Source organism: Streptomyces sp. NPDC044704, from assembly GCF_056433525.1.
Genome location: NZ_JBWKGY010000004.1, coordinates 617919 through 666740, shown reverse-complemented (window position 1 = coordinate 666740; position 48822 = coordinate 617919). Strand labels below are relative to the sequence as shown.

35 protein-coding genes (1 of these 35 cut by a window edge) are annotated in these 48822 nt (G+C 72.7%); 21 read left to right on the top strand and 14 right to left on the bottom strand.

Annotated features, from left to right (window positions below; genetic code table 11):
* Window positions 1-7694, top strand: a 7694-nt coding sequence (locus tag AC07B0_RS13840) for an SDR family NAD(P)-dependent oxidoreductase (RefSeq protein ID WP_478898166.1), incomplete at its 5' end; no start/stop codon positions are given.
* A 109-nt stretch (window positions 7695-7803) separates the two neighbouring features.
* Here the strand turns inward: AC07B0_RS13840 and AC07B0_RS13835 are convergent.
* From AC07B0_RS13835 to AC07B0_RS13825, 3 genes are all read right to left on the bottom strand, one after another.
* On the bottom strand, window positions 7804-8847 hold the full coding sequence (locus AC07B0_RS13835; RefSeq protein WP_356875488.1) for an ACP S-malonyltransferase: 1044 nt from the start codon (window positions 8845-8847) through the stop codon (window positions 7804-7806).
* A gap of 177 nt (window positions 8848-9024) precedes the next feature.
* Window positions 9025-9885 carry an ABC transporter permease gene (locus AC07B0_RS13830; protein ID WP_356875486.1) on the bottom strand — a complete coding sequence of 287 codons (861 nt, stop codon included), beginning with the start codon at window positions 9883-9885 and terminating at the stop codon, window positions 9025-9027.
* Entirely contained in the window at window positions 9882-10940 is a 1059-nt protein-coding gene (locus tag AC07B0_RS13825) for an ABC transporter ATP-binding protein (protein ID WP_478898163.1), read from the bottom strand. The genes AC07B0_RS13830 and AC07B0_RS13825 overlap by 4 nt, the downstream gene beginning before the upstream one ends.
* A gap of 320 nt (window positions 10941-11260) precedes the next feature.
* Between AC07B0_RS13825 and AC07B0_RS13820 the strand changes: the two genes are divergently transcribed.
* From AC07B0_RS13820 to AC07B0_RS13810, 3 genes are all read left to right on the top strand, one after another.
* Window positions 11261-11833 carry a sugar phosphate nucleotidyltransferase gene (locus AC07B0_RS13820; protein WP_467292911.1) on the top strand — a complete coding sequence of 191 codons (573 nt, stop codon included), beginning with the start codon at window positions 11261-11263 and terminating at the stop codon, window positions 11831-11833.
* Between the two features lie 80 nt (window positions 11834-11913).
* The gene (locus AC07B0_RS13815) at window positions 11914-12558 is read left to right on the top strand and encodes a thioesterase II family protein (protein WP_469379451.1); all 645 of its coding nucleotides are present in this window, start codon (window positions 11914-11916) and stop codon (window positions 12556-12558) included.
* 314 nt (window positions 12559-12872) lie between these two features.
* The gene (locus tag AC07B0_RS13810; RefSeq protein WP_469379453.1) at window positions 12873-14285 is read left to right on the top strand and encodes a class I adenylate-forming enzyme family protein; all 1413 of its coding nucleotides are present in this window, start codon (window positions 12873-12875) and stop codon (window positions 14283-14285) included.
* Between the two features lie 85 nt (window positions 14286-14370).
* Here AC07B0_RS13810 and AC07B0_RS13805 read toward each other — a convergent pair whose 3' ends face one another.
* The 4 genes from AC07B0_RS13805 to AC07B0_RS13790 form a co-directional block, all read right to left on the bottom strand.
* Window positions 14371-16032 carry a flavin monoamine oxidase family protein gene (locus AC07B0_RS13805; protein WP_478898161.1) on the bottom strand — a complete coding sequence of 554 codons (1662 nt, stop codon included), beginning with the start codon at window positions 16030-16032 and terminating at the stop codon, window positions 14371-14373.
* Window positions 16033-16207: 175 nt separating this feature from the next.
* On the bottom strand, window positions 16208-16948 hold the full coding sequence (locus AC07B0_RS13800) for a 4'-phosphopantetheinyl transferase family protein (protein ID WP_478864176.1): 741 nt from the start codon (window positions 16946-16948) through the stop codon (window positions 16208-16210).
* Entirely contained in the window at window positions 16945-17922 is a 978-nt protein-coding gene (locus AC07B0_RS13795) for a metallophosphoesterase family protein (protein ID WP_469379459.1), read from the bottom strand. Before AC07B0_RS13795 ends, AC07B0_RS13800 begins: the two co-directional genes overlap by 4 nt.
* The gene (locus AC07B0_RS13790; RefSeq protein WP_469379461.1) at window positions 17903-20833 is read right to left on the bottom strand and encodes a helix-turn-helix transcriptional regulator; all 2931 of its coding nucleotides are present in this window, start codon (window positions 20831-20833) and stop codon (window positions 17903-17905) included. The genes AC07B0_RS13795 and AC07B0_RS13790 overlap by 20 nt, the downstream gene beginning before the upstream one ends.
* 487 nt (window positions 20834-21320) lie before the next feature.
* Here AC07B0_RS13790 and AC07B0_RS13785 point away from each other — a divergent pair, with 487 nt between their 5' ends.
* Window positions 21321-22877, top strand: coding sequence for an acyl-CoA carboxylase subunit beta (locus AC07B0_RS13785; protein ID WP_469379463.1), 1557 nt, complete (start codon window positions 21321-21323; stop codon window positions 22875-22877).
* A gap of 95 nt (window positions 22878-22972) precedes the next feature.
* Window positions 22973-23965, top strand: coding sequence for an agmatinase (gene speB / locus AC07B0_RS13780; protein ID WP_356881107.1), 993 nt, complete (start codon window positions 22973-22975; stop codon window positions 23963-23965).
* A 299-nt stretch (window positions 23966-24264) separates the two neighbouring features.
* Here the strand turns inward: speB and AC07B0_RS13775 are convergent, their stop codons facing one another.
* The 3 genes from AC07B0_RS13775 to AC07B0_RS13765 all read right to left on the bottom strand — a co-directional run bounded on the left by AC07B0_RS13775 (window position 24265) and on the right by AC07B0_RS13765 (window position 28438).
* A complete protein-coding gene (locus AC07B0_RS13775; protein WP_478898158.1) occupies window positions 24265-26589 on the bottom strand; it encodes an arylsulfatase in 2325 nt (774 codons plus the stop codon).
* Window positions 26586-27194 (bottom strand): rhodanese-like domain-containing protein, encoded by a 609-nt coding sequence (locus tag AC07B0_RS13770; protein ID WP_469379467.1) that lies wholly within the window; start codon window positions 27192-27194, stop codon window positions 26586-26588. Before AC07B0_RS13770 ends, AC07B0_RS13775 begins: the two co-directional genes overlap by 4 nt.
* 209 nt (window positions 27195-27403) lie before the next feature.
* On the bottom strand, window positions 27404-28438 hold the full coding sequence (locus AC07B0_RS13765) for an amino acid ABC transporter permease (protein WP_478898156.1): 1035 nt from the start codon (window positions 28436-28438) through the stop codon (window positions 27404-27406).
* Window positions 28439-29085: 647 nt separating this feature from the next.
* On the opposite strand from AC07B0_RS13765, the gene AC07B0_RS13760 reads away from it, so the two are divergent.
* From AC07B0_RS13760 to AC07B0_RS13750, 3 genes are read left to right on the top strand one after another with little or no spacing between them, the layout of a single operon-like run.
* Complete coding sequence (locus tag AC07B0_RS13760) at window positions 29086-30255, top strand: LLM class flavin-dependent oxidoreductase (protein WP_478898154.1); 1170 nt, start codon at window positions 29086-29088, stop codon at window positions 30253-30255.
* A gap of 56 nt (window positions 30256-30311) precedes the next feature.
* Window positions 30312-31271, top strand: coding sequence for an ABC transporter substrate-binding protein (locus AC07B0_RS13755; RefSeq protein ID WP_467297434.1), 960 nt, complete (start codon window positions 30312-30314; stop codon window positions 31269-31271).
* A complete protein-coding gene (locus AC07B0_RS13750) occupies window positions 31268-32032 on the top strand; it encodes an amino acid ABC transporter ATP-binding protein (protein WP_478898152.1) in 765 nt (254 codons plus the stop codon). Before AC07B0_RS13755 ends, AC07B0_RS13750 begins: the two co-directional genes overlap by 4 nt.
* Before the next feature lie 18 nt (window positions 32033-32050).
* On the opposite strand, the gene AC07B0_RS13745 is transcribed toward AC07B0_RS13750, so the two are convergent.
* Together AC07B0_RS13745 and AC07B0_RS13740 are read right to left on the bottom strand one after the other, a co-directional pair.
* Window positions 32051-33949, bottom strand: a complete 1899-nt coding sequence (locus AC07B0_RS13745; protein ID WP_478864182.1) for a M6 family metalloprotease domain-containing protein — start codon at window positions 33947-33949, stop codon at window positions 32051-32053.
* 125 nt (window positions 33950-34074) lie between these two features.
* Entirely contained in the window at window positions 34075-34701 is a 627-nt protein-coding gene (locus tag AC07B0_RS13740) for a response regulator transcription factor (RefSeq protein WP_356881121.1), read from the bottom strand.
* A 424-nt stretch (window positions 34702-35125) separates the two neighbouring features.
* Here AC07B0_RS13740 and AC07B0_RS13735 point away from each other — a divergent pair, with 424 nt between their 5' ends.
* Window positions 35126-35545 carry a subtilase-type protease inhibitor gene (locus AC07B0_RS13735; protein WP_356881123.1) on the top strand — a complete coding sequence of 140 codons (420 nt, stop codon included), beginning with the start codon at window positions 35126-35128 and terminating at the stop codon, window positions 35543-35545.
* Window positions 35546-35982: 437 nt separating this feature from the next.
* Window positions 35983-36774, top strand: coding sequence for a CAP domain-containing protein (locus AC07B0_RS13730; RefSeq protein WP_478898150.1), 792 nt, complete (start codon window positions 35983-35985; stop codon window positions 36772-36774).
* Between the two features lie 79 nt (window positions 36775-36853).
* Here the strand turns inward: AC07B0_RS13730 and AC07B0_RS13725 are convergent, their stop codons facing one another.
* Window positions 36854-38071, bottom strand: a complete 1218-nt coding sequence (locus tag AC07B0_RS13725) for an FUSC family protein (RefSeq protein WP_356881127.1) — start codon at window positions 38069-38071, stop codon at window positions 36854-36856.
* A gap of 117 nt (window positions 38072-38188) precedes the next feature.
* Between AC07B0_RS13725 and AC07B0_RS13720 the strand changes: the two genes are divergently transcribed.
* Window positions 38189-38701 (top strand): hemerythrin domain-containing protein, encoded by a 513-nt coding sequence (locus AC07B0_RS13720; RefSeq protein WP_356881129.1) that lies wholly within the window; start codon window positions 38189-38191, stop codon window positions 38699-38701.
* Window positions 38702-38765: 64 nt separating this feature from the next.
* Here AC07B0_RS13720 and AC07B0_RS13715 read toward each other — a convergent pair whose 3' ends face one another.
* Window positions 38766-38909 carry a hypothetical protein gene (locus AC07B0_RS13715; RefSeq protein WP_469379478.1) on the bottom strand — a complete coding sequence of 48 codons (144 nt, stop codon included), beginning with the start codon at window positions 38907-38909 and terminating at the stop codon, window positions 38766-38768.
* 757 nt (window positions 38910-39666) lie between these two features.
* Here AC07B0_RS13715 and AC07B0_RS13710 point away from each other — a divergent pair.
* The 9 genes in view from AC07B0_RS13710 to allB are tightly spaced (at most 42 nt apart) and all read left to right on the top strand, a layout consistent with a single transcriptional unit that may run on beyond the window.
* Complete coding sequence (locus AC07B0_RS13710) at window positions 39667-40818, top strand: FAD-dependent oxidoreductase (RefSeq protein ID WP_469379479.1); 1152 nt, start codon at window positions 39667-39669, stop codon at window positions 40816-40818.
* A gap of 16 nt (window positions 40819-40834) precedes the next feature.
* Complete coding sequence (locus AC07B0_RS13705) at window positions 40835-41878, top strand: lactate/malate family dehydrogenase (protein WP_469379481.1); 1044 nt, start codon at window positions 40835-40837, stop codon at window positions 41876-41878.
* On the top strand, window positions 41875-42915 hold the full coding sequence (locus AC07B0_RS13700; protein WP_469379483.1) for a D-alanine--D-alanine ligase family protein: 1041 nt from the start codon (window positions 41875-41877) through the stop codon (window positions 42913-42915). Before AC07B0_RS13705 ends, AC07B0_RS13700 begins: the two co-directional genes overlap by 4 nt.
* Window positions 42916-42957: 42 nt before the next feature.
* Window positions 42958-44199, top strand: coding sequence for a M20/M25/M40 family metallo-hydrolase (locus AC07B0_RS13695; protein WP_469379485.1), 1242 nt, complete (start codon window positions 42958-42960; stop codon window positions 44197-44199).
* An 18-nt stretch (window positions 44200-44217) separates the two neighbouring features.
* Window positions 44218-44736, top strand: a complete 519-nt coding sequence (locus AC07B0_RS13690; RefSeq protein ID WP_469379487.1) for a GNAT family N-acetyltransferase — start codon at window positions 44218-44220, stop codon at window positions 44734-44736.
* Window positions 44733-45803: a threonine ammonia-lyase gene (locus AC07B0_RS13685; RefSeq protein ID WP_469379489.1), complete on the top strand. Its 1071-nt coding sequence runs from the start codon at window positions 44733-44735 to the stop codon at window positions 45801-45803. The genes AC07B0_RS13690 and AC07B0_RS13685 overlap by 4 nt, the downstream gene beginning before the upstream one ends.
* A 13-nt stretch (window positions 45804-45816) precedes the next feature.
* A complete protein-coding gene (locus AC07B0_RS13680) occupies window positions 45817-46419 on the top strand; it encodes an LOG family protein (RefSeq protein ID WP_356881146.1) in 603 nt (200 codons plus the stop codon).
* A 36-nt stretch (window positions 46420-46455) separates the two neighbouring features.
* Complete coding sequence (locus AC07B0_RS13675; protein ID WP_478898147.1) at window positions 46456-47820, top strand: MFS transporter; 1365 nt, start codon at window positions 46456-46458, stop codon at window positions 47818-47820.
* Between the two features lie 23 nt (window positions 47821-47843).
* Window positions 47844-48822 carry the 5' portion of an allantoinase AllB gene (gene allB, locus AC07B0_RS13670; protein ID WP_469379493.1) on the top strand. The gene runs 359 nt beyond the window's last position, so the window shows 979 of its 1338 coding nt (coding positions 1-979); it begins with the start codon at window positions 47844-47846; its stop codon lies off the right edge, out of view.

Sequence of the window (48822 nt, the reverse complement as noted above, 5' to 3'; positions counted from 1 at the left end):
CGGGCGAGGGCGTCTCGGATCTGGTGCATGCTGCGGTGTGGGGCCTGGTGCGGTCGGCGCAGTCGGAGAATCCGGGCCGGTTCGTCCTGGTCGACCTCGACGCGGACGGTGAGCTGGAGTCGGGTCTGTCGGTTGCGCTGGCTTCGGGTGAGTCCGAGGTGGCGGTCCGGGGCGGTTCGGCTCTGGTGCCGAGGCTGGCGCGTGCCGTGCTCTCGGCCGATGAGCCGTCTGCCGCCTGGGATGCCGACGGCACGGTGTTGGTGACGGGTGCGAGTGGTTCGCTGGGCGGGCTGTTCGCGCGTCATCTGGTCGCTGAGCACGGTGTGCGGCGTCTGCTGCTGGTGAGCCGTCGTGGCTCCGGCGCGGAGGGCGCGTCGGATGTGACGGCTGAGCTTTCGGCTCTGGGTGCCGAGGTGTCGTGGGCGGCGTGTGATGTGGCCGACCGTGAGGCTCTCGCGGCCGTACTGGCCGGTGTTCCGGTGGAGCACCCGCTGTCGGCTGTGGTGCACACGGCCGGTGTGCTGGATGACGGCGTGGTCGGTTCGCTCACCGCCGAGCGGCTGTCGGCAGTCCTGCGTCCGAAGGTGGACGCGGCCTGGAACCTCCACGAACTGACCCGGGATCTCGATCTGTCGGCGTTCGTGCTGTTCTCCTCTGCTGCTGGTGTGTTCGGTGGCGCCGGTCAGGCCAACTATGCGGCGGCGAACACCTTCCTGGACGCCCTGGCTGCCCACCGCAGGGCTGAGGGCCTGTCGGGTACGTCTCTCGCCTGGGGTCTGTGGGCCGAAGTCGGCGGTATGGGGAGTGCCCTGGATGCCGAGGACGCGTCGCGTCTGGGCCGTGGCGGCGTGAACGCCCTGTCCGCAGGCGAGGGGGTGGCGTTGTTCGATGCCGCCTCGGTCTCCGGGCAGTCACTCCTCGTACCGGTGAAGCTGGACCTCGCGGCACTGCGGGCCCAGGCGGGGAGCGGGATGCTTCCGCCGCTGCTGTCCGGGCTGGTGCGGATGCCGGCACGTCGTGCGGCCCGGGGTGGTGCCGCCGGTGGTGCCTTTGCCCGGCAGGTTGCCGCGCTGGCTCGGGACGAACAGCCGGGTGCAGTACTGGCGTTGGTGTGCGGTCAGGTGGCTGCGGTCCTCGGTTTCGCCGGGCCCGAAGCGGTGGATCCGGCGCGCTCGTTCAGCGAGGTCGGCTTTGACTCCCTGACCGCCGTCGAACTCCGCAACCGCCTCGGCGGCGTGACCGGCGTACGCTTGCCCGCCACCCTCGTCTTCGACTACCCGACCCCCACCGCCCTGTCGGAGTTCCTGCTCGCAGAGCTCCTCGGCAGCCAAGAAGCGTCCGCAGCCGCGGCTCCGGTTGCCGCCGGGGCACGCGATGACGAGCCGATCGCGATCGTCGCGATGGCCTGTCGGTTCCCCGGCGGTGTCCGCTCTCCCGAGGACCTGTGGAGTCTCGTACTGGAGGGCAGGGACGCGATCGCCGGCATGCCGGAGGACCGCGGCTGGGACCTCGACGGCCTCATGCCCGGTTCGGATGGTCAGGGGACCGGATGCAGCCCCACGGGCGGATTCCTGTACGACGCGCACCACTTCGATCCGACGTTCTTCGGGATCTCCCCGCGCGAGGCCCTCGCGACCGACCCGCAGCAGCGGCTGTTGCTGGAGACCTCGTGGGAGGCGTTCGAGCGGGCCGGGATCGACCCGGCGACCGTGCGGGGCAGCCGGACGGGTGTGTTCGCCGGTGTCATGTACAACGACTACGGCACTCTTCTCCACCGGGCACCCGAGGGCCTCGAAGGCTACATGGGCACCTCCAGCTCGGGCAGTGTCGCCTCGGGACGCGTCTCCTACACCTTCGGTCTCGAAGGCCCGGCCGTCACCGTCGACACCGCCTGCTCGTCTTCTCTCGTCACACTGCACTTGGCCGCCCAGGCACTCCGCAGCGGCGAATGCGATCTCGCACTCGCCGGCGGCGTCACCGTGATGGCAACCCCCGGTACCTTCGTCGCCTTCAGCATCCAGCGCGGGCTGGCGAGTGACGGCCGTTGCAAGCCGTTCGCCGCCGCGGCCGATGGGACGGCATGGGGTGAGGGTGTCGGCATGCTCCTCGTGGAGCGGCTGTCGGACGCCCGCGCCAAGGGCCACCCGGTCCTGGCCGTCCTGCGGGGCTCGGCGATCAACCAGGACGGCGCGAGCAACGGCCTGACGGCCCCCAACGGCCCGTCCCAGCAGCGCGTGATCCGCCAGGCCCTGGCCAATGCCCGCCTCACCGCCGCTGAAGTGGACGTGGTCGAGGCGCACGGCACCGGCACGACCCTCGGCGACCCGATCGAAGCCCAGGCGCTGCTGGCCACGTACGGGCAGGAACATCCCGCCGAGCAGCCGCTCCTGCTCGGCTCCATCAAGTCGAACATGGGCCACACCCAGGCCGCGGCCGGTGTCGCGGGTGTCATCAAGATGGTCCAGGCGATACGGCACGGGGTCCTTCCGAAGACCCTGCACGTGGACGAGCCGACCCCGCACGTCGACTGGTCGGCGGGAGCCGTCTCCCTGCTCGAAGCCGCCACTCCCTGGCCGGAGACCGGCCGCCCGCGCCGCGCCGCCGTCTCCTCCTTCGGAATCAGCGGCACCAACGCTCACACGATCATCGAACAAGCCCCGGAAGAGCCGGAGTTCGCGCCCGCACGGAACACCGGGCCGGTTCCGTCGTCCGTACTGCCGTACGTGCTTTCGGCGAAGTCAGCGGACGCACTGCGCGGCCAGGCGGCCCGGCTGCGGGCCCACCTGGCGGACGCGGCCGAGCTCGCGACGGGCGACGTCGCGTATTCGCTGGCCACGACCCGTGCCGCGTTCGACCACCGTGCCGTGATCGTGGCGGCGGACCACGAGGAACTCCTGCGGGGCTTGACCGCACTCGAGGACGAGGCTGCGGCCGCTGGACTGGTACGCGGCACCACGGGCGGCGGAAAGACCGCGTTCGTGTTCCCGGGCCAGGGTTCGCAGTGGGTGGGTATGGCTGCCGCGTTGCTGGACACCTCACCCGTGTTCGCGTCGCGGATCGACGAGTGTGCGAAGGCCCTGGAACCCTTCACCGACTGGTCGTTGGTGGAGGTACTGCGTGGCGCCGAGGGCGCGCCGTCGCTGGACCGGGTGGATGTGGTGCAGCCTGCGCTGTTCGCGGTGATGGTGTCCCTGGCCGAGGTGTGGCGTGCGGCGGGTGTGCGTCCGGGTGCGGTGATCGGGCATTCGCAGGGCGAGATCGCTGCCGCCTGCGTCGCGGGCATCCTTTCCCTTGAAGACGCGGCCCGAGTGGTGGCCCTGCGCAGTCAGGCGATCGGCAGGGTCCTGGCCGGTCTCGGCGGCATGGTCTCCGTGCCCCTGCCGGCCACCGAAGTCCGCTCGCGCATTGCCCCCTGGGGTGAGGAGCGGATCTCCGTCGCCGCCGTCAACGGCCCATCCTCCGTGGTGATCTCGGGCGAGGTGGAGGCCCTGGAGGAGTTCCTGGCCGCCTGCGAGGCGGACGGGATACGTGCCAAGCGGATCGCGGTGGACTACGCCTCGCACTCCGCGCAGGTCGAACTGCTCCGCGAGGAACTCGACGAACTGCTCGCACCCATCACCCCCCGGGCGGCCGAGGTGCCGTTCCTCTCGACCGTCACGGGCGAGTGGGTCAAGGGACCGGAGCTGGACGGCGCCTACTGGTTCCGGAACCTTCGCCGGACGGTGGAGCTGGAGGACGCCACTCGCACCCTCCTCGACCAGGGCTTCGGCGTGTTCATCGAGTCCAGCCCCCACCCCGTCCTCACCGTCGGGATGCAGGAGACGGTGGAGGACGCGGGCCGTGAGGCGGCGGTACTCGGTTCGCTGCGCCGTAACGAGGGGGGCCTGGAGCGGTTCTGGCTGTCCCTGGGCGAGGCATACGTCCGTGGTGTCACCGTGGACTGGGACGCCGTCTTCGCCGCCACGGGCGCCCGGCGCGTCGACCTGCCCACGTACGCCTTCCAGCACGACCGGTACTGGATCGAGGTACCGGTGTCCCCGGTCGGGGACGTGGCGTCCGCCGGGCTGGGTCCGGCCGGGCACCCGCTGCTGGGGGCGGCCGTCGAACTGCCCGACTCGGACGGGTTCCTGTTCACGGGACGCCTGTCGCTCCAGACCCACCCCTGGCTGGCCGACCACCGGGCCGCGGACGCCGTACTGCTGCCCGGCACTGCCTTCGTGGAGCTCGCGCTGCACGCCGGTCAGCGGGCCGGCACCGCCTTCCTGGAGGAACTCACCCTGGAGGCACCGCTGGTGCTGCCCGAACATGGTGCGCTCCAGCTACGCCTGTCGGTGGCCGCCCGCGACGAAGCGGGACGGCGCCTGCTGCACGTGCACTCGCGTGCGGAGTCCGGCGGCGAGGCCGATCCGAACCGGGACGAGTCCTGGACCCGGCACGCCAGCGGGGTGCTCGGCGCCGTCGACGCGGTGACCCCGCCGCCGGCGACCGGCTCGGAGGTCTGGCCTCCCACGGGGGCCGAACAGCTCGACGTGGCCGACCTGTACGACGGGTTCGCCGCCCTCGGGTACGCGTACGGTCCGGCCTTCCGGAACCTGCGGGGCGCATGGCGGCTCGGCGACGAACTGTTCGCCGAACTCGCCCTGTCCGACGGCCCCCAGGCCGACGCGGCGCACTTCGGCGTGCACCCGGCGCTGCTCGACGCGGGCCTGCACGGCCTCGCCCTGGGCTCCTTCCTCACGACCGGCGGCGACGAGGCGAGCGAGGACGGCGGGATCCGGCTGCCGTTCTCCTTCACCGGCGTCGGCCTGCACGCCGTCGGTGCGGGCGCGCTGCGGGTGCGGCTGGCTCCGGCGGGATCCGGCGCCGTGTCCCTCGCGGCGTTCGACGAGCGCGGCGAACCGGTCCTCTCGGTGGAGTCGCTGCTGCTGAGGGCGATCGACCCGGCCCGCCTCCGGACGGCCGGGCCCGCGTTCCACGAGTCGCTGTTCCGACTGGAGTGGCCCGCGCTCACCGGTAACTTCCCCGCACCGAGCGGGCGTTGGTCCGTGATCGGGTCCGACCCCCTCGGTCTCGAAGCCACGCTGCGCGCGGCGGGCATCCCGGCCGACGCCTACGAGGACGTGGACGCGCTCGCGGACACGGTGCTCGCCGGGAAGCCGGTGCCCGACACCGTCCTGGTCTCCTGCTCCGCCCTCGGCGGGCAGCACGCCGCGGACACCGCGCAGGCCGCCCGGCGGGCGGCCCGCGACGCCCTGGAGCTCGTACAGACCTGGCTGGCCGAGGAGTCCCTCGCCGGAGCACGCCTGGCGGTGGTCACCCGCGGGGCGGTCGAGGTACGGCCGGGTGACGGCGTACCGGACCTGGCGCACGCGGCCGTCTGGGGGCTGCTGCGCTCCGCGCAGTCGGAGAACCCCGGACGGATCCTGCTCCTCGACCTCGCCCCCGACACCGACCTCGCCCCCGACCTCGACCCCGAACACGGCACCGGCGCGCCCGAGGACGCTCCGGTGGACCTCGGCGCGCTGCTCGCCGCGGCGGTGGCGAGCGGGGAACCCCAGCTCGCCGTCCGCGGCGGAGCCCTGCACGCCGCCCGGCTGGCAAGGGTCCCCGCAGCTCGCCCCGCGGCGGACGGCCTCGCCCACGAAGCGGCGGACCGGCCCGCGGCGGCCCCCGCGCTGGACCCGGACGGCACCGTCCTCATCACCGGCGGCACCGGAGTCCTCGGCAGCCTGCTGGCCCGGCACCTGGTGACCGAGCGGGGAGTGCGGCACCTGCTGCTGACCAGCAGGCGCGGACCGCGCGCCGAAGGCGCCGCGGAACTCGTCGCGGAACTCGCCGGGCTGGGCGCCGAGGCGGCCGTCGTCGCCTGCGACGCCTCCGACCGGAAGGCCCTGTCGGCACTCCTGGCGGGAGTCCCGGTCGAGCACCCGCTCACCGCCGTCATCCACACGGCGGGCCACCTCGACGACGGACTCGTACCCTCCCTGACCCCCGAGCGGATCGACACGGTCCTGCGGCCGAAGGTCGACGCGGCCCACCACCTGCACGAACTGACCCGGGACCTGGACCTCGGGGCGTTCGTCCTGTTCTCCTCGGCGGCCGGCACGCTCGGCAGCCCCGGACAGGCCAACTACGCGGCGGCCAACGCCTTCCTCGACGCCCTGGCCCAGGACCGGCGCGCGGCGGGCCTGCCCGCCCTGTCGCTGGCCTGGGGGCTGTGGGAACAGCGCAGCGAGATGACCGGCGAGCTCACCGACGCCGACGTCCAGCGGATGGCGCGCGCCGGACTGGCCCCGCTCACCTCCGCGGAGGGCCTCGCCCTCTTCGACACGGCGTGCGCGCTGACGGCCGCGGGCCCCGACGGCGACGCGGGCTCCGCACCCGACGGCGGTGTGTTCGTCGCCATCAGGCTGGACACCGCCCCGCTGCGGGCCCAGGCCGATGCCGGAGCACTCCCGGCCGTCTTCCGGGGGCTGGTGCGCGGCGGGCTGCGGAAGGCCGCCGGAGGCGCCGCCGACGCGGCCGCGTCCGCTGCCGCGCGACGGCTGGCGGGCCTGTCCGCCCTGCCGGAGGAGGAGCAGGAGCGGGTGCTCCTGGAGGTGGTGCGGGCCCAGGCCGCCGCGGTACTGGCCTACCCGTCGCCCGACGCGGTGGGCGAGTCCCAGGAGTTCCTGGAACTGGGCCTGGACTCGCTGACGGCGGTCGAACTGCGCAACCAGCTGAACGCGGCGACGGGACTGCGGCTGCCCGCGACCCTGCTCTTCGACCACCCGACCCCGCTCCTGGTCGCCGGACGGCTGCGCGCCGAGCTCGCCGCGGCCCGCGGCGGCCGGGCCGGAGCCGGCGCCGAGGCGGAACCGGACGGGGCCGACGGGCTCCTCGGAGCCATGCTCCAGGAGGCCGGCACGCAGGGCACGGCCGGCCAGTTCACGGAACTCCTCATGCAGGCCTCGCGGTTCCGGCCCTCGTTCGCCTCGGCGGCCGAGCTGCGCAAGGCACCCGGCCTGGTGCGCCTCTCGCGCGGCGACACGGGTCCCGGACTGGTCTGCTTCTCCTCGATCCTGTCGATCTCCGGCCCGCACCAGTACGCGCGGTTCGCGTCCGCGTTCCGTGGCCGACGGGACGTCCACGCGATGGCGGCCCCCGGCTTCCTGCGCGGCGAACAACTGCCCGCGACCCCCGACGCGGTGATCGAGGCGCAGGCCGAGGCCGTCCTGAAGCACGCCGACGGGGCGCCGTTCGTCCTGGTCGGACACTCCTCGGGCGGCATGCTCGCCCACGCGGTGGCCGGGAGGCTGGAGAGCGCCGGGGTCTTCCCGGAGGCCGTGGTGCTGGTCGACATCTACTCCCACGACGACGACGCCATCATGGGCATCCAGCCCGGCCTGTCGAAGGGGGTGGACGAACGCCAGGACAGCTACGTCCCGGTCGACGACAACCGGCTGCTCGCGATGGGCGCGTACTTCCGGCTGTTCGCCGGCTGGAAGCCGGAAGCCGTGAAGGCGCCCACGCTGCTGGTCCGGGCCGGGGAGCGGTTCTTCGACTGGACCCGCTCCACGGACGGCGACTGGCGGTCCTACTGGGATCTGGAGCACACGGTCGTGGACGTTCCCGGCAACCACTTCACCGTGATGGAGCAGCACGCGCCGACGACCGCGCGAGCCGTCGAGCAGTGGCTGGACTCCCGCCCCTGACGGCGGCAGGGGTCCGGCGACACCGGGCCGGGCCCCACCCCTGTGAGGGGTGGGGCCCGGCCCGGTGCGGTCGCCGTCCCAGGTCCTGGGGGGACGGGGCCCGAAGTATTCAGGCGGTCAGGGGGCCCGGGGCGCCGCGTCGGGCCCGCCGCGCCCGGGACCGCTCCAGGGCGCTCTCCCGCTCGCGTTCGCGGGCCCGCTTCTTCGGCAGGCCCATCGCGACGACCTCGAAATTGCCCTTGGTGACGTCGAGCCGGTGGAACAGGTTGTCGGGGCCGGTCACGTACAGCGTCCCGACATCGAGGCCCTTGAGGGACTCCACCATGCTCGGCCAGTGGATCGGCCGGTCGAAGGTGTCCAGCATCATCGTGCGCATCCCGGCGGCGTCCCGTACGACCGTGCCGTCGTGGTCGACGACGACGGGAAGCGCCGGGTCGGCGAACCGGTACGCGCCGAAGACCTCCTCCTCCGCCTTGCGGCGCAGCGCCGTGAAGGCCGCCGCGTGCACGGGCGGCCGCATCGAGTACATCGAGTAGCCGCCCGCCGCGCTGATGCCCGCCGTCAGGGCGTCGAGGTCCTTCTCCCGTACGGACAGCATGTGGAAGCCGGCGTCGAGCCGGCCGGAGGAGTCGTACCAGGCGCCGCGGTCGTCGAACCCGGCGAGGATCTCGTCCAGGCGGTCCTGCGGGGTACGGACGAAGCAGTGGGTGACCACGTCCTCGTACGCGGTGGAGAAGTACTCCTCCTCGCAGCGGGCCAGCTCGGCGGTCAGCCGGACCACGTCGGGGAAGGACAGCGACCCGACGAAGGCCGCGGTCGCCTTCTGGCCGAAGCTGGGCCCGGCGCACACGGTCGGGGAGACACCGAGGGCGTCCACGGCACGGTCGGCCAGCGCCATCGAGTTCACGAGGAACGCGATCTGGAAATCGACGGAATAATCCTCCTCGGCGTCCCGGAAACGGTCGAACACCGAATACCCGAGCGCCTCGTCGGCTTCCGCCAGGCGGACCCGTGCGTACGGGTCGAGGAGCAGGAACTTGCCGACCTCGGCGAACGACGCGGGGCCCATGCCGGGGAATACGATCGCGGTCCCGGTCCGGGTGTCCGAGGAGCCGGCGGCACCAGCCGCGGCAGTCGCATCGGAATGAGTCATGGTCCTGAATACCTTTGCTTCGGAGAAGTCGTGCGGGGAAGGGAATCGCCGTGAAGCGATGCGAAAAGACCCCGCACCCGGCCCGGGCGCCGGAGCGCCGGTCCGGGCACGAGGCCGGGAAGGGAAAGGGAAGAGGAAGGGGAGGGGACGGGCGGTGGTTCGGGTCGGCGGGGCGGGTCAGTCCTGGGCCCTGCGGTGGAAGCCCTTGATGCCGATCGCCCCGAAGATCAGGATCGCCGCGGTGAGCGCCGCCAGGTCCACGCCCAGCGGGATCGATCCGGGTCCGCCCGGCGGCAGCAGCAGCGCGCGGATGCCCTCGCTGACGTAGGTCAGCGGGTTGACGGCGCACAGCACCTGGAACCAGCGGATGTCCGCCAGCCCGTGCCACGGGAACTGGGTGCAGCCCGTGAACATCAGCGGGGTCAGCGTCACCGCGAAGACGATGCTGATGTGCCGCGGCGGGGCGAGCGTGCCGATGGTCAGGCCCACCGTGCTGCCGGCCAGCGCGCCCATCAGCAGCACGCCCAGCGTGGCGGGGAAGCTGTCCATCGGCCAGGACGCGTGGTCGAGGACCAGGAAACCCATCGGGATCATCAGCAGTGAGGCGATGATGCCGCGGATCATGCCGAAGACCAGCTTCTCCACGGCGACCAGCGTGGTGGGGATCGGGGCCAGCAGCCGGTCCTCGATCTCCTTGCTCCAGGAGAAGTCGATGATCAGGGGGAGGGCGGTGTTCTGGAGGCTCACCAGGAAACTGTTGAGCGCGACCACACCCGGCAGCAGGACCTGCTCGAAGCCGCCCCCGGTGTAGCCGAGTTCGCCGAGGACCTTGCCGAAGACGAACAGGATGAAGAAGGGCTCCACGAGCACCTGGGCGAGGAAGGTGCCCAGTTCGCGCCCGGTGACGAAGACGTCCCGCCAGAGGATGAAGAAGAAGGTACGGGTCACCGAGCGGACGCCGGTGGGCGCGGGCCGCAGCTGCCGGGGGAACCCGGAGACGGGGTCGGAGACGGAGTCGGGGGCGGTGGCGGTCTTCATCGCAGCTCCCTGCCGGTCAGCTCGATGAAGACGTCCTCCAGCGTGGCGGTCCCCACTTTGATGTCCTTGATGTCGCAGCTCGCCGCCGTCAGGGTGGTGATGGCGGCCGGAAGCACCGCGCCGGGCGGCGCGTCGCTGTAGAGACGGAGCCGTACGGGCGCGTCGACGCCGAGCGCCGGACCGTGAGCCGGGCCGTCCGCGGGCTCGGCCGCGGCGCCGTCCGGGCGCGGCGGCTCGATCCGTTCGACCCGCGTCACCGCCTCGATCTTCTCCAGCAGGCGGATGACCTCCGCCGCACCGGACGCTTCCCCACCGGGGCCTGCCGTACCGGGTTCCGCCGGCCGGACCGTCAGGGTGAGGGCGGTGCCGCTGAGGCTCTGCATCAGCGCCTGCGGGGTGTCCAGGGCGAGGAGCCGCCCGTGGTCCACGATGCCGACGCGGTCACAGAGCCGGGCCGCCTCGTCCATGTCGTGGGTGGTGAGCACGGTGGTCACGCCGCGCCCGCTCAGCTCGGCGACCCGCTCGTGGATGAACAGCCGGGCCTGCGGGTCGAGCCCGTTGGCCGGCTCGTCCAGGAACAGCACGTCGGGCCGGTGCATCAGGGCGCGGGCGATCATGACGCGTTGGGTCTGGCCGCCGGAGAGCTGGTCCCCGCGGTCCTTGCCGCGGTCGGCGAGCCCCACCCACTCCAGGCATTCGCCGGCCAGGCGGCTCCGTTCGGCCCGCCGCATGCCGTGGTAGCCGGCGTGGAAGGTCAGGTTCTGCCGCAGTGTCAGCGACTGGTCGAGGTTGTTGCGCTGCGGGACGACGGCGAAGGCCCGGCGGGCCTGGGCGGGATGGGCCACGACGTCGACGCCCTGCACGAACGCGCGCCCCGCCGTCGGGGCGACGCGGGTGGTGAGGATGCCGATGGTCGTCGTCTTGCCGGCTCCGTTCGGGCCCAGGAATCCGAAGACCTCGCCCCTGCGGACCGAGAAGCTCAAACCGTCCACCGCCGGCCGGTCACGGTCCCGGTACTTCTTGACCAGTCCGTCGACCACGACAGCGGAATCCACGGGTCGTTCAGGTTTCATTTGTTCCTGCGAATCAAGCGGGACGCGGCGACGGCGGTCCGGCGGGTTCGCGCGGGGAATGTCGCGTGACCGGCCGCGCGTCGGGCGCCGACTGAATAGGACACGGAAGTGATGCGCGCCCTGTCTAGCACGCGAGGCCGCACCACGGGCCAACAGGCCCCGGACCTAGGGGGAATGAGGAAATCGCTAGGGGGGAATAGGGGTGATCACGTATTGCGGTCCCGATGAATATCCTCATAGCATCTCCGGGTGATCGCGGCGGACCAACTCCGATCACCTCACCATTTTCGCGAGGAGACCCCGTGAAAGCACTCGTCCTGCCGGGGGGATCCGGTTCCCGTCCGCACCCCCCGCCCGCCACCCCTGCCGTGCGGCTCCACCCGGCGTCGGGGAAACCCGTCCTGTTCCACGTCATCGAGGGCATCGCCGACGCGGGCATCACGGACGTCGGCATCGTCCTCGGTGACACCGCCGAAGACGTACGGGCGGCCGTCGGCGACGGCGCCCGCTTCGGCGTCGCGGTCACCTACCTCCCCCAACGCGGGCCGCTGGGGCCCGCCCGCGCCGTGCGCACCGCGCGGGACTGGCTGGGCGAGGAGGACTTCGTGACGCACCCGGGGGACGCCTTCGCCCCCGGCGGCATCGGCGAGCAGCTGGAGGAGTTCCGCAGCCGCCGTCCGGCGGCGCAGGTCGTACCGGGCCGGGCCGGGGTGTACTTCTTCACGGACGCCGTGCACGAGGCCCTCGACGCCGTCCGGCCCACCGCCCACGGCGAGTCGGAGATCGAGGACGTCCTGCGGTGGCTGGCCGGACAGGGCCTGGAGGTCGTCTCCAGCACCGCGGGCGACCACCGCGAGGCACAGACCCCTTCATGAAGGCCCTCCGCACGGGAGGCGTCGGCCGTACGCCCGACCACGAGTCGAAGGCACCCACCCGAGGCGGAGTTCCAGGGAGCATGACCCATGCGCACGGCCGGCCCCCCGACGGGGAGACCACCCCCGACGAGGTCGGCCTGATACAGATCCGGCAGCCCGCACTCCAGAGCAGCTACCGCATGATCTGCTTCCCCAGCTCACGGAACTCCCCGCTCTGCTACCTCGCCATGGCCGAACTGCTGCTGCCCACCGTGGAACTGCTCGTCGTCCAGTACCCCGCCATGCCCGCGGAAGAGGACCTCGACCCGGCGGCGCGCGCCCTGCTCGCCGACAAGGTCTTCGAAGCGGTACGGGGCTGGGCCGACCGGCCGTTCGCCCTCTTCGGCCACCGCCTGGGCGCCGAACTGGCCTACTCGGTGGCGTGCCGGCTGGAACGCGAGACCTACGCCGCGCCGTTGACCCTCTTCGTCTCCGGGCGGACGGCCCCCGGCCACCGCGGCAGCCTCGGCCCGCCCGCCCTGACATGCCGGGTCGTCGCCCTCACCGCCCAGTACGACCGGTACGCCGCTCCGGCCGGTGTCCGGGCGTGGCGGCGGTGCACGTCCGGCGGTTTCGACCTGGAAGTCTTCCCCGGAGCCCAGGGCTACCTGAGGTCGTACCGCCGGGAGGTGGTCAACGTCGTCCACGACCAGCTCATCTCGCTCGGCGAACCAGACCCGGAATGACGGGTGTTGAGGGGTACTCAGGGGCTCTCAGGGGTCGTTCAGGGGTACCCGGCCCCCGGAGCCGTGCCTAGCGTGCGGGGTGGAGAGCTGTGTCGTCCACGTACGTGACCGGCGACGACGGCACGGCCGGCGGCGCGTCACGCGACACGCCTCACCGCACCAACCCACGGGGACGGCACCGGCCGGCCCCGCATCCCCTGTGAAGCTCGCGAATCCCGCGATCCACCCCTGAACGGGCCCGACGCACCGCCGGCCCGGCGCACCGCACGCCGCCCGGCCGTGTCCCGGCCCAGAGGAAGGACATTGTGCGACCGATGACCGCGAAGATATGTGCAGCAGACTCGGTACGTCCCGTCGAAGAGTTCGAACAGGACGCCCTCCGGGTGGCCGAGGCGATCCGCGAACGCGGCATCGGCCTCGGCGACCGGGTCATGCTGAAGGCCGGCAACTCGGCGAGCTACGTGTGCGTCCTGTACGCCCTCATGCACGTCGGTGCCTCCATCGTCCTCGTCGACCAGCAGGAACACGCCGAGGAGACCCGCCGGATCGCCGTCCGCACCGGCGTGAAGATCACCTTCGTCGACGACGAGACGCCCGTCTACCCCGACGCCGACCCCGTCCACCTGTACGAACTCATGGTGGCCGTCTCCGACCACGAGCCCACGGACAGCGCCCTGTCCTTCGACGCGTGGGGCGAGCTCCCCGACGGGCTCATCATGTGGACCTCCGGCTCCACCGGATCCCCCAAGGGCGTGGTGAAGTCCGGGGGTTCCTTCCTGCGCAACCTCCGGCGCAACGCGGACCAGGTCGGCCACCGGGCCGACGACGTGCTGATGCCGCTGCTGCCCTTCGCCCACCAGTACGGCCTGTCGATGGTGCTCATCGCCTGGCTCACCCGCTGCTCCCTGGTGATCGCCCCCTACCGCCGTCTCGACCGGGCCCTGCGCATGGCCCGCGACGCCGGGGTCACGGTCATCGACGCGACACCGTCCAGCTACCGCAGCATCCTCGGCCTGATCGGCCGGAAGCCCTCGCTGCGCGCCCACCTGGCCGACACCCGGATGTTCTGCGTCGGCGCCGCGCCCCTCGACGCGCCGCTCGTGGAGCGGTACCGGCAGGAGTTCGGGCTGCCGCTCCTCGACAGCTACGGCTCCACGGAGCTCGGCAACATCTCCTTCGCCACCCTCGACAACCCGGTGGCCTGCGGCCGGGCCATGGAGGGCATCCGCCTGCGGATCACCGGCGAGGACGGCGTCGAACTGCCCGCGGGGGAGACCGGCGAGATCGAGGTCGACACCCCCGACGCGCTCCTGGGACAGGTGGCCGAGGACGGCACCGTCGTCCCGGCCCACGCCACGGGCTGGCAGGCCACCGGAGACCTCGGCCACCTCGACGCCGACGGCAACCTGCACGTCCTGGGCCGCAAGTTCGCCGTGCACCGGATGGGATACACCCTCTACCCGGAGCTCATCGAACGGAAGGTGGCCGCCCAGGGCTGCCCCACCCGCATCGTGCCCCTGCCCGACGAGCTGCGCGGTTCGCAGCTGGTGTTCTTCGTCGAGGACGAGGAGCTGCGGGACGCCGGCCACTGGCGGGAGCGGCTGTGCGCCCTGCTGCCGGCCTTCGAACAGCCCAACAAGGTGGTGGTGCTGGAGCAGTTCCCGCTCAACCGCAACGGCAAGCCCGACAAGAAGGCGCTGACCGAGCTGGCCGCCGCCCAGGCGTGACCGTCCCGGCGGCACGGTGAGGGCGCCCCCGCCCGGCGGGGGCGCCCTCACCCGTACGGGCTGACGCCCCCGGCACGGTCCCGCGTCAGGCCTCGTAGGGCAGTTCCACGGGCGCCAGCGCCTCGAAGAGGTCACCGGGGCCGGGGTTGTCCGGGTGGGTCGCCCCGCCCAGATGGTCCACCACGCCCCACACCGCGTTCAGCGCCGTGGTCACCGCGCCCTCCGCGAACCCGGCCGTCCACGACACGTCGTCGCCGCAGAGGAAGAACCCGCGCTGCCGCTCCGGCAGCCCGCGCTGCATGAACTGCGTGAACAGCCGCCGCTGGTAGCGGTACTGGCCCGGCAGGTTCGACTTGAACGCGCCCATGAAGTGCGGCTCGCTCTCCCACGTGACGGTCAGCGGATCGCCGATCACGTGCGACCTGATGTCCAGCCCGGGATAGATCGCCGCGAGCTTCTCCAGCAGCACGTCGAGCCGCTCCCGTGCGCTCAGCGTCGCCATCTTCGCCGAGTCGTCGTTCCACGTGTACGACAGGCACATCACCCCCGGCCGGTCCGGGCCGTCGTCGAACAGGTAGACCCCGCGCGGCATCCGGTCGGTGAGGGTCATGCTCATCACCGGCAGCCCGGTGCCCGGGTCCACGTCGCGCCAGAACGGCCGGTCCGTCAGGACGAACAGCTTGGACGAGCCCATGTAGTGGGTCCGCTCCACCGCCGTCCACAGCGGCGCGCTCAGCAGCTCCGGATCCGCCTCCACACGGTTCAGCAGGGTCCACACGTGCGGGGTGTACACCACGGCCGCGAACCGGTCCCCGCGCCCGTCGGTGCCGGTGACGGTGAACTCCTCCCCGTCGCGCGCGACGGCCCGCACCCCCGGCCGGGGCGCCCCGCCGTGCAGGGAGGCCAGCGAGGTGCCCGCCGGCCAGTGCGCGCACTGGCGCGGCCGGTGTTCCCACAGCCCGCGCGGTACCTGCTGGGAGCCGCCGCGGATGGCCACCTGGTCGTCGTCGGCGCCCGTGTAGACCACGCGCAGGATCTCCAGCAGCGAGTTCGGGAAGTCGGTGTCCCAGCCGCCGGTGCCGAAGCCCACCTGCCCGAAGATCTCCCGGTGCCGGAACGACCGAAACGCCGTACTGGTCGCGAGGAAGCCGTAGAAGGACTGGTCGTCGAACTCCCGCACCAGCCGGTCCCAGACGTGCTTGAGCGTCTCGACGTCGCGCCGCCGGACCGCGTCGCGCATCGTCGCCAGCTCGGCCCGCTCCTGGAGCGCCTTCTCCCAGGCGTCGGCCACCTCCTGGTAGACGCCCGGCAGTTGATCCGCGCGGCGCACGGTGTGGCGCACGCCGCCCAGGTCGACGAGGGTGCTCGGGGTGTGCGCCGCGAGGGGGTTGGGGAACGGGCTGGTCCGCAGCCCCAGCAGGTCGATGTAGTGGAACAGCGCGCGGGCCGACAGCGGGAAGCGCATCGCGCCCATCTCCGCCACGCAGTCGGGCCGCCCCGGGAAGGGCACCGAACGCATCCGGCCGCCCAGCGGGCCGGCCTCGTACACGACCGGGCGCAGACCGAGGCGCATCAGCTCGTAGGCGGCGGTCATCCCCGCCATGCCACCGCCCACGACGGCCACCGGCGTTCCGGCGCGCCCCGGCGGCAGGGCCCCGAGGCCCGCCGGATGGTGGAGCCAGCCGTCGTAGGAGAACGGGAAGTCCGGCACGAGCATGGTGAGGGGGGCCGGGCTTGCTGATGTCATCTGGAGTACCTCTCGGGCCGGTTCGGCATCGCTTCGAGGGGGAAACCGGAGACGAGCCGGCGCGGCCGGGGACGCGGCGTCGGAGCGGGACCGGACGGCGGGAGACCCACGCGCCGCCGTGCACGGTCGGTCCGGTCCCCGCACGCTACGCAGCGGCCCCGGAGCCGGACAACCCCTATCGACCCGGGTGACCCACCCCGCCCGCGGCGCCGCCCGCACTGGCGCCGGCCGCGGCCACCCGGCGGGCGGGCACGGCGATCGCGGTGACGACCAGACCGCGCCGCACGAGCCACCGGCCGGTGAACGCCGTCACCGGCCGGCCGTCGGGGCCGGTCCCCGGACGCAGGACCCGCGCCCGGAAGGTGCCGGTCCGCGGATCGTCGTCGTCCGCGCGGAAGGACAGGGCGGCGTCCTCGAAGTCCAGCTCGGTACCCACCAAGGGGTACCAGGTCTTGTACACGGCCTCCTTGGCGCTGAACAGCAGCCGGTCCCGGCACAGCCCGGCCGCCCCGCCCACCGGGGCGGTGCGGGCCCAGGCCAGCTCCTGGGGGAGCGCGATCGACTCCAGGACCCCCCGGGGCAGCGGCCGGTCCGGCTCGGCGTCGATCCCGACCGCCATCAGGTCGCTGTCCCGGGCGAGGACGGCGGCCCGGTACCCGGCGCAGTGCGTCATGCCCCCCACCACCCCGGCGGGCCACTGCGGCACGTTGCGCTTCCCCGGCAGGACGGGAGCGGGCGGCAGTCCGAGGGCCTTGAGCGCACGCCGGGCGCAGCCCCTTACCGTCGTGAACTCCTCGCGCCGCCCCTCCGTGGCGGTGGCGACCAGGGCCGCCTCCTCCGGGTACAGGACCGCGGATCCGTCCGGCCCGAAGGCCTCGTCGGCGCGCGCCGCATCGGGCAGCAGGGTCTCGATCACGTCCGGGCCTTCCCGTCGTCGGTCGTGGGGCCCGGCAGGGTGGCCGCGGTCCCCGTCCGGGCCGTGCCCTCCTCGGGCAGGCCGGTGTAGGGCAGGATCTGCCGCAGCAGGCCCTTGGGGTGGCCGCGGCGCCGCCACTCGCGCGGGTAGCCGATCGACACCTCCTCGAAGCGCACCCCGTCGTACCAGGTGGTCCGGGGGATGTGCAGGTGCCCGTAGACCACGGCGGCCGTACGGAACCTGCGGTGCCAGTCGGTGGTGAGCACGGTGCCGCACCACTGGGCGAACTCCGGGTGCCACAGCACGTCGGTGGGCTCGCGGACCAGCGGGAAGTGGTTGACCAGGACCAGCGGCACCGCGGGGTCGTGGGCCTCCAGCCGGCGCAGCGTGCGCTCGACCCGGTCCCGGCACCAGGCGTCCCGGCCGGGGTGGGGGTCGGGGTGCAGGAGGTACTCGTCCGTGCAGACGACGCCGGCCTCGTGCGCCCGCGCCAGCGACTCCTCCTTCGTCGTGACGCCCGCCACCCGGAACGTGTAGTCGTACAGCAGGAACAGCGGGGCGACGGCGACGGGGCCGCCGGGGCCGCGCCACACCGGCCAGGGGTCTTCGGGGGTGGTCACGCCCAGCCCGCGGCACAGCTCCACGAGGTACCGGTAGCGTTCCTCGCCGCGGGACTGGACCGGGTCCTCGCGCGGCGTCCACAGCTCGTGGTTGCCCGGGGCCCACACCACCTTGGCGAAGCGTCCGGACAGCAGGCGCAGCGCCCACTCGATGTCCTCGCTGAGCTCGCCGACGTCCCCGGCGACGATGAGCCAGTCGTCCGGGTGCGTCGGCCGCAGGGATTCGGTGATGGGCCGGTTGTCGGCCATCCCGATGTGCAGGTCGCTCACCGCGAGCAGTCGGGGTCCGGCCTCGGTGGCGGACCCGTCGGCGGGAGCGGGGCGGGCGGGCGGATCAGGCAGTGTGCGCGACATCGATGTCCCAACTGACCGGTAGGTCTTGACGACGGGTGATGTTGATCTTCCTATACACCCGGGTCAGATGCTGTTCCACGGTGCTGACGGTGATGAACAGCTTGTCGCTGATCTCCCGGTTCGTGTACCCGTGCGCGGCGAGCGTCGCCACCCTGCGCTCGGCGTCCGTCAGGGAGGACACCGCCGCGGGCCGCGGCCCCGAGGGGCCCGGTTGCGGGGCGGCCACGGGCGTCGGCGGCTCGCTCGGCGCGGGCTGGTCGCCGCCCTGGTGGGGCTGCGCGGGTTCCTCCCGGCCGTTGCAGGCCTCGGCGATCCGCCACGCCCGGCGGGTGCAGGTCTTCCCGCGGGCCGCGTCGCCGAGCCGCTCGTAGGCCGCCCCGAGATCGGCCAGGGCCCGGGCGAGCTCGTGGGAGTCGCCCTCCTCCTGGAGCAGGGCCACGGCCCGGTCCAGCAGGGCGGGCCGGTCGGGCAGGGGCCGTGCGCCCGCCAGGACGCGCAGGGCCATGCCGCGTACCCGCGGTCCGGCGTCGGCGGCGAGCTGCTCCCGGGCGAACCGCTCCGCTTGTTCCCGGTTGCCGAGGGCCAGCGAGGCCTCCGCGACCCCGACCCGCCAGGGCGCCAGCCCCGAGCGGTCGATGGCCCAGTCGCGCATCAGCCTTCCGCAGGTCATGAAGTCCGTGAGCGCCGCGTGGTGCCGTCCGGTGGCGAGCTGGTGCCTGCCACGCGCGTAGACGTAGTGCAGGCCGTAGCGCGTCAGCAGCATCTGCTCCGGCACCGGGTGGTCCACCAGCGCGGCCGCGGCCTCGTGGTCGCCCATGGCGGTCCGGGCCTCGATGAGGGCGGCCAGCGGCATGCCGATGCCCACGCCCCAGGCGTGCGGCGGGAGTTGCTCCAGCGCCTGTTCGGCCAGGCGCCGCGCCTGTACGAGTTCACCGCGGCGCAGCGCCATGTGCGCGCGCATCGCCTGCATCACGGCGGTCCATCCGGGTGCGTCGCGCTCGGAGGCCTCCACCAGCAGCCGGTCCGTCCACAGGGCCGCCGGGCCGAGCCGGTCCGCGTACAGCAGGGCCAGCAGGCACGCCCGTACCGTGACGTGGGTCTCCTCGGTGAGGCGGGTGCCCGCGAGGATCCGCTCGGCGGTCTCGGTGAACGCCTCGTCCGCCGAGGCCCGGTCCCGGCGGTCCGCGGCCGGGGTGCCCGTCTGCGTACCGAGGACACCCTGGAGCACCTCCATCGCGGCCGTCATGCCGTCCTTCGGGGCGCCCGCCGGGTGCTCCGCACCGACCCCCGCCGTCCCCAGTGCGCCGTCCAGCCGGTCCAGGAGGGTCGGGTACGTGGAGGCCAGCACGAGGCGCACGCCCCGCAGTTCGGTGGTGAGCGTGGGGTCGGCGGTACCCGGCATGTCCGTGACGGCGTACTGGATGGCGGTCGCCGCGTCGTCGATCCAGCCGTTCCACAGCAGGTCGCCGACGAGCCGCAGGGAGTCGGTGACCGGCAGCGTGCCGTCCCGCAGGGCGGCGTTCAGCGGCCGGAGTTCGTGGGCCCACGCGGACGGGTTCACCCGCCAGATGAACTTGGCCATGCTGGTACGCAGCTGCAGCCGCTCCCGCTCGTCCCGGGAGCACTCCTCCGCCAGCCGCAGGCAGCGCACCGCGAACCCGATCCGCTGGGAGGCCAGCGCCGCGTGCGCGGCTTCGCTCAGCACGCCGGGGGCCCACTCCTCGTCGGGAACCTCCGCCCCGTGACCCAGCAGGTGCGCGGCGACGGCCACCGGCGCCGCCCCGGCTTCGTACAGCAGCCGCGCGGCCCGCCGGCGCAGCCGGGCCACGGCGTCGTCGGCCAGGCTCTCCAGCACGGCCGTCCGTACCGCCCCGTGCCGGAAGCGCGCCCCGTGGAGGATGCCCGCCTCGGCGAGGGCGGCGACCACCTGTTCCACCGTGCGCTCCTCGGCCTTCACCAGCCGGGCCAGGAGCGGCAGCGGGCCGGCGTCGTCCAGCAGCGCGATGCCCTGGGCGACCCGCAGACCCTCGATGCCGGTGCGGTGGACGCAGATCAGCGCGTTCTGGAGGAACTGCTCGCCCGCGTGGACGGGCCCGTCGGCCGGCTCCGCGTCCCGGAGCCGGGGTATCAGCTCGTCGACGAGGCTGTGGACCAGCAGCGGGTTGCCGCCGGTGGCCGCGTGGAGGGAGGCGGCCAGGCGGGCGGTGTGCGCCGGCGCGGCCGCCGTGCCGGAGGCCGCGGGGTCCGCGTTCCCCGTCCGGTGGGCCAGCAGTGCCTCCACCCCGCGCGCGGTGAGCGGGCCCAGCCGCAGGCGGGGTCCCCCGGCCTGGCGGAGCAGCTCCTCCAGCACTTGCGGCGGTGTCGCCCCCGCGTCGGGGCCACGTGTCACCAGCAGCGAGAGGTCCGCCCCCGTGCCGCGGGCCCGGCCGAGGGCGTACAGCAGGCAGTGCAGGGACTGCGGATCGGCGTACTGCACGTCGTCGATGGCGATGAGGAGCGGTCCGCGTGCCGCCAGGCCCGCGAGCCGGGCGTGGAACGCCACGAGGGTCTGCGCGGGGACGAGTCCCTCACTGCCCGGCTGCCCGTGCAGCGGGAGGGGGCCGGAGGCGTCCCGGGTGTCGCGCAGCAGTTCCTCCGCCACGCCGAAGGGGATGTCCTGTTCGGCGGCGGAGGTCACGGCGCTCAGGAGCCGGACGCCCGCGTCGGACGTCCGCTCCAGCACGCGGTGGAGCAGTGCCGTCTTGCCGGACGCCACCGGGCCGCTGATCACCGCTGTCCGGCCGGGTCTGGAGGGGTCGTCGGGAGCGGGGCCGTGCGGCATCGCCTGTCCGGCTCCGTGAGCGGTGCCGTGGGACCGGGCGGCGCCGGTCATCCAGGAGGTCAGCTTGACGATCTGTTCATCCCGCTCCACCAACATGGCTGTGGAAGCCTCCCCAATGAGATGCGAAACGCTGCATGTCGGTTCCATGGCATGACATGGCTATTCCTTCGAGTTCCCGCGCGGGCAGGAAGGGGTGCCCGAGGAGCGCATGGAATTCAGCGCTCACCGCTGGTCAAACGGCAGACCTGTTCTTCCCGTTCGGCAGGTTGGACGGAACTCTACCAACTTCCGGACGGACAACTGCTCGAACTCCTTTCGTAGATGAGACGCGGCCAAGTCGAGTCTGGTTCATCGAAATCGGCGCGAGTCCGTTCCGTCACGATGGGAAACCTCAAGGAAACCTCAAATGCACGGGCATTCAACAGTTCCGGCTCTAGGGGTGGGCGTGCGGAGAATAGGGGTCGCAAGCGGTGGAGAAGCCGCCGCGGCTGCTCGTTCAATGGTGGGGGGCGGGCCTTCGGAGGCCCGCGGGAACCGATGAGCCGCCCGCACCGCGGGGCAGGGGTCGAGAGGGCACATGACGACGAGCCTCACCGCGAAAGTGGCCGAGCTGCACTCCCTCCGTGAGGAGGCGCGGCGTGGGCCGAGTGACCGGGCGACGGAGGCGCAGCACGCCAAGGGCAAGCTGACCGCCCGGGAGCGGATCGCGCTCCTGCTCGACGAGGGTTCGTTCCGGGAGGTCGAGCAGCTGCGCCGGCACCGGGCGACCGGTTTCGGTCTGGAGGCGAAGAAGCCCTACACCGATGGTGTGATCACGGGGTGGGGGACGGTCGAGGGCCGGACGGTCTTCGTGTACGCGCATGATTTCCGGATCTTCGGTGGTGCGCTGGGCGAGGCCCACGCGACGAAGATCCACAAGATCATGGACATGGCGATCGCGGCGGGTGCTCCGCTGGTGTCGCTGAACGACGGTGCGGGTGCCCGTATCCAGGAGGGCGTTTCGGCGCTGGCCGGGTACGGGGGGATCTTCCAGCGGAACACGAAGGCCTCGGGTGTGATCCCGCAGATCTCGGTGATGCTGGGTCCGTGTGCGGGCGGCGCGGCGTACAGTCCGGCGCTGACGGACTTCGTGTTCATGGTGCGGGACACCTCGCAGATGTTCATCACGGGTCCGGACGTGGTCCGTGCGGTGACGGGTGAGGAGATCACGCAGAACGGGCTCGGCGGTGCGGACGTGCACGCGGAGACCTCGGGCGTGGCGCATTTCGCGTACGACGACGAGGAGACGTGCATCTCCGAGGTCCGGTACCTGATCACGATGCTGCCGTCGAACAACCGGGAGAACCCGCCGGTCCACGAGAGTGACGATCCGCGGGACCGGCGTTCTGAGGTGCTGCTGGACCTGGTGCCGGCGGACGGGAACCGTCCGTACGACATGCTCAAGGTGATCGAGGAGCTCGTCGACGAGGGTGATGTGCTGGAGGTCCACGAGCGGTGGGCCCGCAACATCATCTGTGCGCTGGCGCGGCTGGACGGGCAGGTCGTGGGCATCGTCGCGAACCAGCCGGGGCATCTGGCGGGTGTGCTGGACATCCACGCGTCGGAGAAGGCGGCGCGGTTCGTCCAGCTGTGCGACGCGTTCAACATTCCGATCGTCACCCTGCTGGACGTTCCCGGGTTCCTGCCGGGCGTGGACCAGGAGCACGGCGGGATCATCCGGCACGGGGCGAAGCTGCTGTACGCGTACTGCAACGCGACGGTGCCGCGGATCTCGTTGATCCTGCGCAAGGCGTACGGCGGTGCGTACATCGTGATGGATTCGCAGTCGATCGGCGCGGACCTGACGTACGCGTGGCCGACGAACGAGATCGCGGTGATGGGTGCCGAGGGTGCCGCGAACGTGATCTTCCGCAAGCAGATCGCGGACGCCGAGGATCCCGAGGCGATGCGGGCGCGGATGGTCAAGGAGTACAAGGCCGAGCTGATGCACCCGTACTACGCGGCCGAGCGTGGTCTCGTCGACGACGTCATCGATCCCGCGGAAACCCGTGAGGTACTCGCGAGCGCCCTCGCGATGCTCCGCACCAAGCACGCCGACCTGCCCGTCCGCAAACACGGCAACCCGCCGATGTGACCTGGCCGACAGGCCCGCGGGCGCCCGGCGCCCCGACCCCCTGGGCCCGGTCCGGGGCACCAGGCAGCCGTACCCTGAAAGGCACAGATCGCACCATGACCGCCCAGCCCCCCAACGGAGTGACCCCGCCGCTGGCGCCGACCGAGACCGACCGGACGCTGCACTTCGCCGGCCAGGCCACCTTCGGCCGCATCCCCCGCCTCGACCAGGTGGAGAAGGCGGACATCGCGGTGGTCGGGGTCCCGTTCGACGGCGGTGTCACCTACCGCCCCGGGGCCCGCTTCGGCGGCAACGCCATCCGCGAGGCCTCCCGCACCCTGCGCCCCTACAACCCCGCGCAGGACGTCTACCCCTTCCACTTCAGCCAGGTCGCGGACGCCGGCGACATCAGCGCCAACCCGTTCGACACGGGCGAGGCGGTGGAGACGATCGAGGCGGCCGCCGACGAACTGCTCGCCGGCGGCGCCCGGCTGATGACCCTGGGCGGCGACCACACGATCGCCCTGCCGCTGCTGCGTTCCGTGGCCAAGAAGCACGGGCCGGTCTCCGTCCTGCACTTCGACGCGCACCTGGACACCTGGGACGACTACTTCGGTCAGCAGTACACCCACGGGATGCCCTTCCGCCGGGCCGTGGAGGAGGGCGTCATCGACACCTCCGCCCTCTGCCACGTCGGAACCCGCGGCCCCATCTACGGCAAGAAGGACCTCGACGACGACGCCAAGCTGGGCTTCGGCATCGTGACCTCGGCGGACGTGATGCGGCGCGGAGTGGACGAGATAGCCCAGCAACTGCGCGAGCGGGTCGGCGACCGGCCCCTCTACATCTCCATCGACATCGACGTCCTGGACCCCGCCCACGCCCCCGGCACCGGTACGCCCGAAGCCGGCGGCATGACGTCCCGCGAGCTGCTGGAGATCCTGCGCGGCCTCGCCGACTGCCACCTGGTCTCCGCCGACATCGTGGAGGTCGCGCCCGCGTACGACCACGCCGGCATCACCTCGATCGCCGCGTCGCACGCCGCGTACGAGCTGATCACGATCATGTCCAAGCAGATCGCTCCGGTCCGCTGGGGCGTCGCGCAGTAGCCGCGCGGGCGCGGCCGCCGCACGAGCGGCGGTCCGCGCCCGTATTCGTGAATTCACCCCGACGAAACGGCGGCGGCACGAAAGCCATTCGGCATTCATCCGGGCCCCGGTGGACCCCGCCGTGCACCGTTCGCCTTTTCCTTGCGATCCGTGCGGCCCGTGTCAATAAAACGCAGCTAAAATCGGCGACATTCTTCCGCCGGGTGCGGCCGGGAATTGAGCCGTGACGCGTCCCCCCGACCATGCCCCGGCGCGGGCGCCGAGGTCATCCTTTCGTTCATAGAGTTCACGGACCGCCGTCATTCGAAGGCGGCGGCCGCCTCCCGCAGCGCGCGGGCCACCAGTGCCGGGTCGTACGCCGCCGACGGCCCGGGGGTGTAGGTCACCGAGCGCAGACCGCCGGTGTAGCGGAAACCGCGGTGGCGTTCGTAGAGCGGCCAGGAAACCGGGGACTTGCGGTCCACGCCCACGCTGATGCCCTGCAACGGCGCCATCCCGATGAGCTGGTGGACGCTGCCCGACCGGCCCGTCTCCACGCCGTCGACGAGGACGCGGAACTCCCACCGCAGTCCCTCCAGCGCGGTGGCCCCGAGCGTGACGGTCCGGCGGCCCGCGGACAGGGGCCCGGCGTCGGTCTCGTGCAGCTCGCCGTACTCGTTGTAGGCGAACCGCAGCCGGCCGTCCTCCACGTACAGGCTGTAGCCGCCGCCCTGGTCGCCGTGCGAGACCAGCACGCCCTGGTCCGACGCGGCGTGTTCGTCGAGCTCCACGGTGACCTCGAAGGAACGGAAGGAGATGAGCCGGGAGGACCTGTAGCGCTCCAGCTCCGGCGTCCCGGCCAGCAGGGTGAGGGGGCGGTGGAACCGCTCCTCGTCCGGGTTGCGCCGGGCCAGTGCCCCGCCGGCGTCGACGAGCGGGAAGACGCCGTTGCGCCAGGCGGCGGCCTCCCACGCGGCCGCCAGCTCCTTCACCACCTCGGGATGGTCCGGAGCGACGTCGGTGGTCTCCGTCGGGTCGGTCCGCACGTCGTACAGCGCCCATTCGCCGTCGTCGTACGGTGCGCCGGGCCGGTGGAGGGTGACCAGCTTCCAGCCGTCGCGGTAGTAGCTGCGGTTGCCGGACATCTCGCAGTACTGCTCGGTGTGGGCGCTCGGGGTCCGGGCGTCGCGGAGCACGGCGGCGAAACCGGCGCCGTCGAGTTCCTGAGCGGGGCGCGAGCGCCACACCTCGGGGCGCCGCACACCCGCCAGTTCCAGCAGGGTGGGGGTGACGTCGGTGACGTACTGGTACTGCGCGCGCACCCCGGAGTCGCCCTCGGCCCGCCGCAGGCCCTCGGGCCAGGAGATGACGAACGGCACGCGCACACCGCCCGCGTAGGTCTGGCCCTTGTAGAGCCGGAAGGGGGTGTTGGAAGCCATGCCCCAGCCGCGCGGGTAGTGCACCAGGCTCCGCGGGCCGCCGATCAGGGCGGTGTCGCGCTCCACGTCGCCGTTCCAGTCGTCCGGTACGGGCTGGTGGACGAAGCGGCTGAAGTAGCTGCGGGTGCCCTCGGCGCCGCCCTCACCGGTGCCGCCGTTGTCGGAGGTGAACACGATGACGGTGTTGTCGAGCTCCCCAAGGGCCCGCAGGGTGTCCGTGAGCCGCCCGAGGTTCTGGTCGATGTTGTCGACCATCGCCGCGTAGACCTCCATGTAGCGCGCGTAGCGGCGCTGCTGCTCGGCGGTCAGCTCGTCCCAGGGGCCCACGTCGAAGCCCGCCTCGGCGTTGCGGTCCGGCAGGACGGTGCCCTCGGGGAACAGACCGGCGGCGACCTGCCGCGCGAACCGGGCCCCGCGCAGTGCGTCCCAGCCGACGTCGTAGCGGCCGTGCTGCCGCTCGATGTCCTCCGGTTTGGCCTGGAGGGGGCCGTGGACGGCGTTGTGCGCCACGTAGAGGAAGAACGGCTTGTCGGGATCGTGCGCGCGCAGCGACTTCACCATCGAGATGGCCTCGTCGGTGATGTCGTCGGTGTAGTAGTAGCCGTCGGGCAGTTCGTCGATGTCCAGCGGGCTGTTGTCGCGGACCAGCTGGTGCGGGTGGAAGAGGCTCGTCAGGCCCTCCAGCACGCCGTAGTACCGGTCGAAGCCCTTCTGCAGCGGCCAGTTGCGCCGGTCGTCGGCGGCGTTGGAGGCGGAGTCGCGGGTCAGGTGCCACTTGCCGACCGCGTAGGTGGCGTAGCCGGCTTCGTGCAGGAGCTCGGCCAGGGTGGGGACGTCCTCGCTGATCTCCATGCCGTAGCCCGGGAACCCGGGATCGGAGTTGGCGACCGACGCGTAGCCGACCCGGTGCGGGTTCAGGCCCGTGAGCAGGGCGGCGCGGGCCGGTGAACACAGCGGCATGGTGTGGTAGTTGGCCAGGCGCAGACCGCGCTCGGCCAGCCCGTCGAGCACCGGTGTGGCGATCTCCGAACCGAAGGGTCCGATGTCGCTGTAGCCCATGTCGTCGACGAGGACCACGACCACGTTCGGGGCGCGCCCGCCGGGGCGGCGCCGCGGCGGCCAGGCGGGTTCCGACTCGGAGAAGGTGCGCCCGGCCCGGCCGGCGAATCCCTCGTACGGGTCGCTGCGGTGCACGCTGCCGGTCACGCGCGGGGCTCCTCGGAAGCGGAAGCGGAAGCGGGGGCGGCCGGGGAGGGGAGCGGGGCGTCCGGAGGTGTGGCCCCGCGCCGGTTGAACGGAAGCCCGCCGAGTACGACGGCCATGCCGCAGGTGTTGGTGAGGGCGGAGAAGACCAGCCCGGCCGCGATCCCCGCGGACAGCAGCTGGAACGCCGGGTGGACGAGGAGGGCGAGGGCCAGGCCCAGCAGGACGACGGCGCCCGCGGTCAGGCGGACCTGGCGCTCCATGGCCCACACGGCCCGGGACCGGCCCGCGGGGCGGTCGAGCCGGTGCCCGCCGGCCGCCCAGGCGGCGGTGCCCCCGATGAGGACGGACGCGTCGACGCCGTCGGACGCCAGGGCGGCGACGGCGTTCTCGGCGCGGGCGCCCGAGGCGCACACCACCAGCAGGGGCTTGCGGGCGGCGGCCTCCCGGAGCTCCGGCAGGGCCCGCCCGACACGGTCGAGGGGAATGTTGACGGCGTCCGGCAGGTGACCGGAGGCGAACTCACCCGGGGTACGGACATCGACGACGGTCAGCTCGTGGAGGCGGGGGAACGCCTCGCTCACGCTCAGGGCGGCGGAAACACTCATGGCGGATCGTGTCCTTGGCAGAGGGGACGGCGTGCGCGGAAGACCGGCGGCACGTGCCGGGGATGCTAGACCTCGCCGCGCCCCCGGGGCCGCAGACCGGCACGAATGCCACACGCCCGCCACGTTGCGGCAACAACCGGCGACGGCCGGCCCCTGCGACCCGGCGGACGGCCGGATCCGCGGACACCGGCCCCGGGCAGCCCGGCGGACTACCGGCCCCCGGGGGAGGTCGCCGTGTGCAACCGCACCCGCACGGCCGCCAGCCGGACGCGCAGCCGCTGCGGCGGCGTGGGAGGCAGGCCCCGGGACGTGCCGCGCGCGTAGTAGCGCTCGATGTAGTACTGGCCCGCGCTCAGCACGGTGGTGACGGCGATGTACCAGAGGGTGGCCACCATCAGCAGCGGGATGACCTGGTAGTTCTGGTTGTAGACCAGCTGCACCGAGTACAGCAGGTCGTGCACGGCCAGCACGCTGACGATGCTCGTCCCCTTCAGGGTGCCGATCAGCATGTTCCCGGCGGTCGGCACGATCGAGCGCATGGCCTGGGGAACCACGATCCGGCGCAGCGTACGCACCCTGCCGAGGCCCAGCGCCTGCGCGGCCTCGGTCTGCCCGGGGTCCACGGACAGGATGCCGCCGCGCACCACCTCGGAGGCGTACGCGGTCTCGTGCAGGGTCAGTCCGATGACCGCGGTGAGGGTCGGGCCGAGCAGGTTGACCGTCTTGACGGTGAAGAGCTCGGGGCCGTACGGGATGCCGAGGCCGAGCGTCGGGTACAGGGCGCCGATGTTGAACCAGAACAGCAGCTGCACCAGCAGCGGCGTGGACCGGAAGATCCATACGTAGCCCCAGCTCAGCGTCCGCAGGACGGGGTTGGCGGACAGCCGCATCACCGCCAGCACGGTGCCGAACAGGAAGCCGAGGACCATTACCGCGCCGGTCAGCCACAGGGTCAGCAGCAGCCCGTCGAGAACGGCGGCGGTGGTGAAGTACCGGCCCACGACGTCCCATTGGAAGGCGTCGTTGCGGACGACGGACGAGAGCACCATGGCGAAGACCAGCAGGGCGGCGGCCGCGGACAGCCGGCGCCCGGTGCGCCGGCGCGGCACGATCGGCGGCAGGCCGGGACCGGTACCGGGACCGGTACCGGGACCCGCCGCGCCGGCCGGAGCGTCGGCAGGGTCGGCAGTGGCGGCAAGTGGGGCGGCGGCGGGGGTGTCGGAGACGTCGGAAGGGGTGGGCATGGGGAGGCTCTCCAGGTGAGGGATCGCGGGTGTGGACGGACCACCCGGTGCCGCGCGCAGGGCCGCGGCACACGGCTCCGCGGGGGAGCGGGGCTGCCGGATTCGGGTCGGTGCCGTCACGCTCGCCGCGTCCCTCAACGCGACCGGAGGGGCTCCTCCCGCACGGTGGAGCCGATCCGCCGTCGATCGTATGCGTCCACGGTGCGGCCGTGTCAACCACGCACCGGCCGACGGGCCGGGTCGCGTCCGCCATCCGGTCCCTTGCTTGACGAAGAGCATCGTGTACTGCTCAAGTAGTCACATGAATGCCCATCAGCGCCTGGTTTCGCGCGACTACATCGACTTCGGTCGGGTGTGGTCCGCGGCTTGTTGCGCCTGACGCGGCAGCGGGCTGCCCGACCGGCCCTTCCCTCCTTCGGTGACCCCGTCGCGGGCCGAGATCTGCCCCCTCCCCGGCACTGACGCCCCCGGCGCCGTGCCGCGAGCGCGCGCCGCCGCCCGCCCGATTCCCCCGACGCCCGGCGTCGTCACGCCCGCAGCACCCCCGCACGCACATCTCTGATGCATCGTCACATCGACTTGTCCGGAGGGCAGTTCGCCCTGCCCTTCCTTCCCGCACGCGATCGGTCGCCCCGAAAGGCCACTCCATGCCCGTGGAATTCCTCGGCATAGCCGCCACCAACAACGGCTCCGAAACCACCGCCCGCTCCGGCGCCGCCTTCGACAAGGAGTACACGCTCCGGCTCGCCCGGGCCCACGAGGACCACGGCTGGGACCGGGTGCTGTTCGCCTACGGCTCCGGCTCCCCGGACCCCTCGCCGGCCGCCGCGTACATCGCGAGCAGGCTGGACCGCCTCCAGATCCTGCTGGCCCACCGGCCCAACGTCTCCTACCCCACCTTCGCCGCCAAGACCTTCGCGACCCTCGACCAGATCAGCGGGGGCCGGCTGGCCGTGCACTTCATCACCGGCGGCAACGACCACGAGCAGGGGCGCGAGGGGGACACCCTCACCAAGGACGAGCGCTACGCCCGCACCCGCGAGTACATCCGCATCGTCAAGAAGATCTGGACCACGCACGAACCCTTCGACCACGAGGGCGAGCACTACCGCTTCCACGACTTCGTCAGCGACGTCTTCCCCGCCCGACAGCCCCGCCCCGACGTATCGTTCGGCGGATCCTCGGCCGCCGCTTACGCCGCCGGAGGCGCCGAGGCCGACGTCTACTGCCTGTGGGGCGAGCCGCTGGCGGAGACGGCCCAGCAGATCGAGGCGGTGAAGGCCGCCGCGGCCGCCGCGGGCCGCACGGACGTACCGCGCATCCAGGTCGCGTTCCGCCCGATCATCGCCCCGACCGAGGAACTGGCCTGGGAGAAGGCCCACCGTACGGTCGGTGCCATCCGGCGGCGCCGGCAGGAGGGCGCCGTACCGCGACGCCACCAGGGCGGCGTCCTGGAGGCCGCTGCGCCCCAGAACACCGGATCGCAACGCCTGATCGCCATCGCCGAAGCGGGCGAGCGCTACGACCGGGCCCTGTGGACCCCGACCGCCGCGGCCACCGGCGGCGCGGGCAACTCCAACGCACTCGTCGGCACCCCCGAGACGGTCGCCCAGGCCCTGCTGGACTACCACGACCTCGGCGTCGACATCCTCTCGGCCCGCGGATACGACCTCCTCGACGACGCCGTCGACTTCGGCCGGTACGTCATCCCGCTCGTCCGCGAGGAGGTCGCCAAGCGCGACGCCGCGCGCGCGGACCAGGATGCCGGGCGCCCGGCCGGCACCCCGCACGAGACCCTCAGAGCGGTGCGCGGGTGACCACCGCGGCACGCACCGACCACCACCACGCTCCGCCACCGAAAGGCCTCCCCGCCGTGACCCTCCCCGGGAACGGGACCCGCACCCGCCTGCGCACCGCCGCCGCCCTCACCCTCCTGCCCCTCCTGGCCCTGACCGGCTGCGGCTCCGGCGGCGCGGGCCCGGAGCCTGCGGGCGCACAGGTCTCTCCCGCACCCTCCGACGACCCGGTCGCCGGCGTGCGTACCGTGGACGCGGTCGCCGCGCTGCTCCCCGCAGAGGTCCGCAAGGCGGGCACCGTACGGGTCGGCGGCTCCGTCGGATCGCCGCCCTCGGCGTACTACCCGAACGGGCAGGACAAGCCGCCGGCCGGCCAGGACATCGACATCGCCGCCGCGGTGGCCAAGGTCCTCGGCGTGAAGCTGGAACGGCAGGACGCCTCCTTCGAGACGATCCTCCCCGCCCTCGGCAGCGGCAAGTACGACGTCGGAACGGGCAACTTCGGCGTCACCGCCGAACGCCTCAAGACCATCGACTTCGTCACCTACATCAACGACGGCCAGGGCTTCGCGGTCAAGACCGGCAACACCACCCTGACCGGCCAGGTCTCGGACCTCACCCAGCTGTGCGGACTGACCATCGGCACCGGGGCGGGCACCACGTTCGAGAAGACGCTCACCGCACGCAAGGGCGTCTGCGCCGAGGCCGGCAAGAAGCCGTACGAGGTCAAGGTCTTCTCCGAACCCGGTGCCGTGACCACGGCGCTCCAGCAGGGCCGCATCGACGTCGTCATGTCGACGATCAACGGCCTGCGTCACCAGGCGGCGCAGCCCGCCGCGCAGACCACCTTCCTCGGCGAGTACCACCGCCTCGACGTGGGTTTCGCCTTCAAGAAGGACTCCCCGCTGACCCCCGCCTTCCAGGCCGCCGTCAACGAGCTGATCAAGGACGGTACCTACGCGCGGATCCTGAAGAAGTGGGGCACCACCGCCTCGGCGATCGACGCCTCGCAGATCAACCCGGCGGAGCACACGTGAGCGAGGTCATGGTCGACGTCCGCGGCGTCCACAAGAGCTTCGGGCCGCTGGAGGTGCTGCGCGGTGTCGACCTGCTGGTCCGTACCGGCGAGGTCACCGTCGTCATCGGCCCGTCCGGCTCGGGGAAGTCCACGCTCCTGCGGACCATCAACCACCTGGAGAAGGTCAACCGCGGCTGGATCCGCGTCGACGGCGAGCTCATCGGCTACCGCGCCGCCCGCGGCAAGCTGTACGAGCTGAAGGAGGCGGAGGTCCTGAAGCAGCGCACCCACATCGGGTTCGTCTTCCAGAACTTCAACCTCTTTCCGCACCTGACCGTGCTGGACAACCTCGTCGAGGCCCCGGTCGCCGCGCTGGGCGTGCCACGGACGCAGGCGCGGCAAGCGGCCCGCCGGCTGCTGGAGCGGGTCGGCCTCGCCGACAAGGGCGACGCCTACCCCCGGCAGCTGTCCGGCGGACAGCAGCAGCGGGTGGCCATCGCCCGCGCCCTGGCCCTCGAACCCAAGGTGCTGCTCTTCGACGAACCGACCTCGGCGCTCGACCCGGAACTGGTCGGCGAGGTCCTCGACGTCATCAAGGACCTGGCCCGGGCCGGAACCACCATGATCGTCGTGACGCACGAGATCGGCTTCGCCCGCGAGGTCGCCGACACCGTCGTGTTCATGGACGGCGGCCTCGTCGTGGAACAGGGCCCGCCCGCGGCCGTCCTGGACGCCCCGCGGCACGCCCGTACCCGCGCCTTCCTCTCCAAGGTGCTCTGACGGGCGGGGAGCCGTGGTTCAGGTGCCCGTCCGGACGTCGAGCGACCACCTGCGCAGCACTCCCGCGGCCGGTACCACCGCGTCGGTGATCCGGAGCTTCCAGCTGCCGGGGACGGAGTCGCCGACCAGCGGTGCGAGCAGGGAGGGCGGCCGCGAATCCAGCGTCACCCGCAGGTTCTTGGCGTCGCCGCCGGTGCGGTTGTGGATCACGGCCCGGCGGCCGCTCGGCGCCATCAGCACCACGCGCAGGTCACCGATGCGGGGGTGCTCGATGTCGATCTTCACCGTCAGGTCCCGGACCGTGCCCTCGCCGTCGAGGACGATCACGTCGGTGAGGCCGCCGACGTCGTCTTCCGGGATCGCGGCGAGGGGCGCCGACCGGCCGGTGACCAGGGTGCCCGCGACGCCCTGTTCGCCCGTCCGGAAGGTCAGCACCTCGCCCGGGGCGGAGATCGCGGAGAGGGTCAGCCCGGATTCGGTCCCGTCCCACCACAGGGACGGAGGGCGGCTGCCGTGCGAGACGGCCGTGCCCTGCGTGGGCCCGAACAGGTCCGCGCCGTCCCCCTGGTTCCGGTTGGTCTCCAGGTCCATGTGACCGTCCGCCTGGAGGAGCGCGCACTGGTAGTGGCCGACCGGCGTACCGTTCTGGAACTCGTTCGACCCCGTGATGTCGCAGTGGTAGACGGCGAGTCCGCTGGAGGTCAGCCGGGAGTCGAAGCCCATCCGGCTGCGGTTCTCGACGAGGTAGTACTCGATGTCCTCCCGCTGCGGGTGCTGGTAGATCAGGGCCGTGTCGTACGCTCCCTGCCGGGCCTCGTAGACGCCGGGTACGGAGATGTCGACGTCCCGGGTCCAGTTCACGAGGCGGCGCAGGTAGACGCAGACCGCCGACGGGAGGAACCCGTCGCCCAGGTTGTTCCCGGCGGCCATCGTGCAGTAGGTGCCGAGACCCGCGCTGGTGAAGTCGTCGCCCTCGCGCTCGGCCGTCCCGTAGTCGTAGAGGTCCGGCCACCTGCACAGCAGGTGTCCGCTCTCGTGACAGAAGGTGCCGATGCTCAGGTCGGCGGGCGTCTCGCCGATGCTCGTGACGGTGTAGAAGTCCGTGCGCACGTCGCCGATCTGGGCGGGGAAGCGGGAGTTGTGCGGCCAGAGGTCCTCCCTGAACTCCGTCCGGCCCGCGTACATGACGCACAGGGAGTCCACGACGCCGCGTCCGAGCGAGTCGAAGCGGCCGAAGTCCACGCCGGCGTCGACGGCCGCCTGGAGCGACTCCAGTACGAGCTTGCCCCGGTTGGCCTTCAGCCCGTAGGCGAGCCGGGGCCGGTTCAGCCGGAGGGGACCGACCACGGTGTTGGTGAACCGGAGCTTGCCCGTCGACATGGTGCGGAAGAACTCCTTGACGGAGCAGATGTTCCCGTTCGCCGTGAAGTGGGGGCTGTTCAGGAGGGCGTCGACGTCGTCCGCGGTCACGTCCGTGGGCGTGTCCGGGAAGTCGACGAGGATCGTGAGGCCCTGGACGTCACCCTGGCTGAGGACGAACCCGGGCAGGAGGCCCTTCTCCGGGCCGAAGGTGAGCAGCGTGTCCGGGTCGGTGCCGGCCCGCTCCTCTTCCGGGACCATCTCCATCAGCCGGTCCTTCACCACGTCCCGTCGGTAGAGCTGTCCTTCGCGCAGGTGCCGGGGGAGCCCCTCGGGCGGCGCCTCCGTCACGGGGACGCCGCTGGAGACGAACCGGCGTCCGGCCCCGCCGCTGTCGGCCTCGGCGTAGCAGTAGCAGCCCCTGGCCTCGTCGTAGACGACCGAATAGCCGTCGACCGTCTCGTACCGGGCGTACTTGTCGTCACCGAAGGCGACGAGCCGGACGTCACCGCCCTCTTCCTGGGTGAAGGCGAGGGTGTCGCCGAAGATGCCACTCATCGCAATGCGCCTCCCGGGATCGGGCACACGAGGGCTGTCCGCACCAGTGTCGTGCTGATCCCGGGACGCCGGCAGGCCGGAAGGGCCCACGCCGGACGGGGCAGTGTTACCCCGGTCCACCCCGGTCAGGACGCCGTGGCGATGAGGTCGTGGGTGATGGCGAAGCGCGTCAGGTCGGCCCGCCGGCGGGAGCCGATCTTGTCGCGGAGCCGGTCCAGGTGGGAGTGCACGGTGTGCTCGCTGATGCCCAGCCGGACGGCGATGCCGTGGTCGGTCTCCCCGTGCGCGATCAGCTCCAGGATCTGCCGCTCGCGCGCCGTGACGCGGCAGGGAGCCTCCGCTTCCGGGTCGGGCACCACGACGAGGTCGGCGGAGACGTACGGGCAGCCGCCGGCGACGAGCCTGAGCGCGGCCAGCAGCTCCCGCTCGTCGGCCCGGCGGCTCAGGCACCCGCGCGCACCCGCGCGCAGGGCGGTCCGGGCGTGCGGTTGCGGGCCGGAGACGAGGACCAGGACGCCGAGGCCGAGGGCCACGAGCCGGGCCACCACCTTCGACGTGCACGCCGGGGCCAACTGGAGGTCGAGGAGCACGACGTCGCCGCGCACCAGCGTCGCCGCCGCCTCGTCGACCGACGCGGTGCCGAGGACGAACGTCAGGCCGTCGGCTGCTTCGACCGCGTGGGCGACGCCGTGCCGCAGCAGCGGGCAGTCACCGAGGACGGCGACCCGTCCCGCGCCCGCATCGCCGTGCATCGCGTTCCCGCGCGGCCCCGGGCGCGGCTGGGATGGCGGCCTCACCCCTTCAGTCTTGGGCCTCCGTGGTCGTCCGGCATGCCGGGAGAGCCGGGGCATGACGTTCGGCGGGCGAGTTCCCCGGACCCGGACCGGCGCGATCCGGTCAAGCTGCGTGGCCGTTCGGTGAACCGCGGACGGCCGGCTCCGGGTCGCGGCGCAGGTGGCGGCCCCGGCCACTCTCGGTACGGAGCCGTGTTCGGGGCGTGCGCACCCCGCGTGAGCTGCCCGAACGACCATTCGGTCGCCGGTATGCGAACACCCTGTCCGTAAATCGGTCATCGACATGCGCGTGACCTTCGGATCGGACAGAGTCGGTCACGTCAGGCCGCGATATCGCAAGAAAGTATCGCGTTCAAGCTTTGAATCGAAAGTGAGTCTTGTCGTGCGTCGCTTCACCACGGTCTCTGCCGCTGCCCTCCTGTGCCTCGCCGGCGCTACCGGCGTGGCGGAGGCCAAGCCCACCAGCCTCTACGCCCCGTCCGCCATGGTCTTCACCGTCGCCCAGGGCGACACCGCCGCGGCCACGGTCGTACGGGCGTCCACCCTCAGCTGTATGCCGGCCGCCACGGGAACCCACCCCGACCCCGCCGCCGCCTGCGGCGCGCTGAACGCCACCGGCGGAGCGTTCGACCGCCTGCTGGCCGCCCCGGACCCGGACCGCGCGTGCCCGATGCACTACGACCCCGTCACCGTCACGGCGGACGGCGTCTGGCAGGGCAGCCGCGTCAGCTGGAAGCACACCTTCTCCAACACCTGCGCGATGTCCGCGACCCTCAACGGCAACGCCGTCTTCGCGTTCTGATTCGGACAGGACATCAGGGGTACCGGACGTGAACGCGGTGCCGTCCGGTTCCCCCTCGGGGCCGTGACATGCGTCACGGCCCGCACGTCGGCCCCGCGGCCCCCACGGTGATCGTCGGCCTGCCGACATTTCGCTACATGTCCCTGTTTGGCGTTGACATGCCGCACTCCGCCGGAAACGGAATCTGGGACTCCCGTTTCTCCCGCTCCAACATGACTGGCGGGGAGCGGTTCTGGCGGTGAGCCAGACGCGTGCCGGAGCGGCCGCGACGGGGCCATGCACGATCTTCCGGACGATTCAAGCCGCACCACGGACCTCCGCCGAGGCCCGGAAACAGTGGCTTGCCAGGCAGCTGCCGGGCTTCTAAGAATGGCGACTCCTCCGGCGCCTTCGCGGTCCGGCGCCGGGAGCTTCGCGATCACCGAGTGAGGTCCCGCATGAAGAAGCACCGTAAGAAGACGCACCACAGGAAAATAGTCGTCGCCGTCGGGGCACTGGCCCTCGTCGGCGTACCCACCACGGCCATGGCCTGCCTCGACCCGCAGGAGACCGGGCCCGTGCGGCCCGTCGCGGCCCAGCAGGACAGCCGCCCCCGGCACGGCGGCCCCCTCGGCGACCCGGCCGCGCAGCCGCCCGTGGAGGTCCCGGTCCAGGCCGAGGCCCCCGCCGAGCCCGTCGCACAGCCCGTCGCCGAGCCGGTCGGGCAGCCGGTCGCGGACGCGCCCGCCGAGCCGGTCGCCGACACCGCGCCTCCCGTACAGCCGCAGCCGGAGCAGCAGCAGCCGCAGCAGCCGGTGGAACCGCCCGCCGAGCCGGCCGGGACCCCCGCGCCGTCGGACTCCACCGCGCCCTCCGGCGCCGTGGCCGAGGTCCTCGCGCTCGTCAACAAGGAGCGCGCCGCGGTCGGGTGCCCCGTCCTCACCGTCAACGAGAAGCTCACCAAGGCCGCCCAGGACCACAGTGAGGACATGGCCGCCCACAACAACATGTCCCACACCGGCTCCGACGGCTCCGACCCCGGCCAGCGGATCACCCGCGCCGGGTACCAGTGGAGCACGTACGCCGAGAACGTCGCGTACGGCTACGACACCGCCGCCAAGGTCATGGAGGGCTGGATGAACAGCCCGGGCCACAAGCGGAACATCCTCGACTGCAACGTCAAGGAGATCGGCATCGGCCTCGCGCAGCCGGGCCAGTACTGGACGCAGGACTTCGGCGCCGCCCGCTGACCGGGCGGCTCCGGCAGCCGGCGTACGACGCGTGGGGGCGGCCGGCATCCGGCCGCCCCCACGCGTCGTACGTCCGGGGTCACCCCTTCGCGCCGCGGCGCCCGCGCGGCACCCGCGCGGCGAGGGCGTGCAGCCGGGGGTACCGCTCGCGCCGGGCGCTGGTGTGCCGGTCCAGTTCCTCCATCAGCCGCGCGGAGCGCTTCTCCACGCCCAGTTCGTCCAGCACGCGGTCCGCTTCGGCGAGCAGGGCTCCGTAGAGCTGCCACTCCCCGGGCCGGTGCGCGATCTGCTCCGGCAGGAGCGCCGCGAACCGGTCACGGCTGCGGCGGGCCGTGGCGAGCTCTTCCGTGAGCCGGGCCTCGGCCGCCTCCGCGTTGGCGCTGACCTGGGCCGTGATGAGCTGGGAGAAGGACTCGACCGCGACCGCCAGGTGCTCGTACACCTCCCGCAGGGCCTCCGCCACCCGGGGCGGGAGGAGCGGCTCCGGCCCCCGGGCCTGCGCGAGGTCGGTGAACGTCCGGCACGACACCCGCAGCACCACCGCGCAGATCTCCAGGGTGTCGAGACCGGTCCGCAGCACGAGCCGGAACAGCAGGCCCTCGCGCACGCGGGGATTCAGCCGCAGGCTGTCCTCGGCCTGGCGCAGCGCCGCGTCGACCCCGGCGACGTCGTTGTCGAGCCGGCGGGCCTCGTGCAGCCGGGCGGCGGCCGACTCGACGGTGGTGGCGTGACCCGACTCCTGCCCCATGTGCAGCAGGAGCGCGCGCATGCGCGCCGCGAGATCGGTGATCGCGGCACTCGCCGGCTCGACCCACACGGGCGGGGCGACGAGGACGTTGAAGGCCAGGCCCACCGCGGCTCCGATCAGCGTTTCGAGGACCCGGTCCCAGGCGGTGTCCGTCACCTGGGTCACCCCCAGGACCAGCATGGCGCTGATCGCCACCTCGGGTACGAACTCCCCCGCCCGCACCAGACGCCCCACCACGAGCGAGGCCAGGATGATCAGGCCCAGGCTCCACCACGTCAGACCCACCAGGGCGCTGAACCCGATCGCGAGCAGGACGCCCGAGACCACGGAGTTCACGCGCCGGATGCCGGTGGTCAGCGTCGTGTACAGCGTCACCTGTACGACGAGGAGTGCCGTCAGGGGCGCGGTCAGCGGAGCGGGTTCGCTGCTCAGCCGGAGCGCGACGGCATAGGAGACGACTGCGGCGGCCGTCGACCGCAGGGCCTGGACGACCGCCGGCTCCCGGTACCGGCGTACGAGGTGCAGGAACGATGCAAGTGCGTGGGTCATACCCGCGCCCCTGCCCGCGCCCCGCAGGGGAAACCCGGTGGTCCGGGAGGTTTCAACCGCCCGTCGGCGAGCACGCGCCGGGTGAGGGAAGTGACCCCGACCGAGGAGGGAGCCGGCATGGCAGCCGACCGGCAGCACCAGGAGCAGGACCAGGACGTCGTGGCGTTGATCCTCAAGGACCACCGCAGGATGGAGGAACTCTTCCGCCGGATGCGGAGCGTGGAGTCGGACCGGGCGGACGCGCTCGCCAAGTTCTCCGCCCTCCTCGTCGCGCACGGCGAGGCGGAGGAGGCGGAGGTGTACGGCGCGCTGAAACGGTTCAAGGACGTGGACAACGAAGAGGTGGAGCACGGGACCGAGGAGCACGCCGAGGGCAACGAAGCGCTCCTGGCACTGCTGGAAGTGGACGAGGTGGGTTCCGAGGCGTGGGATTCCCGCCTGGAGGACCTCGTCAAGGCGGTGACCCACCATCTGGACGAGGAGGAGCGGACGATCCTCAACGGAGCCCGGGAGAACGTGCCCGACGAACGCCGGGCCGAGCTGGGCTCCGCCTTCCTGGCGGAACGCGAGCGGCAGCTGGCCGCGGACTGCGGCAGCCTCGAGAACGTACGCGCCGTCGTCGGCAGGTGACACCCCTCATCCCCGCCCGCGCCCCGGCCACCGGGGTGCGGGCGCAGGCGCGGGCCGGAGCGCTTCACAGGGCCCGGGGCGGCCCGATCAGCGGCGGCCCGATCAGCGGGGTGCGCACCGGCGTGGCCGGCCCCACGAAGAGCACCGGCTGACGCCCGCCCGGATCGGTCGGGAGCGGGACCGGCCCCCCGTCGTCCGTGAGCCACACGGTCCTTCCTTCCGCCTGCCGGACACGGTCCGCGCCAGCCTCACACCACCCGCGCCGCCCCCTTCCGGTACCGCCCCGCCGCCGCGCCCGATCCGCCCGTACGGACCAACCCCCGGCCCGCTGCCGTCGTGCGTCCGACGGGACGGCCGGGGTACGCGGTGCGGGGCGGCGGGGGCGATGTCCGGCCATCCGGTTCCGCCCCGAAGGGCGGGTGACGCGTGAGCCGTGGCCGAAGGAGCGGTGCGATGTGGCCTGTTCCTTGCCCCGGCCGGTGCGTGCCGACAGGGCGGGGTCCGGCGGCGTGGGATCGGACGAAATCGATCCGTAACACGCATACGACCAGCCCGGATGACGCGGCACCACGACGCGCCGCGGTGCGCGGGCCGGATCCACGCCACGGCCGGCGGCGGACGGGGCCGGGCGGAAACGGGGGCGCGTGACGTGCTTTCAGGGCACGGCGGAGATAGTTTCACGCCGCACCTGTCTTCTGACTCATTGCCGTCGTTGACACCCCGCAATCGGCCCTCATACCGTTGACCGGGTCGTTTTCACGCTCATTCGCAGAGGCGCCGGCACCGAAAACCGCGCATGCGATCACCGTCGATCACCCGGACGCGATCCACGATTCCAGCTCTACCCGGCGCGGCCGGAGGAAGAGTACCGGGATGGATTCTCCTTCTCCTTCTCCCTTTCCTTTACAACCCCGTTTTCCTTTACGGCCCCGTTCCGCCGCCGTTCGCGCGGAGGCGGGTGCGACATGAAGGCGGTCATCATCGGCGCGGGCATCGGGGGCCTGGCGCTGGCCGTGACACTGCAGCGCAGGAACGTCGAATGCCTGCTCCACGAACGCCGGCCGGACCTCACCTCCGAGGGCTCGGGCCTGGTCCTGCACCCGAACGGACTCGCCGCCCTGGACCTCATCGACCCGGAGCTCCGGGCGGAAGTGAACGCTGCCGGATATGCGCTTCCCGACGGAACTCCCACCTACATCCTGTCCGGCGACGGACGCGTCATCAGAGAACGCATTCTCGAACCGGGTGAACGCCCGGTGACCATTCGCCGGTCGGATCTTCACCGATTACTCCACGCCCGCGCCAAAGAGGCGTGGGTGGTGTGGGGAAGCAGGTTCGTCGATTACACGGAGAAGGATTCCTCATTGACGGCACACGTCATCCGCACGCGGTGGCCGGCCGACGGAGAGGACTCCCACGACATCCAGGACGTCGAGGCCGATGTGCTCGTCGGCGCCGACGGATTGCATTCAATGGTCAGGCGCCGCCTCCTCGACGACGGCGCCCCGACACCGATGGGCCTCACCTCCGTCAAGTCCATCGTCCGGCTGGACCACGACGACCCCCGGCTCCGCGGCGGGTTCGTCCTCTTCGGCCGGGGCCACCAGGCGTTCTGCGCACCGATCGGACCGGACGCCCTGTACTGGGACGTCACCCTGCGGTCTTCCCACCGGGCCCTGCGCGACGGCGCGGACCTGCGGCGCGGGCTGCTGGCCAGGGGCTGGGGCTGGCCCCCGTACGTCCGGGACATGATCGCGGCCACCCGCCGCGAGGACATGATCGTCACGGTGCTGCGCGACCGCCCCGGCAGCCCCCGCTGGTCGCGGGGCGCGGTGACCCTGGTCGGCGACGCCGCCCATCCGATGTCCCCGTTCCTCGGGCAGGGCACGAACCAGGCCCTGCTGGACGCGGTCGTCCTCGCCGGAGCCGTCGACACGCACGGCAGCGACCTGGCCAAGGCCTTCCACGACTACGAGGAGGCCCGCAGGGACGTCGCCTACCGGGCGATGCGGGACTCACGGCGGATCGGCTTCCAGGGCCAGACCCGCAACCCGCTCGTGCGCCGGCTCCGCGACCGGGCCGCACGGGCCTCACCGCAGACGATCACCCCCCAATGACTCCCCGAGGACGGCAATGCGGCAGGAACGACAGGGCACGGGCAAGCACACGGGCAATCACACGGGCAAGGGCAAGGGAAAGGGCACGGCGGCGGTGATCGGCGCCGGGCCGTGCGGGCGGATGACCGCCCAACGGATCGCGGAGTCCGACCTCTTCGACACCGTGGTCCTCACCGACGTGATCGACGGGCTCGCCGAGGGCATCGCCCTGGACATCAACCAGTCCCGCCCCATCGTGGGGTTCGAGACGACCATGGCCGGACGCACCACACGCACCGCGGACGCCGCCGGGGCGATCGCCGGAGCGGAGGTCGTCGTGCTCGCCGCCGGAGCCCCGCCGGACCCGTCCGGCGGGAGACCGGTCCGGGAGAACGGCCGGATCGTCCGGGAGGCCGCCGAGACGATCGCCCGGCACGCGCCGGACGCCGTCGTCATCGTCATGACCGACCCCGTCGACGTCATGACGGCACTGGCCGGCGAGGCCACCGGCTTCCACCCCTCCCGCGTCCTCGGCCAGTCCGTCCTCCTCGACGCGGCCCGGTTCGCCGACTTCGTGGCCGGTCCGCTCGCGGTCCCCCGCTCGGTCGTGGCCGCGGTGACCGTGGGCTCGCACGCACACGGCGACGCGATGGTTCCCCTCCTGTCCACGGCCACCGTCGCGGGCACCCCCCTCACCTCGCTGCTCGACCCCGCCCGGCTGGCCGAAGCGGTGGCGGCGACCCGCCGCGGCGGGTCCGACGTCGCGAGACTGACCGGCGGCCACTCCTCCTTCCACGCGCCGTCGGCCGCCGCGGCCCGCATGGTCCGCGCGGTCAAGGAGGACGACGGGACGGTCCTGCCCGTGTGCGCCTTCGTGGACGGGCCGTACGGGATCCGCGGCGTCTGGATCGGCGTTCCCGCCCGGCTCGGCCGCAAGGGAGTCCTCGACGTCGTCGAACTCCCGCTGGACGAGGCCGAGTACGGGGCCCTGGCCGAAGCCGCCCGGGTCCTGCGCGCCGCGCAGGACCAAGCCCGTACAGCAGTGTTCGACCAGCGCCGGACGGAAGGTGGCACCGCATGACGGCCTCGAAGAAGCAGCTCCGCGTCGCCCTGCTCGTGGGCGGCCGGACCGCGGAGCACTCCAACTCGATCTGCAGCGGCGACTACGTACGCGAGTCCCTGCGCAAGTCCGGCCACGAGGTGACAGTGGTCGGCATCAGCCGGACCGGGCAGTGGCTGAGGCAACCGGCCGACGTCCCGCTGGCGTTCGACGACGGCACCAGCGAGATCACCACGGGTACCCCCGTCCGCGTCGGCGACCTCGACGAGGACGTGGTCTTCCCCGTCCTCCACGGCCCCTACGGCGAGGACGGCACGGTCCAGGGACTCCTGGAGATGCTCGACCTGCCGTACGTCGGGTGCGGGGTCTTCGCGTCCGCCGCCGCGAAGGACAAGGAGTGGGCCAACCGGGTCTTGGAGGGCGCGGGCCTGCCCGTACCGCCCTGGGCGGTCCTGGCACCGGGCACCCCCGCAGCCGGCCCGGTCGACGGCTTCACCCTCCCGGTGTTCGTCAAGCCGGCCCGCTGCGGGGGCAGCATCGGCATCAGCCGGGTGACCGACTGGAACGACCTCCCCGACGCCGTGGCCGAGGCCCGCCGGTACGACCCGAAGGTCGTCATCGAGCAGGGCCTGACGGTCCGTGACGTCGAGTGCGGGGTACTGGAGTTCCCCGACCGGGAGGGCCCGGTGCCCAGCGTCGTCGGGGAGACCGTCGCCGGTGACGCCCACGACTTCCTCAGCTACGACGCCAAGTGGTTCGACCCGGACGTCGCACTGCTCGCGCCCGCCCCGCTCGACGCCGCGACCACCGAGCGCGTCCAGCAGATCGCCGTGCGCGCCTTCCTGGCCTTCGGCTGCACCGGACTGGCGCGCGTGGACACCTTCGTCACCCCGGACGGCTCGGTGCTCGTGAACGAGGTGACCACGATGCCCGGATTCTCCGGCGTCTCCAACTTCCCCAGGATGTGGGAGGCCTCCGGCCTCAGCGGGGCCGAACTCGTCGACGGCCTGGTCGCCCTGGCGATCCGGCGGAAGGCGGAGTCCGAGCTCCCGCTCTGACCGGCCCCGCACCGCTACCGAGAGCTTCCCGAAAGGACGAAGATGACCAGGCCCGCCAAGGACCACGCGCACGACCCCCGGCCGGACGGCCGGTCCCCGGGGCAGGTGGACGACGCCGCCCTGGTCGACCTGGCCCGCCGGCTCGCCGCCACCCCCAGCCAGTCCGGCAACGAGCAGGAGGCGATCGGCCTCGTGGCCGACGCCATGCGCACGGTCGGCCTGGACGTCACGGTCGACCGCAGCGGCAACGCGATCGGCACCGTCGGGCGGGGCGCGCCCGGCGCGCCGCGCCTGCTCATCGACGGCCACATCGACTCCATCCCCCTGCACTCCGAAGACAGCTGGCGGGTGGACCCGTTCGGGGGAGTCATCGAGGACGACCGCCTCTACGGGCTCGGCATCTGCGACCAGAAGGCCTCGATCGCCGCCGCGATCCTCGGGGTCGGGGGACGGTACGAAGAACTCGCCGACCTTCCGGGGCTCGTCGCCGTCGTCGCCAGCGTCGGCGAGGAGAACATGGAGGGCGCGGCGCTCTCGGAAGCCGTGGCGGCGGTGGAACCCAGCGTGGTCGTCACCACCGAGCCCAACGACACCCGGCTGGCCGTCGGACAGCGCGGCAGGGCGAAGGTGGAGGTCGAGGTGGTGGGACGGGCGTGTCACGCCGGCCACGTCGCGCAGGGCGTCAACGCGGCCGAAGCCCTCGCCGCCGTGATCACCAGGCTCCGGGACGCCCCGCGCCCGCACCACCCCGAGCTCGGCCACCGCGACGTCACCTGCATCGACGTCACCTCGTGGCCCTACCCGTCGGTCTCCACCGTGCCGGGCCGGGCGCTCGCCCGCTTCGACGCCCGCTTCCTCCCGGGCGAGACCGAGGAGTCGCTCCACCGGCTGCTGAACGACACCGCGGCCGCGGCGCTCGCCGACTGGCCGGAAGCCCCCACGGTGATCGTGCGCACCGTACTGGCCGCCTTCACGACCTACACCGGAGTCCGCTACGAGGTGGGGGAGTTCGCCCCCGCCTGGTGGACCGAGGGACCGGTGGTCACCGAGGCCCAGCGGGCCCTGTCCGCGGCGGGCCTCGACCCCACCCCCATGTCGTACTCCTTCTGCACGAACGGCTCCTACACGGCCGGCCGGCTGAAGATACCGACCATCGGCTTCGGGGTGGGCGAGGAGCACATCGCCCACCAGGCCAACGAGTACGTCACGCTGACCTCGCTGCGCCGGGGCGCGCACGGACTCGCGGCCCTCGCCCCGCGGCTGACCGTGCCCGGCGGGCACTGAAGGGGACGGTCGATTCCCGTGACCCTCATCAGGCGGATCGACGCATCCGACTGGGCGCGGCTCCTCCCGCTCCTCACCGACCGCTGGGGAGCCCCGTACATCGTCAAGCACCACACCCGCTTCGACCTCGACGGTCTCCCCGGGCTGCTGGCGACGACCCGCGACGGCGGCCTCCTGGGACTGCTGACCTGGACGGACGGGGCGGACGGCGAGGCGGAACTGCTGACCCTCGACGCGCTGACGCGCCGGCAGGGGACCGGCGGCACGCTCCTCGACGCCTACCTGGACCGGGCACGGCCGGCCGGCGTCCGGCGCGTGCGGGTCACCGTCACCAACGACCAGCTCACCGGGCTGAAGCTGCTCCAGCGGCGCGGCTTCCGCATCGAGGCGGTACGGCGCGGCGCCGTCGACGCGGCCCGTGCGGTGAAACCGCAGATCCCCGAGGTGGGGGAGGACGGCATCGCCCTCCACGACGAACTCGACCTCTGCCTCGGCCTCGCGGGCGCGGACCCGACCGCCGGCGGAGGACTCCGGTGACCGGGACCACGCTGCGCGGCGGCGCGCTCGCGGCGCCGATGGGCCGCCGTGACGTGCGGCGCGCGGCGAGCCGCCTGGCCCCCCACGTGGTCCGCACGCCGGTGATCCGCGCCGACTTCCCGGACCGGCCGGCCTGCGTACGGCTGTGGCTGAAGGCGGAGAACCTGCAACGCGGCGGCTCGTTCAAGATCCGCGGGGCGCTGCACGCCGTCGGCCGGATGGCCGCCACGGGATGCCCCGGGGTGATCGCGCCCAGCACCGGCAACCACGGCATCGCGGTGGCGTACGCGGCGCGGGCCCACGGCCTTCCGGCGGTCCTCGTACTCCCCGCCGACGCGGCGCCGTCCAAGGTGCGCGGCATCCGCGCGACCGGAGCCCGGGTGGTCCTCGCCGGCACCGCGCCCGCCGAACGCGCCGCCGTCGTCGCGGAACTGGGCGAGCGGTACGGGTACCGCACGGTGGACCCGTACGAGGATCCGGACGTGGTCGCGGGGCAGGCGACCGCCACGGCGGAACTGCTCGCCCAGGTCAATGCCGCCGGGGGCCGCCTGGACGCCGTGGTCGTCCCGGTCGGCGGCGGTAGCGCCCTGGCGGGGGCCTGCCTGGCCGCCGAGGGCACCGGCATCGCCGTGGTCGCCGCGGAGCCGGCGGCGGTCCCCGCGCTCGGCGCGGCCCTCCGCGCGGGCGCACCGGTCACCGTCACACCGCGGCCGACCATCGCCGACGGCCTCCGCCCGGACCGCATCGGGCGGCTGCCCTTCGCGCTGGTCCGGCGGAGGGTGACCGCCGTGGTGGAGGTCGAGGAGGACGCGATCGCCGACACGATGCGCCTGGCCCTGGAACGCCTGCGGCTCGTCGTGGAACCGGCCGCGGCGACGGCCCTCGCCGGCGCGCTGCGCTTCGCGGCCGGAGGGGAAGGCCGGGCGGCGGGCATGACGGACGTGGGCATGACGGGCGTGGGCGTGCAGGACGTGGGCGTGCTCCTCAGCGGCGGGAACGTCGAATCCGCCCTGATCGCGTCGCTGCTGCTGTCCGGTGAAGTCCACCGTTCCCACCGAGGCACGTGACAAGGGGTAAGGGATGTCCACAGGCGGATCGGTCATCAGGAACATCGGGGTCTTCTGCGGTTCGCGCGCGGGCGCCAGACCCGAGTACGTGCGCAGCGCGCGCTCGCTCGGCGGGGAACTGGCCCGGCGGGGCGCGGGACTCGTCTACGGGGCCGGCGGAATCGGCGTCATGGGCGCCCTCGCCGCCGCCGCACTGGACGGCGGGGCCCGCGTCACCGGGGTCATCCCGCACGACCTGTACGAGCGAGAGCGACCCGATCTGACGAAGGGCGAGGTCTACGTGGCACGGACCATGCACGAGAGGAAAGCGCTGATGTACCGGCTGTCCGACGGCTTCGCGGTCCTCCCCGGAGGATTCGGGACCCTGGACGAGGCGATCGAAGTGGCCACCTGGAACCAACTCGGCTTCCACAGCAAGCCGGTGGTCCTCGTCAACTGCGACGGCTTCTACGACCCCTTGATCGACCTCCTCGACCACATGGTGGCCCAGGGCTTCGTGTCCCACGAGGAGCGGTCCCTGCTCGGCGTGGCCGCCGGCCCCGAGGAGGCACTCGACCGACTGGGCTGGCCGGCCGTGCCGGACCCCTGCCTCGGTGCGTCCACGCCCGTTTCCTGAAACCCTGCTGACAGCCTGCGGCGTGCACCCGCGCCGGTGAACCCGCGCAGCACCAACTCCCGCAGCACCAACTGCCGCGGTACCGACTCCCGCAGAGAGGGCGAACAGATACTTCCTTCCGCCGAGGAAACCCCCCGGGGTACCAGCACACCCACCTTGTACGCCCCGCTGCGCCACCGGCGCTTCAGACGCCTGGCCGTCGCCCGCTGCGCGAGCGCCTTCGACAAGACGATGGCCCCGGTCGTACTGGCGTTCGCCGTCCTCGACATCGGCGGCTCCACGCTCGACCTGGGACTCGTCATCGGTGCCCGCTCGCTCGCCCTGGTGGCGTTCGTCCTCTTCGGCGGCGTCGCGGCCGACCGGTGGCCGCGCGTCCGGGTGGTCCAGGGCTCGGGAGCGGCGTCCGCGCTCGTCATGGCCGTGACCGCCGGCAGCGTGTACACCGGGCTCGCCTCGGTGCAGCTGCTCCTGTGGCTGAGCCTGCTGGGCGGCGCCCTCGCGGGCGTCTCGCTCCCCGCCCTCTCGGCGCTCACCCCGCAGACCGTCCCCCCGGAGCTGATCCCGCAGGCCAACGCGGCGGCCCGGATGGGCGCCAACGCCGCCATGTTCGTCGGGGCCTCGGCCGCCGGGCTGCTCGTGGCGGGCTTCTCCGCCTCGGCCGGGATCGCCGTGGACGCGGCCGTCTGCCTGGTCATGGCCGTCTGCTTCCTCGGCGCCGGCGAGGTGACGGCCGTCGGCTCCCGGCCGGCGCCGGGCCGTACGCGTCCGATCGCCGAACTCCGCGAGGGCTGGCAGGAGTTCGTCCTCAGGCCGTGGGTGTGGGTGGTCACCGTCGCCTTCGCGCTGATCAACGCGGCGGGCTCCGGAGGGCTACAGGTCCTCGGTCCCGTCGTGGCCGACGCCTCGTTCGGCCGTGCCACCTGGGGGTTCGCGCTCGCCGCGCAGACGGTCGGCATGCTGTGCGGAGCCCTGCTGGTGACCTGGTGGCGGCCCGTCCACGCCCTGCGCAACGGCGTGGCGCTGTCCGCGCTCGAAGCGGTGCCCCTCGCCGTGCTCGCGTTCTGGCCGAGCCCGCTGCCGCTGGTCGTCGCCATGTTCCTGTCCGGGGTGGCGATCGAACAGTTCGGCATCGCCTGGGACGTCTCGCTCCAGGACCGGGTCCCCGCCGACCGGCTGGCCCGCATCTACGCCTACGACACCCTGGGCTCCTACGTGGCGATCCCCCTCGGACAGGTCCTGGCCGGACCCCTCTCCGGCCGGCTCGGCGTACGGGCCACCCTGATCGGCGGGGCCGCCCTCGTCGTCGCCTCCGTCGCGGGGGCCCTGTGCAGCGCGAGCCTGCGTGGCCTCGTCCGCAAGGTTCCCGCCCCCACCCCACCCGCCCCCACCCCACCCGCCTGACACCTTCGAAAGGCAGGCCCGCCATGGCGGCCGTCGACACGGTCCTGCGCGCGCCGCGCGTCATCACCCCGGACGGGGAACGGCCCGCGGCGCTCGGCATCGCCTCCGGCCGGATCGCGTTCGTGGAGGACGTCCGGGTGCGCGCCCCGGCCGGCGCGGCCGAGACCCGCCTCGGGGACGACGTCGTGGTGCTGCCGGGCCTGGTGGACACCCACGTGCACCTCCAGGACCCCGGGAACACCGCGTGGGAGACCTTCGCGTCCGGTACCCGCGCCGCCGCCGCGGGCGGCATCACCACCCTCGTCGACATGCCGCTGGACAGCCTCCCGGTGACGGTCTCCGTGCCGGCCCTGGAGGCCAAACGGCGGGCGGCACAAGGCCGTTGCCATGTCGACGTCGGCTTCTGGGCCGGGCTCACGCCCCACAACCCGCACCTGTTGCGCGACCTGCACGACGCCGGCGCCCTCGGCTTCAAGTGCTTCCTGGCGAACACCGGCCTCGACGCGTTCCCGCCCGTCACCCCCGGGCAGGTCGACGCCGCACTGGACGTCCTCCACGGCTTCGAGGGGGTGCTGCTCGTCCACGCGGAGGACACCCCCGCACCGCCCCCGCCTGGCCGCCGCGTCACGCGGTACCGGGATTTCCTGTCCCGGTACCCGCCCGAGACGGAAACCCGGGCCGTGCGGCGCCTCCTCGACGTCGCCGCCCGCCACCGCCGCGGCCGCCTCCACGTCGTCCACGTGTCGAACGCCGACTCGGCTGAGATGATCGCCCGGGCGCGCGCCCGCGGCGAGGGCACCGCGCTCTCCGCGGAGACCTGCCCCCACTACCTCGCCTTCGGCTCCGGCGACGTCCCGGACGGGGCCACCGCGTTCAAGGTGTGCCCGCCGATCCGCGAACCCGAGCACCGCACCCGCTTGTGGGAGCACCTGCGCGGGGGAGCGCTGGACATGGTCGTCTCGGACCACTCGCCGACCGCCGGGCCCGGCAAGCGCGCCGCGG

Excerpts from the sequence above, each read along its gene's own strand:
- AC07B0_RS13835 (WP_356875488.1), bottom strand. The coding sequence starts at position 8,847 with ATGACTCATTCCGATGCGACTGCCGCGGCTGGTGCCGCCGGCTCCTCG.
- AC07B0_RS13830 (WP_356875486.1), bottom strand. The coding sequence starts at position 9,885 with ATGAAGACCGCCACCGCCCCCGACTCCGTCTCCGACCCCGTCTCCGGG.
- AC07B0_RS13815 (WP_469379451.1), top strand. The coding sequence starts at position 11,914 with ATGACCCATGCGCACGGCCGGCCCCCCGACGGGGAGACCACCCCCGAC.
- AC07B0_RS13810 (WP_469379453.1), top strand. The coding sequence starts at position 12,873 with ATGACCGCGAAGATATGTGCAGCAGACTCGGTACGTCCCGTCGAAGAG.
- AC07B0_RS13805 (WP_478898161.1), bottom strand. The coding sequence starts at position 16,032 with ATGACATCAGCAAGCCCGGCCCCCCTCACCATGCTCGTGCCGGACTTC.
- AC07B0_RS13795 (WP_469379459.1), bottom strand. The coding sequence starts at position 17,922 with ATGTCGCGCACACTGCCTGATCCGCCCGCCCGCCCCGCTCCCGCCGAC.
- AC07B0_RS13785 (WP_469379463.1), top strand. The coding sequence starts at position 21,321 with ATGACGACGAGCCTCACCGCGAAAGTGGCCGAGCTGCACTCCCTCCGT.
- speB (WP_356881107.1), top strand. The coding sequence starts at position 22,973 with ATGACCGCCCAGCCCCCCAACGGAGTGACCCCGCCGCTGGCGCCGACC.
- AC07B0_RS13770 (WP_469379467.1), bottom strand. The coding sequence starts at position 27,194 with ATGAGTGTTTCCGCCGCCCTGAGCGTGAGCGAGGCGTTCCCCCGCCTC.
- AC07B0_RS13765 (WP_478898156.1), bottom strand. The coding sequence starts at position 28,438 with ATGCCCACCCCTTCCGACGTCTCCGACACCCCCGCCGCCGCCCCACTT.
- AC07B0_RS13760 (WP_478898154.1), top strand. The coding sequence starts at position 29,086 with ATGCCCGTGGAATTCCTCGGCATAGCCGCCACCAACAACGGCTCCGAA.
- AC07B0_RS13745 (WP_478864182.1), bottom strand. The coding sequence starts at position 33,949 with ATGAGTGGCATCTTCGGCGACACCCTCGCCTTCACCCAGGAAGAGGGC.
- AC07B0_RS13740 (WP_356881121.1), bottom strand. The coding sequence starts at position 34,701 with ATGCACGGCGATGCGGGCGCGGGACGGGTCGCCGTCCTCGGTGACTGC.
- AC07B0_RS13730 (WP_478898150.1), top strand. The coding sequence starts at position 35,983 with ATGAAGAAGCACCGTAAGAAGACGCACCACAGGAAAATAGTCGTCGCC.
- AC07B0_RS13725 (WP_356881127.1), bottom strand. The coding sequence starts at position 38,071 with ATGACCCACGCACTTGCATCGTTCCTGCACCTCGTACGCCGGTACCGG.
- AC07B0_RS13720 (WP_356881129.1), top strand. The coding sequence starts at position 38,189 with ATGGCAGCCGACCGGCAGCACCAGGAGCAGGACCAGGACGTCGTGGCG.
- AC07B0_RS13710 (WP_469379479.1), top strand. The coding sequence starts at position 39,667 with ATGAAGGCGGTCATCATCGGCGCGGGCATCGGGGGCCTGGCGCTGGCC.
- AC07B0_RS13705 (WP_469379481.1), top strand. The coding sequence starts at position 40,835 with ATGCGGCAGGAACGACAGGGCACGGGCAAGCACACGGGCAATCACACG.
- AC07B0_RS13700 (WP_469379483.1), top strand. The coding sequence starts at position 41,875 with ATGACGGCCTCGAAGAAGCAGCTCCGCGTCGCCCTGCTCGTGGGCGGC.
- AC07B0_RS13695 (WP_469379485.1), top strand. The coding sequence starts at position 42,958 with ATGACCAGGCCCGCCAAGGACCACGCGCACGACCCCCGGCCGGACGGC.
- AC07B0_RS13680 (WP_356881146.1), top strand. The coding sequence starts at position 45,817 with ATGTCCACAGGCGGATCGGTCATCAGGAACATCGGGGTCTTCTGCGGT.